General features: G+C 67.0%; 55 protein-coding genes and 1 riboswitch (2 of these 56 only partly in view). Of the genes, 40 read left to right on the plus strand and 15 right to left on the minus strand.

Features of this window, described 5'->3' with window-relative positions:
• Both QNO10_RS00285 and QNO10_RS00290 read left to right on the plus strand, forming a co-directional pair.
• Positions 1–107, plus strand: partial view of a YbhB/YbcL family Raf kinase inhibitor-like protein gene (locus QNO10_RS00285; RefSeq protein WP_229945763.1) — the end only. 430 nt of this gene lie to the left of the window's left edge; 107 of the gene's 537 nt are visible here — the last part of the coding sequence; its start codon lies beyond the left edge, outside the window; it ends in the stop codon at positions 105–107.
• Between the two features lie 77 nt (positions 108–184).
• Positions 185–1,036 (plus strand): HAD family hydrolase, encoded by an 852-nt coding sequence (locus tag QNO10_RS00290; RefSeq protein WP_229945761.1) that lies wholly within the window; start codon positions 185–187, stop codon positions 1,034–1,036.
• Here QNO10_RS00290 and QNO10_RS00295 read toward each other — a convergent pair.
• From QNO10_RS00295 to QNO10_RS00305, 3 genes are read right to left on the minus strand one after another with little or no spacing between them, the layout of a single operon-like run.
• Entirely contained in the window at positions 957–1,736 is a 780-nt protein-coding gene (locus tag QNO10_RS00295) for a phosphatase PAP2 family protein (protein WP_229945759.1), read from the minus strand. The genes QNO10_RS00290 and QNO10_RS00295 overlap by 80 nt on opposite strands.
• Positions 1,733–3,022: an alpha/beta hydrolase gene (locus QNO10_RS00300; protein ID WP_229946622.1), complete on the minus strand. Its 1,290-nt coding sequence runs from the start codon at positions 3,020–3,022 to the stop codon at positions 1,733–1,735. The genes QNO10_RS00295 and QNO10_RS00300 overlap by 4 nt, the downstream gene beginning before the upstream one ends.
• A gap of 52 nt (positions 3,023–3,074) precedes the next feature.
• A complete protein-coding gene (locus QNO10_RS00305; protein WP_229945757.1) occupies positions 3,075–5,609 on the minus strand; it encodes a bifunctional lysylphosphatidylglycerol flippase/synthetase MprF in 2,535 nt (844 codons plus the stop codon).
• A gap of 131 nt (positions 5,610–5,740) precedes the next feature.
• Here QNO10_RS00305 and QNO10_RS00310 point away from each other — a divergent pair, with 131 nt between their 5' ends.
• Both QNO10_RS00310 and QNO10_RS00315 read left to right on the plus strand, forming a co-directional pair.
• Positions 5,741–6,547 (plus strand): glycerophosphodiester phosphodiesterase family protein, encoded by an 807-nt coding sequence (locus QNO10_RS00310; protein WP_229945756.1) that lies wholly within the window; start codon positions 5,741–5,743, stop codon positions 6,545–6,547.
• Positions 6,548–6,593: 46 nt separating this feature from the next.
• Complete coding sequence (locus QNO10_RS00315; protein ID WP_229945754.1) at positions 6,594–7,703, plus strand: glycerate kinase; 1,110 nt, start codon at positions 6,594–6,596, stop codon at positions 7,701–7,703.
• Here QNO10_RS00315 and QNO10_RS00320 read toward each other — a convergent pair whose 3' ends face one another.
• A complete protein-coding gene (locus tag QNO10_RS00320) occupies positions 7,704–9,017 on the minus strand; it encodes a uracil-xanthine permease family protein (protein WP_229945751.1) in 1,314 nt (437 codons plus the stop codon).
• Between the two features lie 143 nt (positions 9,018–9,160).
• Between QNO10_RS00320 and QNO10_RS00325 the strand changes: the two genes are divergently transcribed.
• Together QNO10_RS00325 and QNO10_RS00330 are read left to right on the plus strand one after the other, a co-directional pair.
• On the plus strand, positions 9,161–10,030 hold the full coding sequence (locus QNO10_RS00325; protein WP_229945748.1) for an SDR family NAD(P)-dependent oxidoreductase: 870 nt from the start codon (positions 9,161–9,163) through the stop codon (positions 10,028–10,030).
• Positions 10,027–11,436: an aldehyde dehydrogenase family protein gene (locus QNO10_RS00330; RefSeq protein WP_229945746.1), complete on the plus strand. Its 1,410-nt coding sequence runs from the start codon at positions 10,027–10,029 to the stop codon at positions 11,434–11,436. The genes QNO10_RS00325 and QNO10_RS00330 overlap by 4 nt, the downstream gene beginning before the upstream one ends.
• Positions 11,437–11,508: 72 nt before the next feature.
• Here the strand turns inward: QNO10_RS00330 and pgm are convergent, their stop codons facing one another.
• Positions 11,509–13,140: a phosphoglucomutase (alpha-D-glucose-1,6-bisphosphate-dependent) gene (gene pgm / locus QNO10_RS00335; RefSeq protein ID WP_229945744.1), complete on the minus strand. Its 1,632-nt coding sequence runs from the start codon at positions 13,138–13,140 to the stop codon at positions 11,509–11,511.
• Positions 13,141–13,272: 132 nt separating this feature from the next.
• Between pgm and QNO10_RS00340 the strand changes: the two genes are divergently transcribed.
• A complete protein-coding gene (locus QNO10_RS00340) occupies positions 13,273–13,635 on the plus strand; it encodes a hypothetical protein (RefSeq protein WP_229945742.1) in 363 nt (120 codons plus the stop codon).
• A gap of 22 nt (positions 13,636–13,657) precedes the next feature.
• Here the strand turns inward: QNO10_RS00340 and QNO10_RS00345 are convergent, their stop codons facing one another.
• Both QNO10_RS00345 and QNO10_RS00350 read right to left on the minus strand, forming a co-directional pair.
• Positions 13,658–14,863: a cobalamin-independent methionine synthase II family protein gene (locus QNO10_RS00345; protein ID WP_229945740.1), complete on the minus strand. Its 1,206-nt coding sequence runs from the start codon at positions 14,861–14,863 to the stop codon at positions 13,658–13,660.
• Between the two features lie 18 nt (positions 14,864–14,881).
• Positions 14,882–15,006: riboswitch (SAM riboswitch) on the minus strand.
• A gap of 131 nt (positions 15,007–15,137) precedes the next feature.
• Positions 15,138–16,607, minus strand: coding sequence for a peptide MFS transporter (locus tag QNO10_RS00350; RefSeq protein WP_283995851.1), 1,470 nt, complete (start codon positions 16,605–16,607; stop codon positions 15,138–15,140).
• 210 nt (positions 16,608–16,817) lie between these two features.
• Between QNO10_RS00350 and QNO10_RS00355 the strand changes: the two genes are divergently transcribed.
• Positions 16,818–17,804, plus strand: coding sequence for an MsnO8 family LLM class oxidoreductase (locus tag QNO10_RS00355; RefSeq protein WP_229945738.1), 987 nt, complete (start codon positions 16,818–16,820; stop codon positions 17,802–17,804).
• Between the two features lie 7 nt (positions 17,805–17,811).
• Here the strand turns inward: QNO10_RS00355 and QNO10_RS00360 are convergent, their stop codons facing one another.
• The gene (locus QNO10_RS00360; protein ID WP_229945736.1) at positions 17,812–19,212 is read right to left on the minus strand and encodes an amidase; all 1,401 of its coding nucleotides are present in this window, start codon (positions 19,210–19,212) and stop codon (positions 17,812–17,814) included.
• Between the two features lie 150 nt (positions 19,213–19,362).
• On the opposite strand from QNO10_RS00360, the gene QNO10_RS00365 reads away from it, so the two are divergent.
• The 4 genes from QNO10_RS00365 to QNO10_RS00380 all read left to right on the plus strand — a co-directional run bounded on the left by QNO10_RS00365 (position 19,363) and on the right by QNO10_RS00380 (position 22,078).
• Positions 19,363–19,689, plus strand: coding sequence for a rhodanese-like domain-containing protein (locus tag QNO10_RS00365; protein ID WP_229945732.1), 327 nt, complete (start codon positions 19,363–19,365; stop codon positions 19,687–19,689).
• Positions 19,686–20,666, plus strand: a complete 981-nt coding sequence (gene pheA / locus QNO10_RS00370) for a prephenate dehydratase (protein WP_229945729.1) — start codon at positions 19,686–19,688, stop codon at positions 20,664–20,666. Before QNO10_RS00365 ends, pheA begins: the two co-directional genes overlap by 4 nt.
• A 49-nt stretch (positions 20,667–20,715) precedes the next feature.
• Positions 20,716–21,690 carry a DNA topoisomerase IB gene (locus QNO10_RS00375; protein WP_229945727.1) on the plus strand — a complete coding sequence of 325 codons (975 nt, stop codon included), beginning with the start codon at positions 20,716–20,718 and terminating at the stop codon, positions 21,688–21,690.
• A gap of 124 nt (positions 21,691–21,814) precedes the next feature.
• Entirely contained in the window at positions 21,815–22,078 is a 264-nt protein-coding gene (locus tag QNO10_RS00380; protein WP_229945724.1) for a hypothetical protein, read from the plus strand.
• Between the two features lie 61 nt (positions 22,079–22,139).
• Here the strand turns inward: QNO10_RS00380 and QNO10_RS00385 are convergent, their stop codons facing one another.
• Positions 22,140–23,213: a diacylglycerol/lipid kinase family protein gene (locus QNO10_RS00385; RefSeq protein WP_229945721.1), complete on the minus strand. Its 1,074-nt coding sequence runs from the start codon at positions 23,211–23,213 to the stop codon at positions 22,140–22,142.
• Positions 23,214–23,280: 67 nt separating this feature from the next.
• Between QNO10_RS00385 and serS the strand changes: the two genes are divergently transcribed.
• Together serS and QNO10_RS00395 are read left to right on the plus strand one after the other, a co-directional pair.
• Positions 23,281–24,555, plus strand: a complete 1,275-nt coding sequence (serS, locus tag QNO10_RS00390; protein ID WP_229945719.1) for a serine--tRNA ligase — start codon at positions 23,281–23,283, stop codon at positions 24,553–24,555.
• Positions 24,556–24,610: 55 nt separating this feature from the next.
• Complete coding sequence (locus tag QNO10_RS00395) at positions 24,611–25,459, plus strand: HAD family hydrolase (RefSeq protein ID WP_229945716.1); 849 nt, start codon at positions 24,611–24,613, stop codon at positions 25,457–25,459.
• A 19-nt stretch (positions 25,460–25,478) separates the two neighbouring features.
• Here QNO10_RS00395 and QNO10_RS00400 read toward each other — a convergent pair whose 3' ends face one another.
• Complete coding sequence (locus tag QNO10_RS00400) at positions 25,479–26,114, minus strand: hypothetical protein (RefSeq protein ID WP_229945713.1); 636 nt, start codon at positions 26,112–26,114, stop codon at positions 25,479–25,481.
• 100 nt (positions 26,115–26,214) lie between these two features.
• Here QNO10_RS00400 and QNO10_RS00405 point away from each other — a divergent pair, with 100 nt between their 5' ends.
• Positions 26,215–26,427: a hypothetical protein gene (locus QNO10_RS00405; RefSeq protein ID WP_229945710.1), complete on the plus strand. Its 213-nt coding sequence runs from the start codon at positions 26,215–26,217 to the stop codon at positions 26,425–26,427.
• Between the two features lie 62 nt (positions 26,428–26,489).
• Here QNO10_RS00405 and QNO10_RS00410 read toward each other — a convergent pair whose 3' ends face one another.
• Complete coding sequence (locus QNO10_RS00410; RefSeq protein ID WP_229945706.1) at positions 26,490–27,035, minus strand: inorganic diphosphatase; 546 nt, start codon at positions 27,033–27,035, stop codon at positions 26,490–26,492.
• A 200-nt stretch (positions 27,036–27,235) separates the two neighbouring features.
• Between QNO10_RS00410 and dacB the strand changes: the two genes are divergently transcribed.
• The 22 genes from dacB to dhaM all read left to right on the plus strand — a co-directional run bounded on the left by dacB (position 27,236) and on the right by dhaM (position 49,362).
• Entirely contained in the window at positions 27,236–28,663 is a 1,428-nt protein-coding gene (gene dacB / locus QNO10_RS00415) for a D-alanyl-D-alanine carboxypeptidase/D-alanyl-D-alanine endopeptidase (RefSeq protein WP_229945704.1), read from the plus strand.
• A 61-nt stretch (positions 28,664–28,724) separates the two neighbouring features.
• Positions 28,725–29,876 (plus strand): Rv3626c family coenzyme F420 biosynthesis-associated protein, encoded by a 1,152-nt coding sequence (locus QNO10_RS00420; RefSeq protein WP_229945701.1) that lies wholly within the window; start codon positions 28,725–28,727, stop codon positions 29,874–29,876.
• Between the two features lie 6 nt (positions 29,877–29,882).
• Positions 29,883–31,046 (plus strand): tRNA lysidine(34) synthetase TilS, encoded by a 1,164-nt coding sequence (tilS, locus tag QNO10_RS00425; RefSeq protein WP_442860208.1) that lies wholly within the window; start codon positions 29,883–29,885, stop codon positions 31,044–31,046.
• Positions 31,047–31,083: 37 nt separating this feature from the next.
• Positions 31,084–31,635, plus strand: a complete 552-nt coding sequence (gene hpt, locus QNO10_RS00430) for a hypoxanthine phosphoribosyltransferase (protein WP_227912540.1) — start codon at positions 31,084–31,086, stop codon at positions 31,633–31,635.
• A 206-nt stretch (positions 31,636–31,841) separates the two neighbouring features.
• Positions 31,842–33,932, plus strand: coding sequence for an ATP-dependent zinc metalloprotease FtsH (ftsH, locus tag QNO10_RS00435; RefSeq protein ID WP_229945699.1), 2,091 nt, complete (start codon positions 31,842–31,844; stop codon positions 33,930–33,932).
• A 70-nt stretch (positions 33,933–34,002) separates the two neighbouring features.
• Positions 34,003–34,617 (plus strand): GTP cyclohydrolase I FolE, encoded by a 615-nt coding sequence (gene folE, locus QNO10_RS00440; protein WP_229945696.1) that lies wholly within the window; start codon positions 34,003–34,005, stop codon positions 34,615–34,617.
• Positions 34,618–34,624: 7 nt separating this feature from the next.
• The gene (gene folP / locus QNO10_RS00445) at positions 34,625–35,530 is read left to right on the plus strand and encodes a dihydropteroate synthase (protein WP_229945692.1); all 906 of its coding nucleotides are present in this window, start codon (positions 34,625–34,627) and stop codon (positions 35,528–35,530) included.
• Positions 35,531–35,534: 4 nt separating this feature from the next.
• Positions 35,535–35,927 (plus strand): dihydroneopterin aldolase, encoded by a 393-nt coding sequence (gene folB, locus QNO10_RS00450; RefSeq protein ID WP_229945689.1) that lies wholly within the window; start codon positions 35,535–35,537, stop codon positions 35,925–35,927.
• Entirely contained in the window at positions 35,924–36,415 is a 492-nt protein-coding gene (folK, locus tag QNO10_RS00455; RefSeq protein WP_229945686.1) for a 2-amino-4-hydroxy-6-hydroxymethyldihydropteridine diphosphokinase, read from the plus strand. The genes folB and folK overlap by 4 nt, the downstream gene beginning before the upstream one ends.
• A 4-nt stretch (positions 36,416–36,419) precedes the next feature.
• Positions 36,420–36,908: a DUF3180 domain-containing protein gene (locus QNO10_RS00460; RefSeq protein WP_229945684.1), complete on the plus strand. Its 489-nt coding sequence runs from the start codon at positions 36,420–36,422 to the stop codon at positions 36,906–36,908.
• Entirely contained in the window at positions 36,901–37,413 is a 513-nt protein-coding gene (locus QNO10_RS00465; protein ID WP_229945683.1) for a PH domain-containing protein, read from the plus strand. The genes QNO10_RS00460 and QNO10_RS00465 overlap by 8 nt, the downstream gene beginning before the upstream one ends.
• Positions 37,410–39,074 (plus strand): PH domain-containing protein, encoded by a 1,665-nt coding sequence (locus QNO10_RS00470; RefSeq protein ID WP_229945679.1) that lies wholly within the window; start codon positions 37,410–37,412, stop codon positions 39,072–39,074. Before QNO10_RS00465 ends, QNO10_RS00470 begins: the two co-directional genes overlap by 4 nt.
• Positions 39,061–39,984: a Rossmann-like and DUF2520 domain-containing protein gene (locus QNO10_RS00475; protein ID WP_229945676.1), complete on the plus strand. Its 924-nt coding sequence runs from the start codon at positions 39,061–39,063 to the stop codon at positions 39,982–39,984. Before QNO10_RS00470 ends, QNO10_RS00475 begins: the two co-directional genes overlap by 14 nt.
• Positions 39,985–40,024: 40 nt before the next feature.
• On the plus strand, positions 40,025–40,924 hold the full coding sequence (gene panC, locus QNO10_RS00480; protein ID WP_231707281.1) for a pantoate--beta-alanine ligase: 900 nt from the start codon (positions 40,025–40,027) through the stop codon (positions 40,922–40,924).
• Positions 40,925–41,055: 131 nt separating this feature from the next.
• Entirely contained in the window at positions 41,056–42,510 is a 1,455-nt protein-coding gene (gene lysS / locus QNO10_RS00485; protein WP_229946616.1) for a lysine--tRNA ligase, read from the plus strand.
• Positions 42,511–42,786: 276 nt separating this feature from the next.
• Complete coding sequence (locus QNO10_RS00495) at positions 42,787–43,113, plus strand: histone-like nucleoid-structuring protein Lsr2 (protein WP_229945668.1); 327 nt, start codon at positions 42,787–42,789, stop codon at positions 43,111–43,113.
• 109 nt (positions 43,114–43,222) lie between these two features.
• On the plus strand, positions 43,223–45,730 hold the full coding sequence (locus QNO10_RS00500) for an ATP-dependent Clp protease ATP-binding subunit (protein WP_229945662.1): 2,508 nt from the start codon (positions 43,223–43,225) through the stop codon (positions 45,728–45,730).
• Positions 45,731–45,887: 157 nt separating this feature from the next.
• Positions 45,888–46,403 (plus strand): amino-acid N-acetyltransferase, encoded by a 516-nt coding sequence (locus tag QNO10_RS00505; protein WP_229945661.1) that lies wholly within the window; start codon positions 45,888–45,890, stop codon positions 46,401–46,403.
• A 226-nt stretch (positions 46,404–46,629) separates the two neighbouring features.
• Positions 46,630–46,806 carry a CsbD family protein gene (locus QNO10_RS00510; protein ID WP_227920630.1) on the plus strand — a complete coding sequence of 59 codons (177 nt, stop codon included), beginning with the start codon at positions 46,630–46,632 and terminating at the stop codon, positions 46,804–46,806.
• 194 nt (positions 46,807–47,000) lie between these two features.
• Positions 47,001–48,002, plus strand: a complete 1,002-nt coding sequence (dhaK, locus tag QNO10_RS00515) for a dihydroxyacetone kinase subunit DhaK (protein WP_229945660.1) — start codon at positions 47,001–47,003, stop codon at positions 48,000–48,002.
• Positions 48,003–48,004: 2 nt separating this feature from the next.
• Complete coding sequence (dhaL, locus tag QNO10_RS00520) at positions 48,005–48,646, plus strand: dihydroxyacetone kinase subunit DhaL (RefSeq protein ID WP_229945659.1); 642 nt, start codon at positions 48,005–48,007, stop codon at positions 48,644–48,646.
• Positions 48,643–49,362 carry a dihydroxyacetone kinase phosphoryl donor subunit DhaM gene (gene dhaM, locus QNO10_RS00525; RefSeq protein WP_229945657.1) on the plus strand — a complete coding sequence of 240 codons (720 nt, stop codon included), beginning with the start codon at positions 48,643–48,645 and terminating at the stop codon, positions 49,360–49,362. The genes dhaL and dhaM overlap by 4 nt, the downstream gene beginning before the upstream one ends.
• 24 nt (positions 49,363–49,386) lie before the next feature.
• Here the strand turns inward: dhaM and QNO10_RS00530 are convergent, their stop codons facing one another.
• Positions 49,387–50,328, minus strand: a complete 942-nt coding sequence (locus tag QNO10_RS00530) for an iron-sulfur binding domain-containing protein (protein ID WP_229945654.1) — start codon at positions 50,326–50,328, stop codon at positions 49,387–49,389.
• 88 nt (positions 50,329–50,416) lie between these two features.
• Here QNO10_RS00530 and QNO10_RS00535 point away from each other — a divergent pair, with 88 nt between their 5' ends.
• On the plus strand, positions 50,417–51,091 hold the full coding sequence (locus QNO10_RS00535) for a hypothetical protein (RefSeq protein ID WP_229945652.1): 675 nt from the start codon (positions 50,417–50,419) through the stop codon (positions 51,089–51,091).
• A gap of 1 nt (position 51,092) precedes the next feature.
• Here QNO10_RS00535 and disA read toward each other — a convergent pair whose 3' ends face one another.
• From disA to QNO10_RS00550, 3 genes are all read right to left on the minus strand, one after another.
• Positions 51,093–52,169 carry a DNA integrity scanning diadenylate cyclase DisA gene (gene disA, locus QNO10_RS00540; protein WP_229945650.1) on the minus strand — a complete coding sequence of 359 codons (1,077 nt, stop codon included), beginning with the start codon at positions 52,167–52,169 and terminating at the stop codon, positions 51,093–51,095.
• Positions 52,170–52,313: 144 nt separating this feature from the next.
• On the minus strand, positions 52,314–53,681 hold the full coding sequence (gene radA / locus QNO10_RS00545; protein ID WP_229945647.1) for a DNA repair protein RadA: 1,368 nt from the start codon (positions 53,679–53,681) through the stop codon (positions 52,314–52,316).
• 54 nt (positions 53,682–53,735) lie between these two features.
• Positions 53,736–54,866: an FUSC family protein gene (locus tag QNO10_RS00550; protein WP_229945645.1), complete on the minus strand. Its 1,131-nt coding sequence runs from the start codon at positions 54,864–54,866 to the stop codon at positions 53,736–53,738.
• Between the two features lie 219 nt (positions 54,867–55,085).
• Here QNO10_RS00550 and pstS point away from each other — a divergent pair, with 219 nt between their 5' ends.
• Together pstS and pstC are read left to right on the plus strand one after the other, a co-directional pair.
• Complete coding sequence (gene pstS / locus QNO10_RS00555; protein WP_229945644.1) at positions 55,086–56,207, plus strand: phosphate ABC transporter substrate-binding protein PstS; 1,122 nt, start codon at positions 55,086–55,088, stop codon at positions 56,205–56,207.
• A 115-nt stretch (positions 56,208–56,322) separates the two neighbouring features.
• A protein-coding gene (gene pstC / locus QNO10_RS00560; RefSeq protein WP_229945642.1) for a phosphate ABC transporter permease subunit PstC crosses the window boundary here: on the plus strand, positions 56,323–56,452 show its 5' end (the start). The gene runs 800 nt beyond the window's last position; 130 of the gene's 930 nt are visible here — the first part of the coding sequence; its start codon is at positions 56,323–56,325; its stop codon lies beyond the right edge, outside the window.

Genomic DNA, 56,452 nt, shown 5'->3' on the forward strand with positions numbered 1-56,452 from the left:
TGGATGTCCCGGCGGATGCCAGCCCGGCAGCCCTGGGCTTCGCGCTCTTCACCCACACCCTGGCGCGTGCCAGGATGGTCTGCACCGCCGAAATCCCCGCCGAGTAGCGTTCCTGCAGCCGGCGGGAGCGGGTGGCCCGGCACAGTTGGACGCTCCCGCCGCCGCCGCAAGTAAGCTGGATGGCATGCAGGAACAGCGGGGGCCGGTACGGCTGGTAGCAAGTGACATGGACGGCACCATCGTTGGTGCGGACAACAGCATCAGCGACCGCACCGTGAAGGCTTTCCGGGCCTGCATCGAGGCGGGAATCGACGTCGTTTTCGTCACCGGACGCCCGCCCCGCTGGCTGGACCCGCTGCGCGACCGGATTGGCCACGAGGGCACGGTCATCTGCTCCAACGGCGCCATCACCTACGACCTGGCGGCGGATCAGGTCCTGTCCACCAGCCTGCTGCCGCTTGACCAGATGTTTGCAGCCGCCCGGATCATCCGGGACCTGTTCCCACGGGCGCATTTTGCGGCGGAGACGGTGGAGGGCATCCACCTGGAGGAAGGTTTCGCGGAGGCTGGTTCCGCTTCGCTCCTGGGCGGGATAGTGCCCGGCCCGCTGGAGGAATCCCTCGAAGGCCAGCCGGGCGTTGCCAAGTTCCTCGCCCGGGCGCAGGACATCTCTCCGGATGAGTTCCTCCGCCGGGTGGCACCTGTCGTCGCGGACCTGGTGGAGACCACACACTCCGCACCGCGGATGCCGCTGCTGGAGATGTCCCGGCCCGGACTCAACAAAGCCGTGACCCTGGCCGGCTACGCCGCCCGGAAGGGGATCAACGCGGCGGACACGGTTGCCTTCGGCGACATGCCCAACGACATCGAGATGCTGGACTGGGCCGGACGTGGTTACGCCATGGCTTCGGGGCACCCTGCCGCACGCAGGGCCGCTGGTTACACCGCGCCGGGTTTTATGGAAGACGGCGTCGCGGTGATCCTGGAGCAGCTGCTCGATGTTCGGGAAGCCTCCTCAGAAGCTGGTGTGCGGTAATCACCACGGCCAGCCAGGCCGCGCCGAGCGTCCAGGCCACCAGCACATCCGTCAGCCAGTGGTGGCCCAGATAGACCCGGCTCAGGCCCACGGCAAAGGTAAAGGCTGCTGCCATCAGGACAGCCGCTGCCTTTGCCCAGCGCTTATGCACGTGCAGGACCACCAGGTAGGCGAGGATTCCCGCGATAACAATCGAGTTCAGGGTGTGCCCGCTCGGGAATGAGGCGGAGGACTCGTAAGGCGGAACGGCATCGGCCAGGTCCGGCCGTGTTCGCCCGATCAGGGCCTTGCCGGAAACCGTCATCGACAGGGAGCCGGCAGCCGCAGCTGCAGTGAGGATCAGCGGCGTCCAGGAACGCCAGCGCAGGCACATCACGAGCACTATGACCCCGGCAATGATCGGCATGCCGAGGGTGCCGGCCAGATTCGTGAAACCGGTGACGGCCGAATCCAGCCCCGGATTGCGCAGTTCCAGGACCAGCTCAAGTGCCGGCCGGTCCAGCCCGGCAATGCCGTCCTCGTCTGTCACTGAATCGTAGACTTCGGCAGACACCAGGGTCAGGGCCAGCGCCGGAAGCAGGCCGACGGCGAGAATGAGCAGCAGCGTCACATGCGGGGAAGTCGCGCGGGTGACCGTGCGCAGCAGGCGCCGCAGCGGATTATCGCCGGGGATGGGACGCTGCACGGGGTCGAGGCTCATGGATCAAGTATGCCAAGCCGGGTGCACAGCCAGTCCAGGTTGTTCTCCAGCCCGGCCCGCCACACCTGCCAGGAGTGGCCGCCCGGCAGTTCCTGCAGCTGGACATCCACGCCTGCCGCCCGGGCCGCTTCGTACACCTGCCGGCCTTCCGGTGCGTAGACCTTGTCCTCCCGGCCAACGACGACGATCCCGGCAAGGTCGGGAAATGACATCCGGCCGAACCGGTCCACGGCGTTCTGTTCTGCAAACGCATGCTCGTCACCGCCGAAGTAGGTGTCCAGCAGCGCCTGATGCCCGTCCACGTCAGTAGGTTCGTTTTCGCCGGCAATGTCCAGGAACGTTGGGTAGGTCTCCGGATGGTTCGCGGCCAGCTGCACGGCACAGGTGCCTCCGAAGGAATAGCCGGCGATGGCCCATTGATCCGGTGCCGCGGTTCCGGCACCGAGTTGCTCCTGCACCCAGGCCGGAAGATCCCGGGCCAGATAGGCCGCCGAGTCGCTGACGGACGTGTCCATGCATAACGGCCAGTCCGGATTGGCTGCGTTGCTGAGATCGGGCATCACAACAACCGGCGCCAGGCCGGAGTTCCGGGCGGCAAAGTCATCCATCATTTCCGCTATCCGGCCACTGACCAGCCAATCGTTCGGGGATCCCGGCTGGCCGTGGACCAGGACCAGCACAGGCAGTGTAACGGCGCCTGGTGCGGCCAGATAGGCCGGCGGCAAATAGACCAGCGCTGGGTTGGAGGCATATCCGGAAGCCGTTGCCGGAATCTCGGTGCGGTACACCCTGCCTTCTCCCGGCAGGTCCGGCGGCGGGGTCCAGCTCTGCTCGGAGGCGGCCGGACCCGTGGCGGCCGGGCGGGGAAACGGATCATCAGTGGCTGTCGGCGGAGCCAGGAGGGACCGCACCGTGGGGTACTGCGCGTACGCCAGGTTGACAGTGCAGGCCAGTGCGGCGAGCAGGGCCAGAGCTGCCAGGACGCCGGCGGCACGCCGAATGGCCCGGGCTCCCGGAGCTGCCACCAGCCGGAAGGCCAGCTGGAAGCCCAGGATGGCCAGCGCACTGTAGAGGTAAAGTGTCCGCGGCAGGGAAGCATTCCACCAGTGGAATATAACTTCGGCGAGCACGTACAGCAGTGCCGTGCATCCCGCCGCGACCACGGAACAGACCAGGACCGTGTGCAGACCCAGCTTCCTTCCAGCCAGCGCCAGCCACAGAAGCGCCGCCACCCCCAGGGCCAGGAGTACGGCCGGGAGCATCCCGTCGATCAGGGACAGCGACATCACGGCTGCCGCCACCCGTCGGCCGCGCCGGGCGGCGGGTTGCCCGGCTCAGTCATCCGGTGCGGTCCACAATCCGGCGGGCGAGGGTCAGCCCTTGTGCCAGGGACAGACCGGGGACATAGGCCCGGGCCAGCACGTTGGCGATGGCGGGGAGGGCGGCGGGGTCCGGATAGGTCATAAACAACGGCACGTAGTCCGGGTTGAACTTGGCTTTGAAGGCCAGCAGGGACCGGAACCCATAGACCGGCTCCAGGGTTTCCCCGAGACGGTCCAGCAGCCGGTCCATGACCGGTGCCTCCCCGGCGTCGTCGTCCTGGTCCTTAGCCCTCGCCAGCGGCGCACCGGACAGGCTGAGGAAGCTGTATCCCTCCTCCTGCAGGGAAAGCGCCGCCGACGCGATAAGGAAATCCATCCCCAGCCGGAAGCCGCTGCCCCGCCGGCGCATGAAATCCAGGGTCCAGCCCGCCACCGCTCCATCCCGGTAGACAGGCAGCCAGGATGTCACTGCATGAACCGTGCCGTCTTCATCGATGGCCAGCAGGCAGCGCACCTCCGGATCATCGACTTCCTCCAGGCCGCCCAGGGTGAAGCCCATTTCCGGCATGTTCTTATCCGCCACCCACTCCTCCGAAATGGCGTAGAGCTGGTCCTTCACGGCCAGTGGTGCGGTGGGATAGCTGATCCACCGCGCGCGGATCCCCTGCTTGCGGGCCTGATTCATGGCGGTGCGGAGGTCCTGGAACTTCTTGCCCTTGAAGGCCAGGGAGCCCAGCGGCAGCACGGTTTCCTCGGCGACCTGCAGCGAGGAAAAATCCAGCGCGCAGCTATAGTCCCGAACCTGTGCTCCCACGGAGTAAAAGCAGGCGGTGGTGCCGTTTGCCGAGCAGAACGCGGCGAAGGCCTCCACGGTGCTGCGCAGCTCCTCCCGAGGTCCCACCGGCTCTCCCACGGTCAGGGCAGCGCCGAGATCCATCCGGTAGGCAACGTAGGAACCTCCGCCGGGGGCAAACCAGTAGCTGTTGCCCGGCCACAGGGTCATCCACGCCATGGTGCTGCCACCGGTGGAGGTGAGCAAGGCCCGGGCACGGTCCCTGTCCGCGGTGGCGGGACTGTACGGCGGAACCAGGAAGGAACGCAGCAGCAGGACGCAGGTAAAGGTCCAGAAAAGCACTCCCACGCCTTCGTACAGCAGGACGGCAGGAAAGCTTTCCGGCACCAGCCCCGGACTCCGGGTGCTCACCTCCAGGACCGGAAGAAAACGCCCGGGCAGGTCCGCAGCCAGCAGGCCCGGCGTCGCGGCAGGGGAAAAACCGATTTGGCCCAGCAGGCCCCCGCCGAGGTACAGCGCCGCGAGCAGGAGGGCGGCCACTGCGGCTGCACCCGCGAGCCGGCGGTAGGTGCCGGAGGGAGCACGGACAGGAAAGAGTCTGCGGGTGAAGGCGAGCAGTACCAACACGGACAGGGGCACGACCATGGGCAGCACCAGGGCGATGGAACTGCCGGTGCCGGCGGCCAAGACGGCGGTTCCCTCACCGGCCAGCAGCCGGACGATCCGGATTCCGGCCAACACGGTCATGGCACCCTGCAGCAACAGGGCTGCCCACCAGGCGAACCGCCGCCCGCGCCGCAGTCCGTCGGAGAAGACTGCCAGCAGGATAAGGGGCAGGGTGGCAAGGAAGAACGCGGCAGGCCCGGCGCGCAGCTGGATGCCGGCCGCGACACACCGGGCGGAATCCTCGGAACCGCCGCAGAGCTGCTCGAATTCGGCCGGAGTCCGCACTTCCACGTCAGTAAACAGGTACCGCAGTATCGACAGCGGTCCCACAGGTTCGCTGCTCAGGGCACTGATGACGGGTCCGACGGCGGCGGCCAGCACGGTCAGTGCCACCAGCACCCGCGCCTCCCGGCGGCTGGTGACCAGCCGGTGTGGAACGGCCGGCCGGCGTCCCGCCAGCCAGGGTCCGGCGAAGGCCCCTGCCACTGCCGCCCCGAGGACGGTCAGGTCCGTGAAGCTTCCACTGTAGAGAGCCAGCAGAATGAGCAGCGTGAACAGCGAAACCCGCAGGCGGCGGCGCCACAGGGTTCCCAGCCAGGCGCTTGCCGCCGCAACCACCGCCGCGAGGAAGGCCACCGGTCCGCTGAAGGATTCGGAGACGAGGGCACGGGACCAGGTCCCAATGGATGCATTGGTCAGATAGGTGAACCCGATGGTCAGCAACAGTCCGGCGATTTGTCCGCCCAGCCCGGCGAGCAGGAACCGGCCGGTGCCCAGCAGCCGTTCCGCGGGAAATCCTGCGAGTACTGCCAGGAGCGTGCCGCCGATATATCCGGCCGGCCCGCCGGCCCAAAGGCAGCACAGGACCAGGGCCGCCGGATTCCCGGGCAGGGTCTGCGCCGAAACGGTGGTCCAGTCCAGCAGAGTTCCCTCCGGCCCGCTGCCGAGCGAGGAAGTGAGTGCCCCCAGAATCCAGAAGCAGGCAATGAAGACCAGCGTGGCGGGCGACCGGCGGGCGCTTCCCCGCAGCCGCTGCAGCGGCCAGCGGATCAATGTTCCCAAGCGCGGCTGGGAGGGAGGTCTGACAGGCACGGTACTGGGCCTCCCCGGGCTGGTCCGGATGGTGGGGCTGCTGCCGGTTTGCGGTCCTGCAAGTCTAGGCCGGTGTGCCCGGACAGGAAGCGTCCCCCGGGCAGTCCGGGCCTTGGTAAGGTACGAAGGTGTTGGCAACCTATTCATACTTCCGTGCTCCCCGGGACCAGGCGACAGCGAATCCGGAACCCTCGCCGGCACCCATCGCGCTGGCCCACCGCGGCTTTTCCCCGGACGGTTTCGAGAACACGCTCGCGGCGTTCCGTGCCGCTGCGGAGCTGGGGATCAGCTATCTGGAAACGGATGTGCGCACCAGCCGTGACGGCGTCCTCATGGCTTTCCACGACGAAACCATTGACCGGATTTCCGGCTCCACAGTGGGCAGGATCAGCCAGCTGAGCCGGGAAGAACTCAACGGCGTACTGGTCGGCGGGGCGGAACGGATCCCGACCTTTGAGGAACTCCTGACCGAATGGCCGCAGATGCGGTTGAACGTTGACGTCAAGGACGCGGCCGGATCAGCGCTGCTGGCCGCACTGATCGAAAAACACTCCGCGCATGACCGGGTGCTCGTGGCGTCCTTTTCCGATCTCCGCCGGCTCCGCACCCTGCGCCGCCTGAACCGGACCGCCGCAAGCTCCGCCGGCAGTGCCCTTACCGCCGCGCTGCGCCTGCTCGCACCGCTTGGCGTGGCCGGATTCCTGGCCCGGATGGGCCGGTTCCAATGCGTCCAGGTTCCGCTCCGCTTCGGCCCCATCCGCGTGGTGACACCGGGCTTTATCCGCAGCTGCCACCGCGCCGGAATCCAGGTGCATGTCTGGACCGTGAACGACGCCCCGACCATGAACATGCTGCTGGACCTTGGCGTGGACGGGATCGTCTCGGACCGTTCGGACATCCTGATCGACGTCCTCAAGAACCGCGGGCAGTGGCGGTAGCAACTACCTAGTCCGCCCTGTCAGTCCCGGCTGGCAGGATGGAGGCATGCGCGTAGTCATTGCCCCGGACAAATTCAAAGGTTCCCTCAGTGCGGCGGAGGCCGCCGCAGCCATGGGAGAAGGCGTGCTGGCTGTCTACCCGGACGCCGACGTCACCGCGGTTCCCGTGGCGGACGGAGGCGAGGGCACCCTGGACGCCGCACTGGCCGCCGGTGCCCAGTCCCGCACCGCCCGTGTCACGGGACCGCTGGGCCGGGAGGTCACGGCAGTCTGGGCCCTCACCGAAGACACTGCCCTGATTGAAACCGCCCGGGCCAGCGGCCTGGCCCTGCTGGATCCCACGCCCGAAGCCGCCCTGGCGGCCACCAGCTACGGCAGCGGCCAGCTGATTCTCGAAGCCCTGGACGCCGGAGCGCGCACCATCATCCTGGGTATCGGTGGTTCGGCCATGACCGACGGCGGTTCCGGCGCGATGGCTGCACTTGGAATCCGGATCCTCGACGACACGGGGATCCCGGTACCTCCCGGGGGAGCGGGCCTGCTGCGCGCGGCATCCCTGGATGCTTCCGGCCTGGATCCGCGGCTGGCCGAGGTGGACCTGAAAATTGCTGCCGACGTGACGAATCCGCTCTTGGGCCCGGTTGGCACGGCAGCGGTGTTCAGTGCGCAGAAGGGTGCCGATGCCGAGGCGCAGGCGGTCCTCGAAGAGGCGCTGGGCAACTGGGCCCGGCTGCTGCAGTCCGCCACCGGCGTCGACGTCGATATCCCCGGTGCCGGCGCGGCAGGCGGTTTCCCCGCCGGGTTCCTGGCGTTTACCAAGGCATCGCTGAATCCCGGCTTTGAACTGCTCAGCAGCTTCACCGGACTGGACGCAGCGCTCCGCCGCTGCGACCTTGTGCTTACCGGGGAAGGATCACTGGACGCGCAGTCCCGCTACGGCAAGGCGCCCCTGGCCGTGGCTGCCCGCGCCCGGGATGCGGGGATCCCCGTGGTTGCCGTCGCGGGCAGGATCACCCTCACCCCCGACGAGCTGCAGGAATACGGCATCGTGGCGGCCGTGAGCCTGCTGGACGTGGTGCAGCGGCCGCAGGACGCCATGGACCAGGCCGCCAAGTACGTTGCCTGGGCCACCCGCCAGGTCCTGGAAGGGGCCTGACTAGCCGAGCCTGCTGGGCTTGGCCCCGGCATCCTCCTGCGGCTCGTCCGGATCGGTTCCCCGCCAGCGGGCGATCGCCTGCATGCCGTGGTAGGCGATCAGGGTGGCGCCGGTGCCCAGCGCAATGCCGCCGAATTCCAGCCCGCCCACAATCCAGGTGAAGTTCGCGATGGCAATGATCAGGCCCAACCCCGCGGTGGAGAGGTTGATCGGGTTCGAGAAGTTCACGCGGTTGTCCACCCAGATACGCACGCCCAGGATGCCGATCATGCCGTAGAGGACGACGCCGGCGCCGCCCAGCACGCCGCCGGGAACCGTGGCGATCATCGCGCCGAATTTCGGGAACAGGCTGAGCAGGATGGCGACAATGCCGGCCACCCAGTACGCAGCCGTGGAGTACACCCGGGAGGCGGCCATGACGCCGATGTTTTCCGCATAGGTGGTGGTGGCGGAACCGCCGCCGGATCCAGCCAGCATGGTGGCCAGGCCATCGGCCATCAGTGCCCGGCCGGCATACGGGTCCAGGTCGCGGCGGGTCATCGCTGCCACGGACTTCACATGCCCGATGTTCTCCGCCACCAGCACCAGGACCACCGGAACGAAAAGGCCGATCACCGAGAAATGGAAGGTGGGGGTCATGAATTCGGGCAGCCCGATCCAGGCCGCGTCGCCGATGGCCTGGAAGTCCACCTCGCCCTGGAGCATGGCGGTGATGTAGCCCGCCACTACGCCCACCAGGATCGACAAGCGGCCCAGGAACCCCTTGAACAGGACGGTGGTCAACAGGATCACCACTACGGTGACGGTGGCGGTGAGCGGTCCCTGCTCAAAGTTATCCCGCGCCGACCCGGCAAGGTTGAGCCCGATCAGGGCCACGATGGTGCCGGTGACCACCGGCGGCATCAGGACCTGGATCCACCGGGTACCGGCAACCTGTGCCGCAAGGCCCACCAGGAACAGGACAAAGCCAGCCATGATGATGCCGCCCAGCGCCCCACCGGGACCATGCGCATTGGTGGCTGCACCAATCGGAGCAATGAACGCAAAGCTGGAGCCCAGATAGCTGGGAACCCTGCCCGCCGTGATGATGAGGAACAGGATGGTGCCGATACCCGAGAACAGCAGGGTAGTGGCCGGCGGAAAACCGGTCAGCAGCGGCACGAGGAACGTCGCGCCGAACATGGCCACCACGTGCTGGGAACCGATGCCAATGGTCCGCGGCCAGCTCAACCGCTCCTCCGGAGCAACGTAGGTACCCGGCTGGATGGTTTTACCGTCTCCGTGAAGGGTCCAGTCCGTGCCGAATCTGCTCATGGTGGTGCCTTCCGGGGAGGGGTGTTTAGGCAAGATTGTAACCATCCACGATTGCCGGGATGTTACGTTGCATACGAACCACCGTAGAGCAGTGCAGGGTGGTTGACGGTCTCGGGTTTAAACCGATCAGACGATGGAGCAGCATGGGCATTTCAGTTTCAGGACGAGTAGTCCTCATTACCGGGGCAGCCATGGGCATGGGACGCCTCTACGCAGAGCGCGCCGTGCGCGAAGGGGCGGCAGCGGTGGTGCTCTGGGACCTCAATGCGCAGGCCCTTTCCGACACCGCCGGGGAACTGCGCGGACTCGGTGGATCCGCCATTTACCCCTACGCGGTGGACGTTGCCTCCCTGCCGGACATTACGGCCACAGCCGAGCAGGTCATCCGGGAGGCCGGCGTTCCGGACATCCTGATTAACAATGCCGGGATTGTGCGCGGCAAGTACTTCTGGGAACACGCACCGGAGGCGGACATTGATGCCGTGATGCAGGTCAACACGCTCGCCCCCATGCAGGTGACCCGTGCCTTCCTGCCCGGCATGATCGAGCGCCGCACACCGGCGCGCATCCTGAACGTCGCCTCCGCCTCCGGCACGCTGTCCGTGCCGAAAATGAGTGTGTACACCGCGTCGAAGTGGGCCGTTATTGGCTGGAGCGACTCGCTGCGCCTGGAACTGGCCGAGTCCGGCAACGGCCATGTTGCCGTGACCACGCTGATTCCCAGCTACATCAAGACCGGGATGTTTGAAGGTGCCCGTGGACCGCTGCTGACGCCGCTGATGGAACCGCAGTACGTGGTCGACAAGGCATGGGAGGCACTCCTCGCCGGGAAGGCACGGCTCCAGCTCCCGTGGACAGTGGCCCTGGGCAGCGCACTGCGCAATGTGCTGCCGCAGCCGGCCTGGGACGTGGTGGCCGGACGGGTCTTTAAGGTGTACCAATCCATGGACCACTTCACCGGCCGGAAACCGGCTGCCCCGGACGCCGCAGCTTCCGGAAGCACCCAGTCATGAGCGAAATGGTGTCTGCGTTCTCCCCTGATGCCGCCGTTGGTGCCGTTCCTGCCGTGCTGGCCCGCCTGCGGGAATCCTTTGATTCCGGCCGTACCCGGCCACTGGCATGGCGGCGGGAACAGCTCCAGGGACTGGTCCGCCTCTTCGCTGAACGGGAACAGGACTTGGCGGAGGCACTGGCAGCAGACCTGGGCAAGAATCCGCTGGAAAGCTACGTCACTGAGCTTTCACTGGTGCGGGCCGAAGCGGAACACGCCCTGAAGCATCTGGAAACGTGGGTCCGCAGCAAACGCGTTCCGGTCCCGCTGGGGCTGCAGCCGGCGTCGGCCCGGACCGAACCCCGGCCGTTGGGCGTGGTGCTGATCATCGGTCCCTGGAACTATCCCGTGCAGCTGGTCCTGGCACCGCTGGTCGGCGCGCTGGCCGCAGGCAACGCGGCCGTGCTCAAGCCCAGCGAACTCGCCCCGGCGACGTCGGCCGTGCTGGCGGACCTGCTGCCGCGCTATGTGGACCCCGCCGCCGTGGCCGTGGTCGAGGGCGGGCAGGAGGCAAGCACCGCCCTGTTGAAGGAACGGTTCGATTCGATCTTCTTCACCGGTGGGGAACGTGTGGGCCGGATTGTGCTGCAGGCAGCCGCCGAACACCTGACCCCGGTCACCCTGGAACTGGGCGGAAAATCCCCGGCCGTGGTACTGGACGGCAACTGGGCCGCCGTCGCCCGCCGCCTGGTGTTCGGGAAGCTGCTCAACGCCGGGCAGACCTGCGTGGCCCCTGACTATGTCCTGGTGACGCAGGAGGCCGCCCCGGCCCTGAAAAAGCACCTGGTCCGCGCAGTTGCGGAACAGTTCGGCAAGGATCCGTCCCGGAGCAGGGACCTGGGCCGGATCGTCAATGAAGCGCACTGGGAACGGCTGGTGGGACTACTGGACAGCGGAACGGTCCTGTCCGGCGGACGCAGCGACCGCGGCAGCCTGTACCTGGAACCGACCATCCTCACGGATGTGGCTCCGGATTCGCCGGTGATGCAGGAGGAAATCTTCGGCCCCATCCTGCCGGTCCTTGAGGTCCGGGACCTGGCGGAGGCAATGAAGTTCATCAATTCCCGCCCGGTGCCGCTGGCCGCGTACCTGTACAGCGACTCCGCCGCGGACCGGAAGGCGTTCGAAGCAGGGGTGCGGGCCGGCAGCATCAACCACAATGCCAGCACCGTGCAGCTGGCCGTGCCGGGCCTGCCGTTCGGCGGTGCGGGCGCCAGCGGCACCGGTGCGTACCACGGCAGGTATTCCTTCGATACGTTCAGCCAGCTGCGGCCGGTCTTCACCAAGGGCACCCTGTTGGATACCCTCCGCTTCGCATACCCGCCCTATACGGGGCTGAAGAAACGGATCCTGCGCCGGCTCCTCTGACCGGCAGGCACGCTGTTTAAAGCGGAAAGGGGTGCACCTGCAGGTGCACCCCTTCTGCTTGCGCAACGGAACCTAGGAAATGACGCCGTCCACGATGGCCTTGGCTTCGGCCTGGACCTGGTGCAGATGCTCCTCGCCCTTGAAGGACTCGGCGTAGATCTTGTAGACATCCTCGGTACCGGAGGGCCGCGCCGCGAACCAGGCATTCTCGGTGGTCACCTTCAACCCGCCGATGGGTGCCCCATTGCCGGGTGCCTCGGTCAGGCGGGCCGTGATCTCTTCGCCGGCCAGGGTGGTGGCGGTGACGTCCGACGGCGAGAGCTTGGCCAGCGCTGCCTTCTGGTCCCGGGTGGCCGGTGCGTCCACGCGGGCGTACTCGGGATCGCCGAACTGGTTTGTCAGCTCGCGGTAGCGCTGGGACGGGGTCTTGCCGGTCACTGCCGTCATCTCCGAGGCCAGCAGGGCCAGCAGGATGCCGTCCTTGTCAGTGCTCCACGGCTGGCCGTCGAGGCGGAGGAAGGAAGCGCCGGCGGACTCCTCGCCGCCGAAAGCGGCTTCGCCGGAGAGCAACCCGGGCACGAACCACTTGAAGCCGACCGGAACCTCCATCAGGACCCGGCCCAGATCGGCGGTGACGCGGTCGATCATGGACGAGGAGACGAGGGTCTTGCCCACCATGGCGTCGGAACTCCAGCCGGAGCGGTTGCGGTACAGGTAGTCGATGGCGGTTGCGAGGTAGTGGTTCGGGTTCATCAGCCCCGCGTCCGGGGTGACAATGCCGTGCCGGTCGGCGTCGGCGTCGTTGCCGGTGGCAATGTCGTAGTCCGCGGCCCGCGAAATCAGGGATGCCATGGCGTACGGGGAGGAGCAGTCCATGCGGATCTTCTCGTCCCAGTCCAGGGTCATGAAGGCCCACTGCGGGTCCACGTTGGGGTTGACCACGGTCAGGTTCAGGTGGTGCCGCTCGGCGATGGCGCCCCAGTAGTCCACGGAGGCACCGCCCAGGGGATCGGCGCCGATGTGGAGTCCTGCACTGCGGATGGCGTCGAGGTTCAGGACCGCGGGGAGGTCTTCCACATAGTGCGCCAGGAAGTCGTAGGTTCCCACCGAGTCCGCCAGGCGCGCTTCGCCGAGGGGGATGCGGCGGACGCCGGCCAGGCCGTTTTCCAGCAGCTCGTTGGCGCGGTCCGCAATCCAGTTGGTGATATCGGAACCGGCCGGCCCGCCGGTGGGCGGGTTGTACTTGAAGCCGCCGTCCGCGGGCGGGTTGTGTGACGGGGTGACCACAATGCCGTCGGCCTGCTCGGTCCGGGTGGCATTGTGCCGGAGGATGGCGTGGCTGACGGCGGGGGTGGGCGTGAAGCCGTTGCGCGCGTCGATCTGTACGTTCACGCCGTTGGCGGCCAGGACCTCAAGTGCCGTGTTCTGTGCCGGTTCGGACAGTGCATGCGTGTCCTTGCCCATGAACAGCGGTCCGGTGATGCCCGCTGACGTGCGGTACTCCACGATCGCCTGGGTAATGGCGGCAATGTGCTGCTCGTTAAAGGCACCGTTGAGGGAGGAGCCCCGGTGCCCGGAGGTTCCGAACGCCACGCGCTGTGCAACGTTGGCTGGATCCGGGACGACGTCGTAATAGGCGTCCAAAAGCGCAGTGAGATCTACAAGGTCGGAAGGTTCGGCACGCTGGCCGGCACGATTAGACATACCCCTAAGCATGCCAAAGAAACGGCGCAGACGGCAGACACGGCCCTGCAGGGAAACCGGGGCCGGGGGCCTTAGGCTCTATCCCGAAGTCTTGGCGGCGGGAAGCCAGGGCGTGTCAGGGGGAAGAGCATTGTGGCTGTTTCAGGCGGTTTTGGTCCAGCACGGGAGCGTGTGCCGCAGGGCCTGCGCCGCGGCACCCGGGCGCTGATGGTGGGTTTTAACGTGCTTTACCTCTGCGCCGCCCCGGTGTTGTGGTTTTTCTGGACGCAGCGGGCAGCGTTCCGGCTGCCCAGCTGGGCGGAAAACACTGCGGGTTTCGCCGCCGGCCCCTTGGCCGTCCTGGTCCTGGCCGCGGCGTGGATTACTGCCGGTATCCTCTTCGCCCGGGGCCGGCGGCAGGCCGGAGCGGCGGCGTTCAACACCATCTGCGCGCTGGGCGCACTGGCCGCCGTGAGCGGCATGTTCGTGCTGGTCAGTGCGGGGCTGGACCGCTGACGGGGCTGGCACCGCTGTTGGGTTACCAGAGCCGGCTGCTTGCCAGCCGGGCACCCTCGCCCAGGGCCTCGAGTTTGGCGGCCGCGATCTGGGGATGCACCCGTCCGCCCAGCCCGCAGTCAGTGGAGGCAATGATGTTTTCCCGTCCCACCAGCCCGGCGAAACGCTCGATCCGGTCCGCCACCAGTTCCGGATGCTCCACCACGTTGGTGGCATGGGAGACGACGCCGGGGAGGATGACCTTGCCGTCCGGCAGTTTGGTGTCCTCCCAGACCCGCCATTCGTGCTCGTGCCGCACGTTTCCGGCTTCAAAGCTGTAGCCGCCCGCGTTGATCCGGAGCAGGGTGTCCACCAGATGCCGGAACTCGATGTCCGTGGTGTGCGGCCCGTGCCAGGAGCCCCAGCATAGGTGGAACCGGACCTGTTCCTCCGGGATGCCGCGCAGGGCGTAGTTCAGGGCCTCCACACGGACCTGCGTGAACCTCAGGTAGTCCTCGACGGACGGTTCGGGATTGATCTGGTCCCAGTTCTCCGCGATGGACGGGTCATCGATCTGGACAATCAGCCCGGCGTCGGCAATGGCCAGGTATTCCTCGTGCATGGCGTCCGCACACGCGTAAATGAACTCTTCCTCGGTGGCGTAGTACTCGTTGGCAATCCGGGAACAGGACCCGGGGGACAGTGACGCCAGGAAGCCTTCCGTCAGCCCCGCCGACGCCAGTCCCGCCTTGAGGTTGGCAATGTCGTTCGCCACGGCGTCGTACCCCGTGTATTCCACCGGGCCCGTGACCTTCGGGAAGACCTTCTGCGCGCCCGTGGTGATGCCCGACGACGGGTCGGAGTAGGCCGCGGAAAAGCGTTGCCGGTCGCGGCGGTCGCCGAAGCTGGTGAGGACCACACTGCCCGGTTCGGAGCGGTGCGGCCCCATGTCCCAGATTCCCGTTTCGGCCACGCTCAGGCCGGCGAGCCGGGAGAAGGAATAGGACCACCAGGCCCCGTAGTCGACGTCGGCGGACATTGCGTGGCCGTATTCGCCGTCGTTCGGAATGTCGATGCCGGCCTTCAGCTGGCGGGCCACCAGGTCGGCGACGGCGGCCTGCAGCAGCTCCGCGTACCCCCCGGTGTCTGCGGGATCGGCTTCGCGTGCCGCATTCGCGGCCAGCAGTTCAGGAGTACGGGGAAGGGAACCGGCGTGGGTGGTCAAAATGCGGTCAGTGCTTTTGCGCATGGCAGTCATCCTTGGGAAGCAGTGCTCTTGCCGGCACCGGACGCCCGGAAGGGCGGTGCAGGCCGCTTCGTCATCCGAACCACCCGCGAAGCATGGGGTTGGTGCACGGCCAAGTCGGAGCTTGGCGGCCGTGTCTCCTGAAGCTGGGACCCATCCTAACCACGTCCCTGGGGTGCAGCCAAGTATGTCTGAGGACACAAGCGGACACAAAAAAGGACGGCGGCACCGGAGAGTTCCGGTGCCGCCGTCCCTGCTGCAGTGGTGCGGGGTGCTGCTAGCGCACGCCGCCCATGAGCTTCTTGATCGACGGTGTCGCCGCGGCAAGGGCAATGCCCAGGATGATTGCGGTGACGCCGCTGAAGGTGAAGTAGCTGACTTCGGTTGCGGGATCGTAGAACTGTGCCAGCCAGCCGGCCAGGGTGGTGCCCAGGGAGACGGACAGGAAGAACAGGGCCACCATCTGGGTCCGGAAGACTTCCGGAGCCAGCTTGGTTGCCACCGACAGGCCGATCGGGGACAGGAACAGTTCAGCGAAGGTGAACAGCAGCAGGATCCCGGCCATGGCCAGCAGCGGGGTGCTGTTCGGGGCACCTCCGGAGAACGGAATGAAGGCCAGGAAGGCGAGGCCCATCACGGCCAGGCCCATGGCGAACTTCAGCGGGGAGGACGGCTGGCGGTCGCCCATCTTGGTCCACACACCGGCGAAGACCGCGGCGAAGATGATGATGAAGACCGGGTTAATGGACTGCACCCAGCTCGGCGGCATTTCCCAGCCGAAGATGCTGCGGTTCAGGGAGGTGTCCGCGTACATGGCAACCACCGTGAACTGCTGCTGGAACAAGGCCCAGAACGCAGCGCTGGCAATAAAGAGCGGCATGAAGGAGTACACCCGGCGGCGTTCCACCTGGTTCACCTTCTTGCTGCTGAGGATGATGACGAAGTAGGCGACGGAAGCCACGATGGCCACGGCCGCCATGACCACGGCGAGGTTCTTGGCGGTCAGGATGTTGAAGACAACGGCCAGCGCAATAACAACCAGACCGGCCACGGCAATGAGCCCGACCTTCATGTACTGCTGCTTCGGGAGCGGGTTGGCTACATGATGTGCGGATTCGGGCAGGTTCTTGCGGGTTACGCCGTACTGCACCAGACCGATGGCCATGCCGATGGCGGCCAGGCCGAAGCCGTAGTGGAAGCCGTACTCGGTCCAGGCCAGACCGGTCAGGATCGGGCCGATCAGGGCACCGATGTTGATGCCCATGTAGAAGATGGAGAAGCCGGCGTCGCGCCGCTGGTCCTTCTCGTCGTACAAGGTGCCGACGAGCGATGTCGCATTGGCCTTGACGCCGCCGGAACCCAGGGCGATCAGGATCAGGCCCGCGGCCAGTCCGACGGCGCCGGGAAGCACGGCCAGGGAAATGTGGCCCAGCATGACCAGTGCGGCGGCGTAGAACAGCACCCGTTCGGCGCCGAAGACGCGGTCCGCCAGCCATGCACCGAGGATGGTGGAGAGGTACACGCCACCGCCATACGCACCGACCAGGGAGACGGCGATGGCTTCGTCGATGCCGAGGCCGCCGTCGGTGGTGCTGTAGTACATGTAGTACAGCAGGATGCCCTGCATGCCGTAGAAGGAGAATCGCTCCCACAGCTCAACACTGAAGAGGTTGGCCAACATCCGGGGATGGCCGAAGAAGGTTTTACGCGCTTCTTTTACGCCTGGGGTACTGGGGGTATGGCTCACGAGTTTAATATTCCCACCCCCGGGAGGGGTGAATGCAGCCACAACCGAAAGAATCCGCCGGGGAACGCGAACCTTCCCTGCCCGCACGTGGGGAAGGTCACACGTAAATGGGCCAATCCGGCCCGCATTACATGCTTGGGTGCCTGCATGACGCCGGGATTTGCACGTCCGGCGCGGAATTCCCTCACCACCGGGCGGGTTGGTACAGGTATGGCCAGCCTCAGTGTTCCCGTCTCCATCCTTGACCGCGCCAACTCGCGGGAAGGGTTTTCCGAAGCTGATGCGCTCGGTGCCGTACTTGAGCGCGCGGAGGCGGCGGAAGTGCTCGGATACCGCCGCTTTTGGGTGGCCGAGCATCATGCAGTGGCGGGAATCGCCGGATCTGCGCCCGCCGTCCTGATGGCTGCCCTGGCAGCGCACACCAGCAGCATCCGGATCGGTTCCGGGGGTGTCATGCTGCCGAACCATCAGCCGCTGGTGGTGGCCGAACAGGCGGCCACCCTGCAGGCCCTGAATCCCGGCCGGATCGACCTTGGCCTGGGCCGGTCCATCGGGTTCACACCGGCGGTGCGGACCGCGCTGCGGGCAGGGCAGGCCGAGGCGGAACAGTTCGAAGCGCACCTGGCGGAACTGCTGGCCTACCTCGACGGCACCGCGCCCATCACCGCCCGCCCGCAGGACGGCGGCCGAACGCCCGTCTTTGTGCTGGCCACAGGTGCAGGTGTGGAGATAGCCGCCCGGGCCGGACTCGGCGTCGTTCTGGGCGGCCCGGCGTTATTCCGGACCAACAGCGCCGGCCGGGCCGGTGCGCTGGAGCGTTACCGCGCCGCCTTCCGCCCCTCGGACCGCTTCCCACGCCCCTATGTCGTGGCTGCCGTCAACATTGCGGTGGCCGGGACCGAGGAGGCTGCCGAGGAACTGCTGCTGCCCGAAGCGCAGGCACTGGCCGCTTCCCGGACCAAGGGTGTTTTTCCCGCGCTGTCCAGCGCCGCCGGCGGCGCCGACCCGTCACCGCGGCACCAGGACCTGGTCCGCGGCACCCTTGACACGTCTGTCTATGGAACCGTCGGCCAGGTGCAGCAACGCCTTGAGGAACTGGTGGCTTCCTCCGGAGCGGCCGAACTGCTGGTGACCGGCGGCGCCTTCGACGTCGAGGGGCAGCGGGAATCCGACCGCCTGCTTGCCGGACTGTTCTAGCCGGAGGTCAGTAGCCCAGCTGGCCGGCGACGGCAAGCAGGTCCGCTTCGGCGCCGGGCCGGCCGATCAACTGGATACCCATCGGCAGGCCGGCGGCGGTGTCCAGCACCGGCAGGGTAATGGCGGGAAGGCCGCAGACATTCACCATGGACGTAAAAGGGGAGTATTGGCACTGGCGTGCGTAGTCCTCATCCGCCCGGTCTTCGGCACTTCCGCCCTCGCCGGCGTACCAGCCAACGGGCCGCGGCGTCATGCCCAGGGTCGGTGTCAGGACCATGTCGTAGGCGCTGTATTGCCGGATGGTCTCCAGCTCGAAGGTCCGGAGGACGTCGACGGCGGCCACCAGGTCCGCCGCACTCCGCTGAAGTGCCCTCCGCCGCATCACCGCGGCCAGGTCCGTCAGCCGCTCCTCGCCGCCCGGGGACAGAGCGGCGGTCGCCAGCCCGGCGGTCCACACCACCTGGAACGCGTCCGGATAACGCTCGTCGTACCTCAGATCCGTGTCCACCAGATCGTGGCCGGCGCGGGTGAGGGCGGCAACGCCGGCGTCGAGCGCCTCCACGGCCTCGGGATCGAGCCGGATATCCAGCCGGGATTCGAAGGGTGAACGGGTACTGACGCCGATCCGGAACCGTCCCTCGGCCCGCAGCGCCGCCGCCAGGAAGGTTCCCGGGGCAGCAGCGGCGCTGGTGGCCCGGTAATTGGGTTCGTCGACCATCGCGTCCAGCAGCAGCGCCGCATCGGCGGCGCTCCGGGCCAGTGGGCCGGCTACGACGAACTGGCCCAGGTCCTGCTGCGCCGATCCGGCCGGGACCCTGCCCCGGTTCGGCTTCAGGCCCACCAGGCCGGTTGCCGCTGCCGGAATGCGGACGGACCCGCCGCCGTCGGTTCCCGGAGCAAAGGGGATCAAACCCGCGGCCACTGCCGCGGCACTTCCACCGGAGGATCCGCCGGGGCTGAGCCGCGGATCGCGGGGATTCCGGGCGGGCGGACCCACCTGGTTTTCGCTGTAGCTGCTGAGCCCGAATTCCGGGACCTGCGTTTTGCCCAGGCTGATTGCCCCGGCGCGGCGCAGGACGGCCGGAAGCGGCGCGTCGTCCTCCGCCACCCATGGGTCCAGCGCGGCGCTGCCCAGGGTGGTGCGGACGCCGGCCACATCGGTCAGATCCTTATGTGCCAGCGGCATCCCATGCAGCAGGCCCAGCCGTTCTCCCCGGGCGCGGCGGACGTCAGCCGCCCGCGCTTCCGCCACGGCCTGCTCCGGCGTCGGCGTCAGGAACGCGCCCAGCGCCGGGTTGAGCTCCTCGATCCGCCGGAGATAGTGGACAGTGACTTCCTCGGCGCCCAAACTGCCGGAGGCCAGGGCATCCCGCAGTTCGACGGCGGTCATCTCGTGGGGAGCGGGCATTGCATACCTTTCGTTGCATGCTGGATCCGGGCGTTTATTCTCCCGGACCGCGTCCCACTATAGGCTGGAGAAAACGGCCCTGCGCAGCGGGACCCGGGGCGTTCCCGGGAGCGGTGCAGGGCGATCAGCCGTACGACAGTGAGGGCAGCGATGAGCGAGATGCAGAGCGTAACCGTAGAGACCATCCCCGAGGGCGCAAAGATCCTCGACGTCCGGGAAGACTACGAGTGGGATGCCGGGCACGTCGACGGCGCCCTCCACATCCCGCTCGACCGGCTGCCCGAAGCCCTCGATGACCTGGATCCGGATCAGGACCTGGCCGTCATCTGCCGCACCGGCGGCCGCAGTGCCCGCGCCACCCAGTGGCTGGAGGCCAACGGTTACTCCGCAGTGAACGTCAATGGCGGGATGGGTGCCTGGCTCGAAGCGGGCAAGCCCATGGTCTCCGACAACGGGCAGGAACCGACCGTTAAATGACGTCCGCCGCCGATACCCGCCCCGCCCCGCACCACTCCGGTCCGGAAGGGGAAGCCGTAGTCTACGCCTACCTCGGGCCGGAAGGCACCTTTACGGAGGCGGCCCTGCTGAGCATTCCTGGCGCCCAGGACGCGGTCCGCATTCCGGCCCCCAGCGTGAATTCGGCACTGGAAATGGTCCGTTCCGGACAGGCGACCGCTGCGGTTGTTCCGATCGAAAACTCCGTCGAAGGCGGGGTCAGTGCCACCCTCGATGCGCTTTCCGCGGGAACCCCGCTGCGGATCCTGCGTGAGGTCCTGGTGCCGATTACGTTTGTCCTGGCTGCGCGTCCGGGGACCGGTCTGGCCGACATCCGCACTGTCTCCACGCATTCGCACGCGTGGGCGCAGTGCCGCGAATGGGCGGCAGCAAATATTCCGGACGCGGAATATCTTCCCGCGTCCTCCACGGCGGCAGCCGCCGTGGAACTCGGGGGCCCGGAGCCGGGCTTCGAAGCGGCCATCTGTTCCCCGCTGGTTGCGCGGCGGAGAGGGCTGGAGGTGCTCGGGGAGGATATTGGCGACGTACGGGACGCAGTGACCCGGTTCGTGATGATCAGCCTGCCCGGCCTGCTGCCCGAACCCACCGGAGCGGACAAGACCACCCTGGTGGTTCCCCTTCCCGAGGACCACCCGGGAGCCCTGATGGAGATCCTGGAGCACTTCTCCACCCGCGGCGTGAACCTGAGCCGGATCGAGTCCCGTCCCACGGGGGTGTTCCTTGGCGACTACTTCTTCAGCATTGACGCAGACGGCCATGTGGCGGACGCCCGGATGGCGGACGCCTTGAAGGGCCTGCACCGGATCAGCCCGGAGCTGCGCTTCCTGGGTTCCTATCCGCGGGCGGACCAGCGCGAGACGGAGATTTCCCGGCATACCAGTGACGAGGCGTTCCGCGCCGCCGACATTTGGCTCGAGTCCGTACTGAACGGATACTAGGGCGAGAAGCCGCTGCCGGTCAGGCAGCGGCGCGTGAAAGGTGCGCACCATGGGTCGACTGCGGCGGAGCAACTGCGAACATCCCGGCTACTCCCGGCGGCGCTGGGGCAAGGGCTTCAGCTACCGGGATGTCCGCGGCGGGATCATTACCGACCGTGCCGTCCTGGCCCGGATCCGTTCGCTGGCGATTCCGCCGGCCTGGACGGAGGTCTGGATCAGTCCCTATCCCAATGGCCATATCCAGGCCACGGGAACCGACGGGGCGGGCCGCAAGCAGTACATCTACCACCCGCACTGGCGCGAAATGAAGGACCGCGAGAAATTCGACCGCGCCCTCGAGTTCGCCCAGTCCCTTCCCGCCGCACGCCGGCTGATCACCAAGCACCTGCGGGCAGAGGGCTGCGGGCCCGAGCGTGCCCTGGCGGCGGCTTTGCGGATTGTCGACGCCGGGGCGCTGCGGGTCGGCGGGACCAGATATGCCGAGGCCAACGGCTCCTACGGCACCACGACGCTGCGCATCGAGCACGTGTGCCTGGACGGAACCGAGGTGCGCTTCGACTTCCCGGGCAAGAGCGGCCAGGAATGGCACACCTCGATCAAGGATGCGGACCTTGCGGCGGCCATCGATCCCATGCTCCGGCGTCCCGGCGCGGATACGGCGCTGGCCTACCTGGGGGTGGACGGAGCCTGGCACAGTGTGGATGCCGCCCAGCTCAATGCCTTCCTGAAGGAAGTGACGGGCGGGGACTTCAGTGCCAAGGATTTCCGTACCTGGCAGGCCACCGTCGTCGCCGCAATGTCCCTGGCCCGCCTGGCGCCGTCGGCCGTTACCACCCGGGCCAAGCAGAAGGCCGTGGCGGCCACGGCCCGCGATGTTGCCGAGCACCTGGGCAACACGCCGGCCATTGCCCGCAAGTCCTACATCGACCCGCGCGTGGTGGACCGGTTCTTTGACGGCCGCGTGATTCCGGTAACCGGGTTTTCCGCGTCGGAGACGGCTGTGCGGATGATGCTCGAGGATTAAGCGGGTTTCCGCGGGCACCGGCGATAAGTATGCTGATGGAAGGCGCGTGCAGTATTGGCGCTCTGGACGACCACTCCAGATTTGGACAACCAACAAATTTGGACAACCAAAGGAAGGTGCCGGCATGAGCGAGTACCCCAACGAACAAGAGCAGCTCAAGGACCCGAAGCCCAGCGGTGTTTCCACCAATGACGATAACTACCGCGGCGATGTCGGCGACCAGGGCAACGACATCCGCTTTGCCGAGGAAGAGGCACTGATCCGCGAGCAGGCTTCCCCGTCCTCCCTCGAGGACGAAGGCAAGTACACCGCGGCAGAGGGCGCCAAGACGGACGAGGACCGCGAAGGCGGCTACACCGACGCCGAAGGCACCCAGGACGGCAAGTAACGCCTTCCCCTGGAAGCGGCGCTGCACCCACCGGTGCGGCGCCGCTTTTTGCTTCCGGCTGTTAGGCCTTCGGCGGCAGCACTTGCGAGGGCGGCACCCGGACCAGCAGGGCATCGGTATCCACCTCGACCGTGATGCTGGTGGCCGGGCCGGTCAGGTCGCCGTCGAGCTGGGTCTGTGTGGGTTCCGCGACGGTCACCGTGATTTTCCGGACCCGGTGGTGGCTGATCACCGGGAGGTCCTTGGGATAGCGCGTCATCACCTTGCCCGCCACCCAGGCCCAGCCCAGGACACTGCGCGGGCTGATGATGACGACGTCGAGCAGGCCGTCGTCCACCACGGCGTCGGGGATGAAATCGATGCCGGCGGGCAGCCGTCCGGTATTGGCCACGAGCACACTGTGGACCTTCTGGGACTGCGCCGGCCCGCCGTCCAGGCTGACGGACATCCGCGTGCGGCGCCCCGGCAGCAGACGCACGCCTGCTTCGCTGTAGGCCAGCCAGCCCACCCGCTTTTTCAGGCCGTCCCGGGTTGCGGCGATCACCTGGGCATCCAGTCCAATGCCGCCCATCACCAGAAAGGCATTGTGGGAGCGCTGGCCGGTCGATGAGTCTTCGAGCAGGATGTCGGCCATATCGATCCGCCGCACGTCTCCGTGGAGGGCGTTACGGATGTTTCCCGTCAGGTCGGCGACGGAGATGTCCAGGTTGCGGGCCAGCAGGTTGCCCGTGCCCAGCGGAATCAGCCCAAGCGCGGCACCGGAATGCGCCACGGCCCGCGAAACCTCACGGATGGTGCCGTCCCCGCCCGCAGCGAGCACGACGTCGGCCCCCGATTCCAGTGCCTGCAGCGCCTGCAGGTAGCCGGGGCTGTCCACAGTGGTTTCCAGAATCAGGGGCGGATCCCAGCCGGCGAGTTCACACGCGGTCCTGAGCACCGCTTCGGCGTCGGCGGCCAGCGCCTTGATGGGATTAACGACCATGGCCACCCGCTGGTGCGCCGCCCCCCGCGGGGCGAATACTGCCGCGTCCGCTGCTGCCCGCCGCCGGGTTCGGGTGCCTGCAATAACCCAGGTTGCCGCGGAAGCCAGCAGGGCGGTGCAGAGGACAAGGAAGAGCGTAATTTCAACGGGCATGATGCATCCCAGAATAGCCGTCACACCGCGGATCAAAGGCCGGGCAGGTTTTCGGTACTCTTGAATCGTGATCGATGTAAATGAGCTCCGCGAAAACCCTGAACAATTCCGAGCCTCGCAGCGCGCCCGGCTGGCCGACGAGAGCATTGTGGACGCGATCATTTCCGCCGACGCCGCCCGCCGCGACGCCCGGACCCGCTACGAGACCCTGCGCGCCGAGCAGAACGCCTTCGGCAAGCGCGTGGCACAGGCCAAGGGCGAAGAGAAGCAGGCCCTTCTGGCCGAGGTCAAGGAACTGGCTGCCGCGGTCAAGGCCGCCGGCGCCGAGGCCGACGCCATCCAGGCGGAATCCGACGCACTGCTGCGCCGGATCCCGAACCTGGTGTCCGACGGCGTGCCCGTCGGCGGCGAGGACGACTTTGAGGTCGTCAAGACGGTCGGCAAGCCCCGCGACTTCGAGGCCGAGGGATTTGCCCCCCGCGACCACCTGGAAATCGGCGAACTGCTGGGCGCCATTGACATGGAGCGCGGCGCCAAGGTGTCCGGCTCCCGTTTCTACTTCCTCCGCGGCGTCGGCGCCCGGCTGGAACTGGCACTGCTGAACATGGCCATGGACCAGGCCGTGAAGGCCGGGTTCGTCCCGATGATCACCCCCACCCTGGTGCGTCCCGAGACGATGCAGGGCACCGGCTTCGACGTGGCGCACGACGCCGAGATCTACCGGCTCGCCGAAGACGACCTGTACCTGGTGGGCACGTCCGAGGTGCCGCTGGCCGGCTACCATGCCGACGAAATCCTCGAGCTCGACGGCGGACCCGTCCGTTACGCCGGCTGGTCCTCCTGCTACCGCCGGGAAGCCGGTTCCCACGGCAAGGACACCCGCGGCATAATCCGGGTCCACCAGTTCAACAAAGTGGAAATGTTCGTCTACACCCGGCCGGAGGACGCCGCGGAAGAGCACCGCCGGCTGCTGGCCTGGGAAGAGGAAATGCTGGCCAAGGTCGAGCTGCCCTACCGGGTCATCGACACGGCTGCCGGCGACCTGGGTATGTCCGCGGCCCGGAAGTTCGACTGCGAGGCCTGGGTTCCCACCCAGAACGCCTACCGCGAGCTGACGTCCACCTCCAACTGCACCACCTTCCAGGCCCGGCGCCTGAATATCCGCGAACGCCAGGCCGAAGGCAAGGGCACCCGCGCCGTGGCCACCCTGAACGGAACGCTGGCGACCACCCGCTGGATCGTCGCCATCCTGGAACACCACCAGAACCCGGACGGCTCCGTTAACGTGCCGGCTGCACTGCAGCCGTACCTGGGCGGCCTGGAGGTTCTTCCGGTCCTCTAGGTCCGAGGGTTCGGTGTCCTAGCCGCCCTCCGGCCGAATCTGCTTAGATAAAACGATGACAACTTTGAGTACCGCTGGCATCGAAGACCAGCGAACCCCTGACAAGCGGCACCTGGTAGCCCTGGATGTAGACGGAACACTGGTGGACCACGACGGCCACATGTCCCCGGGTGTGCGCAATGCGGCACGCGAGGCCATCCAGGCCGGACACCATCTGGTGGTGGCGACGGGCAGGTCCTACGGGGCCGCGCTGCCGATCCTCGAACTCCTGGGCCTGACCGAGGGGTACTGCGTCTGCTCCAACGGCGCGGTGACACTTCGTCTGGATCCGTCCCTGGAAGACGGCTACGAAGTGCTGGACCGCGTGGTCTTTGATCCCCAACCGGCTCTCGCCGCGCTGCGGGAAAAGCTCCCGACGGCGAAGTTCGCCCTCGAAGACGCCGAAGGACGGTTCCTTTCCACCGAGCGCTTCCAGGACGCGAGCTTCGGCGCCGAAGCCCTCGCGGTGGATTTTGAGGCCCTGCTCGAGGCACAGGCCGTCCGGGTGGTGGTCTTCAGCACCGACAGCACGGCCGAGGAATTCGGCTCCGCGGTGGGGGCGATCGGCCTGCACGGTGTGACGTATTCCGTGGGCTGGACAGCCTGGCTCGACATTGCCGCGGCCGGCGTGACCAAGGCCAGTGCCCTGGAACAGGTCCGCCGCCGCCTGGAGGTGGATCCCACGCTGACCGTCGCCCTGGGTGACGGCCGCAATGACATCGAGATGCTGGACTGGGCCTCCCGGGGCGTGGCCATGGGCCAGGCACCGGAAGAGGTGCTCGCGGCGGCATCCGAAGTTACCGGCACCGTTTACGAAGACGGCGCGGCCAGCGTGCTGGCCAGCGTACTGCGGGGCCTAGCCTAGCTGCCCTTCCCGGGCGCGGTCAGGCGCCGTAGGGCAGCGCGGCCGGCGGCAGGGACGCCGGCCCATACACCAGGCCCAGCAGGCGTGCGGCGGCAGGCCGGGTGGCCCATTCCTCGCTCCAATGCGACCGGACCACCGCCTTGCTCACTGCCTGCGCGGTGATTCCCAGTTCCTGGGCAACGAACTTCTGCTGTCCACGCGCTCCGGGTGTCATGAGGTCCAGGACCTTCCACTCGGCGTCGGTCCGGGCCGCCACGATCAGGCCCAGCAGGCGCAGCACGGCTTCCGCCTCCGCTGCCAGCTCCGCATCCGGCCCATCCACGGCAAGCGGGACCCGGTCACCCGTGCGCTGGGCCCGTTCCACCGCCCGGCGGGAGTAGACGAGTCCGTAGCCCCGCGCGTCCCGGAGATCGTCCGGCAGCGGAAGCTGGAGTTCACCCACCCCCACCCCCACATGCCAGCGGCGTTCCCGGACCGCCGTCAGCGCGGCCTCCACCGCAGCCGAGGCATCCGTGAGCACACCCTGGGCTTCATCGCCGACGGTGCGCTGGAAGGGAACCGCCGCCGGCAGGTGACGAAGGGACCGGATCAGGTCCGGAACCAGATCCCCGACTTCCCGGGAATCCCGCTGGTTAATGGTCAGCACATAATGCATGGCCCCAGCATGTCAGACCGTCCCTGAAAACAACCGAATGCGGTTGCGGCGCGCCCAGAGAGCGCGGAAAGACACCCGGCCGGGCGGTAGAGTCGGCCGCATGACCAGCCAGGAGCACGCACCCCGCCCGGACCGCCGCCCCCTGCTTCGCCTGCTGTTTGTGGTGGGCGTCATCCTTCTGGGGGCCTGGGCGGCATGGCTTACGCATAGTTGGATTGTCCTCGCGGTTGCCGTCTTCGTGGCGGTTTTCCCAGCCCGGACCCACGGCGGGGACATGCGTTCCTGGGCGCGCAGGGCAGGCGGCGGCAGCTGAGTATTTAAACGCCGACGGCGGCCGGCCCCCGAGGGGACCGGCCGCCGTCGTACTGCGGAACGTTAGTTGTTGACGGGGTTGGCGTCGACGTCGCGGCCCTGGGCCTGATCGTCTTCGTGGCCTTCGCCCTGGGCGGAGAAGCGCTCTAGGGAAGCCTTGACCTCGGCTTCGGCTGCTTCGCGGCCGGCCCAGTCTGCGGCTTCAACCCACTTGCCCGGCTCCAGGTCCTTGTACTTGGTGAAGAAGTGCTTGATTTCATCCAGCAGGAAGTCGGACACGTCCGAGAGGTCCTTGATGTGGTCAAAGCGCGGATCCACCGGAACGCACAGGACCTTGGCGTCTCCGCCGCCGTCGTCCACCATGTTGAACACGCCGATGGGGCGGGATTCCACCAGCACGCCCGGCATCAGGTCGAAGTCCTGCAGCATCACCAGGGCGTCCAACGGATCGCCGTCCTCACCCAGGGTGTTCTCGAAGTAGCCGTAGTGGGTGGGGTAGGCCATGGAGGTAAACAGGACCCGGTCCAGGCGCAGGCGGTGGGTTTCGTGGTCGATTTCGTACTTGACCCGGGACCCCTTGGGGATCTCGATGGTGACGTCGAGCTTCATTGCAACTCCTCACTGGGTGGCCCGCAGGGGGAGCCACTGGAAAGACTGGATAACGGATACGGCCCCGGCGTGCCCGGAACGGAAAGGTCGGGCGGGACGCCGGCGTCGGTCTAGTGTTAAAGATATATGTCCTGCGCCGGGTTCGGCGCACAGGACCCGTTGGCCGGGGGAACCGGCGAAAGTGAAAGAGTCGGTGGGACATGTCTCGGATGTTCTCCGGCACGCTGCTGGCCCTTGCCTTTGCGGTGCTGCTGGTTCCGCTGGCCTGCTATGCCCTCCCGCCCGTTGCCGAAGCAGTGACCGGCTCGCGGCTGGAGCGTACCGAGGTTGTTCCCGGGTATCTGCGGGCCCCTACTAAACTGGCCGGCAGCGGTCCCGTTTCCGCTCCGAAACCGTCGGATCCCCTGCCTGACCAGGAGACACTGGGGCGGCTGCTGGATGCCGAGCTCGACGTGGACGGCAGCGGCGCCTTCTCCGCGGTAGTGCAGGACGTTCTGACGGGAACGGTGCTCTATGACCGCAACGGCACCGCCGGCCAGGCTCCGGCCTCCAGCCTCAAGGTCCTGACCGCCGCCGCGGCACTGTCCGCGATGGACGGCGGCACCCGCTTTCCCACCACTGCACTGCCGGGGGAGGATCCCGGCACCGTGGTCCTGCGCGGCGGCGGCGATGTGCTGCTGACGGCGGGCCCGTCGGATCCGGAGTCCGTGGCGGGCCGGGCCGGACTGGCCACCCTCGCCGAGCAGACCGCCTCGGCGCTTGCCGCAGCCGGGACCGCAGGCCCGGTAAAGGTCCTTGTGGACGATTCCCTGTTCACCGGCCCGGCGCTCTCCGATGCCTGGGGAGAGGCCGACGTCGAGGCCGGCGAGATTGCTCCTGTCTACTCCCTCGCCGTGAGTTCCGCCTGGGCAGAGGAAGGCACCGGGCCGGGTCCGCGCGTGGACGACGCCGCCCTGTCCGCGGGGGAGTCCTACCGCGCCGCGCTTGCCGAAGCCCTTTCCGGACAAGGCATCGCCGTGGAGCCGGACGTGGAACGCGGCACCGCTCCCGACGGGGCCGCCGCCCTGGCCGAAGTCCGCTCCGCACCGCTGACCGAGCAGGTCGACTACATGCTGTTGAACTCGGACAACTACCTGGCCGAGGTGCTGGCCCGGCTCAGCGCCGCAGCCTCGGACCGCGAAGCATCCTTTGCCGGGGGGATCGAGGCCGTCAAAGCCGAGGTCGCCGGCCTGGGCGTGGATACCGGAACGATGGTGCTTGGCGACACCAGCGGGCTGTCCGGGGAGACCTCGGTCTCCGCCGAGCAGCTGACCTCGCTGATGCAGATCCTGCTGACCACCCCCGACCCCGATCTGCGCGCAGTTGCCGGCGGGCTCCCGGTTGCTGCCCTGAGCGGCACCCTTGCCGACCGCTACGACGGAAACACGGATTCCGGTGCGGCAGGAATTGTCCGGGCCAAGACGGGGACCCTGCTGGCGGTCACCTCCCTGAGCGGCTATGCCACGGACGCGGACGGCAGGGTGCTCGCGTTCACCTTCATTGCCAGCGGGTTGAACGGAAACACCCAGCAGGCGCGTGACGCCGTGGATTCCGCCGCAGCAGTGGTGGCCGGGTGCGGCTGCCGGTAATACCGCCGCAGCGTTCCCCAAGGTGGTGCGGCCACGCGAGGCAATGTGGTCGAATGGACCAATGGAGAGCAACGAGCGAGGCCATCGAACCCCTGTACCCCCGAACAGCATGCCCTCCGGCGCGCCGTCGCTCGTGAACTGGGACCTGGCCGCATCCACCGCTGCCGCCATGGTGGCGCCGGGTCCAAAGATGTCCGCCCGCGAGATCCGCACTGCCGTGGCTGAACTGCGGGCCGCCGCCGAGGCATCCGTGGCGCACGTCCACCGCATCACCGGGCTGGAGGCCGCCCGGGACCTGCGGGATTCGGACGTCCTGATCGTGGACCGGGCCTCGTGGGCCCGCGCAAACTCGCAGAGCTTCTCAGTCTTGATGGGTCCGGCCCTAAAACACCTGGCCGAAACCCGCCCGGAGCAGCTGGCCGCCGCCAACACGGCACTGGGCGGAACCATGACCGGCGCGCAGCTGGGCACCATCCTCGCCTTCCTCTCGAGCAAGGTCCTGGGCCAGTACGATCCCTTTGCCGCCCTGGGCGGCGTCGGCAAACCCGGTGGACGGCTGCTGCTGGTGGCGCCGAACATTGTCACGCTGGAACGCGAATTGAACGTGGAACCCGCCGACTTCCGCCTCTGGGTCTGCCTGCACGAGCAGACACACCGGGTGCAGTTCGCCGCCGCGCCCTGGCTGCGGGAGCACATGCTGGAGCAGATCAGCCAGCTCTCCAACGGGATGATGGACAAGGCGCAGACCATTTCGGAGCGGCTGGGCTCCGCCGTAAAAGCGCTGGCAGCCCCCAAGGGCGGCGTGGATGCGGACGGCGTGCCGAAGAAATCCGTGGACCTGCTCTCCCTGCTCCAGGACCCGGAGGACAAGGAACGCCTCTCCCACCTGACCGCCGTGATGTCCCTCCTGGAAGGCCACGCAAACGTGGTGATGGACGCCGTGGACGCGAGCATTGTGCCCAGCGTCAAGACCATCCGGCAGCGGTTCAACAACCGCGGGGCCAAGCGCACCTGGATCGACCGCTTCTTCCGCCAGATCATGGGCCTGGACGCCAAAATGCGCCAGTACAGCGACGGCGCCCGCTTTGTCCGCGCCGTCACTGACTCGGTAGGCATGGAAGGCTTCAACCGCGTGTGGGAGCGCCCCGAAAACCTCCCGACCGAAGCGGAGATCCACTCCGCGGACCTATGGATTGCCAGGATGGGACTGTAACCGAACGTGCTCGACGAAGACCGCAACACCTCCACTGCCGCAGACAGCACACCCCACGGAACCCCCGGAAACACCGGCGGATCCGTCCGTCCCGCCCCCCGGGTGCGCAAGCGGCTCCTGCCGACGCTCGGGGACGCCCGCAACAGCATCCGTGACACCCTGCGCGACGCCGGCCTGGCTCCGGGCGGAGAGCAGCCGCCGCTGATCCTGGTCGCCTGCAGCGGCGGCCCCGATTCCCTGGCCCTGGCCGCCGCAGCATCGTTCTTCTCCCGGCGCGGGGACTACCGCGTGGGCGCCGTCGTCGTGGACCACGGGCTGCAGCCCGCCAGCGCCGAGGTGGCGGTGCAGGCGCGGGACAAACTGGAACGGATGGGACTGGAGCCGGTGCTCGTCCGGCAGGTGGAAGTGCCTGCCTCCGGCATGGGACCCGAAGCCGCCGCCCGGACGGTCCGCTATGCGGCGCTGGACACCGCCGTGGCGGAACTTGGGGCCGACGCCGTCCTGCTGGGGCATACCCTCGATGACCAGGCCGAGCAGGTGCTGCTGGGCCTGATGCGTGGGTCGGGCACCCGTTCGCTGGCCGGAATGCCCGCCGTTCGGGGAAAGTACCTGCGGCCTTTCCTGTCCCTGCGCCGGGAACAGACCCTGGAGATCTGCGAAGACGCCGGACTGGATCCGTGGCACGATCCCAGCAACCGCGACCCGGCCTACGCCCGGTCCCGGGTGCGGACCGAGGTGCTGCCGTTCTTGGAGGAAAAACTGGGTCCGGGCATTGCCGAGGCGCTGTTCCGTTCCTCACGTATCCTTTCCGCCGATGCCGACTACCTGGATGCCGTGTCAGCGCAGGCATTTGCGGAGCTGCGTGCCGCCGCCCCGCAGGGAGACACCACCGGTTCCGAAGAGCTCCTGCTGCCCGAAGCGCAGCTGCGTGCCCTTGCCCCGGCCGTCCGCCAGCGGGTCCTGGCCCTGGCCGCGGTCGAACTCGGTGGTGCACAGCCGAGCTACGAACGCCTTGCCGCCGTCCAGGCCCTGCTGCGGCGGACAGGTTCGGCCGGACCGGTCCAGCTGGTGGGGAAAGTCAGTGTGTACCGCCAGCCCCGGGCCAAATCGGTTCACCACGGTGCCTCAAGCTATGGCAATCTTGTGTTTAGGAAAAAGAGCAGCACCTAACATCCAAGCTGCAACACTGCGCACCCGGGAGTCATTCGTGGATTCACACGACGTCCAGTCAGATCTCAAGCACGTTCTCTACACCAAGGAACAGATCCAAACCCGGATCACAGAACTGGCGGCCGAAATTGACCGCGACTACGCCGGCCGCGACGTCCTGCTCGTCGGCGTGCTCAAGGGTGCCGTGATGGTGATGGCGGATCTGTCCCGCGCCCTCCACAGCCACGTGACCATGGACTGGATGGCGGTGTCCTCCTACGGCTCCGGCACGCAGTCCTCCGGTGTGGTCCGCATCCTCAAGGACCTGGAAACCGACCTGCTCGGCAAGCACGTGCTGATTGTCGAAGACATCATCGACTCCGGCCTGACCCTCTCCTGGCTGCGCACCAACCTGGAATCCCGTGGACCGGCCAGCGTGGAAATCTGCACCCTGCTGCGCAAGCCGGACGCTGCCAAGGTCGAAATCGACGTCAAGTACGTCGGTTATGAAATCCCCAACGAATTCGTCGTCGGCTTCGGCCTCGACTTTGCCGAGCGGTACCGCAACCTGGACTTCATCGGCACCCTGGCACCGCACGTCTACGAATAACCCCGGCGGCCCCGTTCCCCCCTCCCGCCGACCCGGGGCTGACCCGGGACTGACCCCGGACCGGCTCTGACGGGACGCTACGCCCTGAGGGAACTAAACCCCGCTCCGGACCGTGTTCTTCTGGGGACGGTGTATAGCTAGTAGGTAAATTCCGCGCATACCAGCGTTGTTGATCAGGAGGGACGGGGCTTTAGCCCTGACGACGAATGAAATCCAAGAACTTCTTCAAGGGCCCGGCCATTTGGATCGCGCTGGCATTGGCTGCTCTTTTGATCATCCTGCCGAGTCTTTCCGGCACGGGTGCCAAGCAGGTGGATACCAAGGAAGGCCTGGAACTCCTGCAAAACAAGGATGTGTCGCAGGCAAAGATTTACGACGGCGACCAGCGCGTTGACCTGACATTGACTGACGAAGCAGCCAAAGACAAGGACAGCCCCGATGTGCAGTTCTACTTCGGCACTGCCCGCGGCGAGGAAATTGTCGACGCGGTCAATGATTCCGGAGCGAACTTCACCGACCAGCCGGTGCAGACTAACTGGTTCACCAGTTTCCTGGGATTGTTCCTGCCGTTCATCATCATCGGCCTGATCTTCTGGTTCCTGATGTCCCGTATGCAGGGTGGCGGCTCGCAGGTCATGAAGTTCGGTAAGTCCAAGGCCAAGCTGACCAACAAGGACATGCCGCAGGTAACCTTCGATGACGTCGCCGGTGCTGACGAAGCCGTTGAGGAACTCCACGAGATCAAGGAATTCCTGCAGGATCCCGCCAAATTCCAGGCCGTGGGCGCCAAGATCCCCAAGGGCGTGCTGCTCTACGGTCCTCCCGGAACCGGTAAGACCCTGCTGGCCCGCGCCGTCGCCGGCGAAGCAGGCGTGCCGTTCTACTCGATTTCCGGTTCCGACTTCGTCGAAATGTTCGTTGGCGTGGGTGCTTCCCGCGTCCGCGACCTGTTCGAACAGGCCAAGGCCAACTCCCCGGCCATCATCTTCGTGGACGAGATCGACGCCGTCGGCCGGCACCGCGGAGCCGGCGTGGGCGGCGGCAACGACGAACGCGAGCAGACACTGAACCAGCTGCTGGTGGAAATGGACGGGTTTGACGGAAACAGCAACGTCATCCTGATTGCCGCCACCAACCGTCCCGACGTCCTGGACCCGGCACTGCTGCGTCCGGGCCGCTTTGACCGCCAGATCGGCGTCGAAGCCCCTGACATGCAGGGCCGCCTGCGGATCCTGGAAGTCCATGCCAAGGGCAAGCCGATGGCACCGGGCGTGGACCTCGAAACCGTGGCCCGCAAGACTCCGGGCTTCACCGGTGCGGACCTGGCGAACGTGCTCAACGAAGCAGCCCTGCTGACCGCGCGTTCCAACGCAGACCTGATCGACGACCGTGCCCTGGATGAAGCCATCGACCGCGTCATCGCCGGGCCGCAGAAGCGCAGCCGCGTCATGAAGGAACTCGAACGCAAGATCACCGCCTACCACGAGGGTGGACACGCCCTGGTGGCCGCGGCGCTGCGCAACACGGATCCGGTAACCAAGGTGACCATCCTGCCGCGCGGACGCGCGCTGGGCTACACCATGGTCCTTCCGCAGGATGACAAGTACTCCATCACCCGCAACGAGCTGCTGGACCAGCTGGCCTACGCCATGGGCGGCCGGGTCGCCGAGGAGATTGTCTTCCACGATCCCTCCACGGGTGCCTCGAACGACATTGAGAAGGCCACCTCCACGGCCCGCAAGATGGTCACGCAGTACGGCATGAGTGAGCGGATCGGTTCGGTCAAGCTTGGTTCCGGCGGCGGAGAGCCGTTCCTGGGCCGGGACATGAGCCAGGAACGGAACTACTCCGACCAGGTGGCCTACGTGGTGGACGAGGAGGTCCGGCGCCTGCTGGACAACGCGCACGACGAGGCGTACCAGATCCTCACCGAAAACCGCGATGTCCTCGACCGGCTCGCCCTTGAGCTGCTGGAACGCGAGACGCTGAACCAGGCGGAGATTGCCGAGGTGTTCTCCGACGTGCGCAAGCGCGACGTCCGTGAAGTCTGGCTGTCCAAGCCCACCCGGCCCGTGCACAGCATGCCGCCGGTGGTCTCCGCGAAGGAACGGCGCGAGGCTAAGGAAATCGGCGCCCCGGATCCGGCCTCCGTTGCTCCGCAGGACCAGATTGCCGACGCCGACCTTCCGCAGGACTTCGACGTCTCCGGCAATGGAATGCCGCAGAGCAGCGGTCAGGGCAGCCATTCCGGCCGGAGCGGAAACTCCGGCACCGGCAACACGGCACCGGACGCGTAGGCGGACGGGCGGCCCGCGAAGGCCGCCCGCTCCCGCCGGGGAAGGAAGTTCCGCGCGATAGGATCGACCAGTGACGGATTTCGATGATGAGCTACTGACCGCCGAAGCGGCGGCAGATTCCCCGGTGGACCAGCCCCGGATTGAACGGGCCGTCCGGGAGATCCTCCTGGCTATCGGGGAGGACCCGGACCGGGACGGATTGAAGGAAACCCCCAGCCGGGTGGCGAAGTCCTACACGGAAATCTTCGCGGGGCTGCACCAAAGCCCCTCCGACCTGCTGGCCACCACCTTTGACCTTGACCACGAGGAACTGGTCCTGGTCAAGGACATCGCCTTCTACTCCACCTGCGAACACCATCTGGTCCCGTTCCACGGCAGCGCGCATATCGGCTACATTCCCTCCCACGAGGGCAAGGTGACCGGTCTGTCCAAGCTGGCCCGGCTGGTGGAGGTCTACGCCCGCCGGCCCCAGGTGCAGGAACGGCTGACCACCCAGATCGTGGACGCCCTGATGACCAATCTGTCTCCCCGCGGTGCCATAGTGGTTATTGAATGCGAGCACCTGTGCATGTCGATGCGCGGGGTCCGGAAGCCGGGTGCCAGGACCGTAACCTCCGCGGTGCGCGGACAGCTGCGCGAGACCGCGACGCGCGCAGAAGCAATGAGCCTGATACTCGGACGATAGGACCACCATGGATTCACTCGCTGCCGCACCCGGCACCGGACCGGCAACTTCGCCGCTGCCCGTACTGCGGCCCGCACGCCGGGCCCGCACGTTCTCCGACCTTCCCACGGACCGCACGCTGGTTATGGGAATCCTCAATGTCACGCCCGATTCCTTCAGCGACGGCGGCCGCTTCGCCGACACCGACGCCGCCATCCGCGAGGGACTGAAGCTGCATTACGAAGGTGCAGACATTATCGACGTCGGCGGTGAGTCCACCCGGCCGGACTCGGTGCGGGTGTCCCCGGAGGAGGAGCAGGAACGGGTACTGCCCGTGATCGAAGCCCTGGTGAAGGCCGGCGCGCTGGTCAGCATCGACACGATGAATGCGGCCACCGCGGAGAAGGCCATCGCGGCAGGCGCCGCCATCATTAACGATGTGTCCGGGACCGAAACCGATCCGGACATGCCCGGGCTGGTTGCCCGCACGGGTGTCTTTTACATCCTGATGCACAGCCGCGGCGATGTCCGCAGCGACGACCCCAACGCCGACTATGGAGACGTTGTCGACGAGGTTGCCGGAGAGCTGGCGAAGATCCGTGAGCGGTTCTACGCCGCCGGCGTTGCCCCCGAGCAGATCATCGTGGATCCGGGGCTGGGGTTCTCCAAGAACGAAGGCCACAACTGGGAACTGCTGCGCGGCATCGACCGCCTCGGTGCACTGGGGCACCGCGTGCTCGTCGGCGCATCCCGAAAGCGTTTCCTGGGCTCCCTGCTCACCAGCTACGGAAAGGCGGCGCAGCCCCTGGAGCGTGACAACGCGACGGCCGCAGTGTCCGCGCTGGCGTCGTCGTCGGGCGTATGGGCGGTGCGTGTACACAACGTGCCGGCCAGCCTCGACGCCGTCAAGACCACCGCGGCCTGGAAGGGATAGGCGGATGTCCGGAATTTCCAGCCCGGCCTCCCCGCGGGACCGGATCACCCTGAGCGGCATTACCGCCACGGGCTTCCACGGCGTTTTCCCCGAGGAGCGGCGGGATGGGCAGCCCTTCGTGGTGGACCTGGTCCTGTTCACCGACCTGGGCCCCGCAGCAGCCACGGATGACCTGACACTGACGGCGCACTACGGCGAGGTGGCCGAGCGGGTAGTACAGGCCATCACGGGGGAGCCGCTGAACCTGATCGAGGCCCTCGCGGGCCGTATTGCCGACGCCGTCCTGGCCGGCTTCCCGGTGCTGACCGCAGTGGAGGTCACGGTACATAAGCCGAAGGCGCCGATCACCGTGGAATTCGGCGATGTTGCCGTCACCATCCACCGGGAGCGGGCATGAGTACCGTGCACGCCGTCCTGGCCCTCGGCAGCAACCTGGGTGAAAGCCGGGATACCCTCTCCACCGCCGTGGCCGACCTTGCGAACCACCCGCAGGTGCAGCTGAGCGCGGTTTCCCCCGTGGTCCGCACCCGGCCGGTGGGCGGTCCTGAGCAGCCGGACTACCTCAACCTCGTGGTTGCGGTGGAAACCGAGCTGGAACCGCATGCCCTGCTGGCCCACTGCCAGGCAGTCGAGGCCCAACACCACCGCGAACGCATTGTCCGCTGGGGTCCGCGCACCCTCGACGTCGACATCATCACCTACGGCGACCTGCACCTGGACGATGAGGACCTCACCATTCCGCACCCCCGTGCCGCGCAGCGGGCCTTCGTCCTGCAGCCCTGGGCCTGGATGGAACCGGACGCCCGGCTGGACTCGGTGCCCGTAGCCGAGCTGGCTGCCCGCGCCGAGGACCTTCCCGGACTCGAAATCTTCGAAGGAGAATGAGTTCGTGAGCACCATCCGCTACCGCTGGCTGGCCGTCATCTGCCTCGCCGCCGGCCTGGTCGGCTGGTCCGCTTACTCGATCCTGGACGGCTCCCCGGCACCAGTGCTGAGCTCCGTGGCGCTGGTGGCCATCATCCTGGTGACAGGCGCGACCCTGGTTCTCGGGCTCCGGGTGCGCCGCTGGCGCAACGGCCGGCGCGACCGCGAACTGGACCCGATAGCCGCCGCCCGGACAGTGGTGCTGGCGCAGGCCCTCGCTTATGCCGGTGCCCTGCTGCTGGGCTGGCATGCAGCGGTTTTCCTGGCACAGCTGCCCCTGTGGTCGCTGCGGCCGGGCCACGCAGCCACCTGGGCTTCGCTGACCGTCAGCATCGGCGGGATCCTGATGATTGCCACCGGACTGACCGTGGAGCGGTTCTGTAAGCTCCCACCTGAGGACAAGGACGGCACCGGACCCGTTCCCGGCTCGGGAGACGGAGGAGAATATGCCTAGCGAAGCAATCGATCCAGCTGCAGTGCAGTGGCAGCGCGTATCACCGAAGTACCTCCGCCTGCGGCTGCTGAGCTGGGGGATCGAAACCGTCATCACACTGCTGGTCACCGGATTGCCCCTGGTGCTCCGCCTGACCGGCATCTGGCCCGGATATCCGGCGTGGCTGGCCTGGGGCCTGCCGGTTTTCTTCGCAGTGCTCCTGTTGTGGCGCGGGCTCCTGCTTCCGCGGCAGGTCCGCTCCATTGGTTTCGCCGAACGCAACGAGGACCTGCTGCTCCGCCGCGGCCTCTTCTTCCAGCGCACCCTGGTGGTTCCCTACGGCCGGATGCAGTACATCGACGTGGCGGTCGGCCCGCTGGAACGGGCCTTCGGCCTGTGCACCCTGAAACTCCATACCGCCGCCCCCGGCACCAATGCCGGCATTGCCGGGCTGCCCGCGGATGAGGGTGCCCGCCTGCGGGAGCATCTCTCCGCACGCGGCGAAGCGCAGCTGGCCGGGCTGTGACTGCCGGCGCCGCTCCCGGTCCGGAGGGGGACCGGCATCCCACCGCAGCGGATCCGGCACAGCAGCCGGAGCCGGAGTGGAAACGGGTCCACCCGGTCTCGCCCCTGGTCCGCGGCTGGATAGCCCTGGCCGCCCTGGCCTACTTTGTCGGCCGCGACCAGGTGGAATCCGGGTTCTCCGACGGCGGTGTGCGCCTGCCCGAGGGCCCTGCGCTTGGCTGGACGCTGCTGGCCCTGGGGATTGCCCTGGTGGTTATTGCCGGCGCCTTCTTCCTATCCTGGTGGTTCACCCGCTACCAGCTCACCGCCGATTCCATCCGGGTGCATTCCGGAGTGGTGGTACGCCGCCAGCGGCAGGCACGGCTGGACCGCGTGCAGGCCATCGACATTGTCCAGCCCCTGCTCGCCCGCATTTTCGGGCTGGCGGAACTGCGCTTTGAAGTGGCCGACGCCGGCGAGTCAGCGGTGCGCCTGGCCTTCCTGCGGCTCCCGGACGCCCAGGCGCTGCGGACGCGGATCATGGCGGATGCTTCCGGCGCCAGGAACTCCCAGCCCGACGGCGGCGGTGGCGCCGGCGGAAAAGACACCGCCGGCAGCCTTACCGTTCCCGCGGAGCAGCAGGTGCTGGCACTGTCGCCGGGACGGGTACTTGCCGCTGCCCTGCTGTCCGGAACCACCGTCCTCCTGCTAATGGCCGTTGCAGGCGTCATCGTCCTGACCGCGGTCACGGGTGAAGCGGCATCCATCGCCGCCATGGTGCCCATTATTTTCGGCTTCGGCAGCGCCTATTGGGGGTTGTTCAGTTCCGGCTTCAACTTCCGGGCGGCCGTGTCACGCGAAGGCATCCGGATCCGCTCCGGCCTGCTCGACACCCGCACCTCCACCGTCCCGCCGGGCAGGATCCAGGCTCTCGCGATCCGGCAGTCACCGCTTTGGCGGATCCCCGGGTGGTACTCGATTTCCGTAAATGTTGCCGGTTACGGGGTCGGCAGCAGCAGCGAATCCACTGCCCGGACCCGGCTGCTGCCCGCAGGCACGGCCGAGGAGGTCCTCCGGATGCTGGCCCTGGTCCTTCCGGACCCCGGAACCGGGGACCCCGTGGGGGTTTTTGCCGCCGGTATGGACGGAACAGGGACGGCAGGGGGCTTCACTGTCTCGCCCCGCCGTGCCCGCTGGCGCTCCCCGCTCTCCTGGCGCCGGAACGGCTACCTGGTGACGGAGACCGCAGTCCTGGCCCGGCACGGTTACCTGTGGCGGTCCCTGGAGGTGGTTCCGCACAGCAGGACCCAGTCCCTCGCCCTCCAACAGGGCCCGGTACAGCGTCCGATGCGCCTGGCGAACCTGATCCTGCACTCCACGCCCGGACCGGTTTCTCCCCGGGTAGTGGAAATCGATGCGGACACCGCCCGGCGGCTCCTCGACGAACAGTCGCTGCGCGCCCGCACCGCCCGCCGCCGGGATCTTCCGGAACAGTGGCTGCGCGGGAGCGGCCCTTCCCTGGCCAAGGCCGCCCCGGTGGCGCCCCTCCCACCATCCCTCCCGCCACCCGTTTCTCCACCCCTCCCACCGTCCCTCCCGCCACCCGTTTCTCAACCCCTCCCACCGTCCCCAGTTACCCCTGCCCCCGTCTCCGAGGAGGAGCCTCCCCATGAACACCGCTGATTCCGCCAGTGTCGAAGAACGCCGGCGCCGCGGCCGCCTGGGTATCGGCGTGATCGGCGCGGGCCGGGTCGGTGCCGTCCTGGGGGCGGCCCTGCGTGCCGCCGAGCACGCCGTCGTCGGGGTGTCCGCGGTGTCCGACGCCAGCCGCGAACGCGCCGAAAACCTCCTTCCCGGCGTTCCGATCCTGGAAATACCGGACATCGTGGAGCGGTCCGAACTGGTCCTGCTCGCCGTGCCGGACGACGCCCTGGGCCCGCTGGTCTCCGGCCTGGCCAAGACCGGTGCCTGGCAGGCGGGCCAGCTCGTGGCGCATACATCCGGACGGTTCGGCACCGAGATCCTGGCCCCGGCCCGCGCCGCAGGTGCCATCCCCCTGGCCCTGCACCCGGCCATGACCTTCACCGGGATGAGCCTGGACCTGACCCGCCTGGCGGACTGCTCCTTCGGGATCAGTGCCCCGGCAGCCGTGCTGCCGATTGCCCAGGCGCTCGTGGTGGAGATGGGTGCCGAGCCGGTGGTCATCGATGAAGCGGACCGGGTGCTGTACCACGCGGCGCTGGCCCATGCGTCGAACCACCTGGTCACCCTCGCCGCCCAGTCCACGCAGCTGCTTGCGGGGCTCGGCGTCGAACACCCGGACCGGCTCCTGGGTCCGCTGATGCGTGCATCGCTGGAAAACGCCCTGGCCTCCGGCGAAGGCGCACTCACCGGTCCGGTGGCCCGCGGGGACGTCGGAACCGTTTCCGCGCACACCCAGGCACTTGCCGAGGCCGGCTCGGAAGACCTCCGCGCCGCCTACTCGGCTCTCTCCGCCGCCACGGCCGCCCGGGCCGTGGACCGGGGCCTGCTCACCGCCCAGCAGGGTGAAGCGATTCTGGCCGCACTCCGGCTGGACCCCGAAACACCCTAAAACACCCTGACAACCGCAAAACACATACCAAAGGACAGTGTTGAACACCCCCCGCCTCGTCACCACAGCCGCCGAACTGCGTTCCGCCACGGCGGAGCTGCTTCAGCAAGCGGCTGCCGCCAACCCTTCCCGCCTTCCCTCGCTCGCGCTGGTTCCCACCATGGGCGCCCTGCACGAGGGCCACGCCTCCCTGATGGGTGCGGCGCGGGCGGAGAACGACGTCGTCACCGCCTCGGTGTTCGTCAACCCCCTCCAGTTCGACGACCCCGCCGACCTGCAGCGTTACCCCCGCACCCTCGACGCGGACCTGGAACTCCTGGGCCGGGCGGGTGTGGACCTGGTCTTCGCCCCCTCCGAGGCTGAGATGTACCCCGGCGGCGCGCCGCTGGTGCGGCTGAGCGCGGGCACCATGGGCACCCGCTGGGAGGGAGCTTCCCGCCCGGGACACTTCGACGGGGTGCTCACCGTCGTAGCCAAGCTCTTCCACCTCGCCGCACCCCCGGTACCGGCACGCTTCCGGGCCTACTTCGGACAAAAGGATGCCCAGCAGCTGGCCCTCATCCGCCGCATGGCCGCGGACCTCAACTTCGCCGTGGAGGTCACCGGCGTGCCGATCGTCCGTGCCGCGGATGGTCTCGCCGAATCGAGCCGGAACCGCTTCCTCGACGACGGCCAGCGGCAGGCTGCACTCGTGCTGTCCAGGGCGCTGACCCTGCTGAAGGAACGCGCGGCTGCGGGCGGGCCGCTGGACCTGGCGTCCGCCGTCGAACTGGTCGCGCAGCAGCCCGGGGTGGAGCTGGACTACTTCGCGGTCGTGGACCCGCAGACCCTCGAACCGGTCCGAGCGGCTGCCGATGAACCGCTGACCGGGACCGCGCTGGCTCTGCTGGCCGCGCGGGTGGGTCCGGTCCGCCTGATCGACAACGCACTCCTGCCCTAGCAGGAGGCTCCGAACCGTACCCGGCAGGGAGGTACGGAGCACAGGAACGGGGAGCGGCGCTTTGCTCTGTAAACTTAACTACCGTGACCACATCTAACCCCGTTCCCGAAGCCGCAGACACCTCCGAACAGATGCGCATCCGTGCCGAGAAGCGTGCGCGGCTGATTGACCGCGGGGATGAGGCCTACCCGGTGGGGGTGGAACGCACCGCCTCGCTGAAGGAAGTACGCGAAAAGTTCGGCCACCTGCAGGCCGACGAAGCCAGCGGCGAGACCGTGGGCGTCACCGGCCGCGTGGTGTTCATCCGCAACACCGGCAAGCTCTGCTTCGCCACCCTGCAGGAGGGTGACGGAACCCGGCTGCAGGCCATGCTCAGCCTCGCCGTCGTCGGCGAGGAATCCCTTGGGGACTGGAAGTCCCTGGTGGATCTGGGTGACATTGTCTTCATCCGCGGCGAGGTCATTTCCTCGCGCCGCGGCGAGCTCTCCGTGATGGCGCAGTCGTGGTCCATGGCGTCCAAGGCCCTGCGGCCGCTGCCGGTGCTGCATGCCGGGCTGAGCGAGGAAACCCGTGTCCGCCAGCGCTACGTTGACCTGATGGTGCGCGAGGAAGCGCGCGACATGGTCTACAAGCGTGCGGCGATTGTCCGGGGTGTCCGCGACACCCTGCACAACCACGGCTACGTCGAGGTGGAAACACCCATGCTGCAGCTGGTCCACGGCGGAGCCGCGGCCCGTCCGTTCGAGACCCACCTGAACGCATTCGACCAGAAGATGACCCTGCGCATCGCCACCGAGCTGTACCTCAAGCGCGCCGTGGTGGGTGGAATTGAGCGGGTGTTCGAGATCGGGCGCATTTTCCGCAACGAGGGCGTGGACTCCACGCACTCCCCGGAATTCACCACGCTCGAATGCTACGAGGCCTACGCGGACCAGTTCGTGATGGCGGAGCGGATGAAGGAGATCATCCTGCACTGCGCCGACCTCATGGGCAGCCGGCAGATCGAAACGCCTGCCGGAACCATCGACCTCGACGGCGAATGGCGCTGGCTGAGCGTGTACCCCGGGCTTTCCGAGGCCGTCGGCACGGAAATCACCCCGGATACCGAAGCATCAGTGCTGCGGGAAATCGCCGCGGCGCACGACGTCTCGGTGGACCCCAAATGGGATGCGGAAAAGCTGGTTATTGAACTGTTCGGCGAAATCGTGGAACCGCACCTGCTGCAGCCGACGTTCGTGTACGACTACCCGCCCTCGGCGCAGCCGCTGGCCCGGCCGAACCGCAATGATCCCCGCCTGATCGAGGCCTGGGACCTGATTATCGGCGGCATGGAACGCGGCACGGCGTTCTCCGAACTTATCGACCCGGTGATCCAGCGTGAACGCCTCACCGAGCAGTCACGCCTGGCGGCAGGCGGCGATGATGAGGCCATGGCCCTGGATGAGGACTTCCTCCGGGCACTCGAGTACGGGGCTCCCCCCATGGGCGGTATTGGCCTGGGAATTGAGCGCCTTGTGATGCTTTTCACGAATACAGGAATCAGGGAAACAATTCTGTTCCCCCTCCTAAAGCCGGAAATGGGTTAACCATGGAATATGTCGAAGTTCTTCTGCCCTCAGTTTGTGTTGCAGCTCTCTTTTATTTCGTCATGAGGGCCCTGCTTAACTCGGATCGTTCCGAACGGAAGGCGCTTGCGGAGGCTGAACGGGAAGCTGACCAGAGTGTAGCCCATGAAACTTTGAAGAAACCGGGTGAAGTAGACAATAAATAGCCAAGTGCTTTGACGGGGCTTAACTAATTGCGTCATACTCTAAGTGGTCTCATAATTAGTCTTCCCATTTTTAGCTGCTTAGGAGCCTGTCATGGCACAAAAGGTAAAAATCATTCTCGTGGACGACGTCGACGGCGGAAGTGCGGATGAGACCGTACGGTTTGCCTTGGACGGGTCACAGTACGAGATTGATCTGTCAAAGGACAATGCGAAAACTCTGCGCGATGCGCTGAAGCCCTATGTTGATGCCGGCCGCAAGGTTGGGGGCCGCACCGGACGCCCGCGCAGCGCCGGCTCGGCGCGCAGCAACGAAGCAGCACAGATCCGTGAATGGGCCCGCAAGAACGGCTACACGGTTTCCGAGCGCGGCCGCGTCAACAGCGAGATCATCGACGCCTACCGCGCCGCACAGGGCTAGGCCTCGCGCCCGGGTCTTCCGCCCGGGTCTCACGCCCATGGCGAACAAGCTCCTATTGCACCCCTGGGGCACGTAGCATCGAATTACGCGTTAGCTAGGAGTGTGCCTCATGTTTGAAAGATTTACCGACCGTGCCCGTCGCGTTGTCGTGCTTGCCCAAGAAGAGGCCCGCATGCTCAACCACAACTACATCGGCACCGAGCATATTCTGCTTGGGCTCATTCATGAGGGTGAAGGTGTCGCTGCCAAGGCCCTTGAATCCCTGGGCATCTCGCTTGGTGCTGTCCGTGAGCAGGTACAGGAGATCATCGGTCAGGGCCAGCAGGCCCCGACCGGTCACATCCCCTTCACCCCGCGGGCCAAGAAGGTGCTGGAGCTCTCGCTCCGTGAAGCCCTGCAGCTCGGCCACAACTACATCGGCACCGAACACATCCTGCTCGGCCTGATCCGTGAAGGTGAAGGCGTTGCCGCTCAGGTGCTGGTCAAGCTTGGTGCCGACCTGAACCGGGTCCGCCAGCAGGTCATCCAGCTGCTTTCCGGCTACCAGGGCAAGGAGCCTGTCTCCACCGGTGGCCAGCAGCAGGAAGGCCAGCCCGCCGGATCGGTGGTGCTGGACCAGTTCGGCCGCAACCTCACACAGGCCGCGCGCGAATCCAAGCTCGACCCCGTCATTGGGCGCGAGCACGAAATGGAACGCGTGATGCAGGTGCTTTCACGCCGGACCAAGAACAACCCCGTCCTGATCGGCGAACCCGGCGTCGGCAAGACCGCCGTCGTCGAGGGCCTGGCCCAGGCAATTGTGCGCGGTGACGTGCCCGAGACGCTCAAGGATAAGCAGCTTTACACCCTTGACCTCGGTTCGCTGGTTGCCGGATCCCGCTACCGCGGTGACTTTGAGGAACGCCTGAAGAAGGTCCTCAAGGAAATCCGCACCCGCGGCGACATCATCCTGTTCATTGACGAGATCCACACCCTGGTTGGTGCGGGTGCCGCCGAAGGTGCCATCGATGCCGCGTCGATCCTGAAGCCGATGCTGGCCCGGGGCGAGCTGCAGACCATTGGTGCCACCACGCTGGATGAGTACCGCAAGCACATTGAGAAGGATGCCGCTCTGGAACGCCGCTTCCAGCCGATCCAGGTGGCCGAGCCTTCGGTTGCGCATGCCATCGAGATCCTCAAGGGCCTTCGGGACCGCTACGAAGCGCACCACCGGGTATCCATCACCGACGCTGCCCTCGCCTCTGCCGCAACGCTGGCCGAGCGGTACATCAGTGACCGGTTCCTGCCGGACAAGGCCATCGACCTGATCGACGAAGCCGGTGCCCGCCTGCGCATCCGCCGGATGACTGCTCCGCCCGAGCTGAAGGAAATCGACGAGCGGATCTCGGCCCTGAAGATGGAGAAGGAGTCCGCAATTGACTCCCAGGACTTCGAAGGTGCCGCTTCCCTGCGCGACAAGGAGCAGAAGCTCCAGGACCAGCGCGCGGAGAAGGAACGCCAGTGGAAGTCCGGCGGCCTGGATGACATTGCCGAGGTGGATGAGGAACTCATCGCCGAGGTGCTTGCCAACTCCACCGGCATCCCCGTGGTCAAGCTGAACGAGGAAGAGTCCACCCGCCTGCTGCGGATGGAAGACGAACTGCACAAGCGCGTCATCGGCCAGGACCAGGCCATCAAGTCCATCTCGCAGGCCATGCGCCGTACGCGGGCCGGACTGAAGGATCCCAAGCGTCCCGGCGGTTCCTTCATCTTCGCCGGACCCACCGGTGTCGGTAAGACGGAACTGGCCAAGGCCCTTGCGGAGTTCCTGTTCGGTGACGAGGATGCCCTCATCACGCTGGACATGTCCGAGTACGCCGAGAAGCACACTGTTTCACGGCTGTTCGGTGCTCCTCCCGGATACGTGGGTTACGAAGAAGGTGGGCAGCTGACCGAAAAGGTACGCCGCCGTCCGTTCTCCGTGGTCCTGTTCGACGAAGTGGAGAAGGCCCACTCGGACCTCTTCAACTCGCTGCTGCAGATCCTCGAAGACGGCCGCCTGACCGACGCCCAGGGCCGGATGGTGGACTTCAAGAACACCATCATCATCATGACGACCAACCTGGGAACCCGGGACATCTCCAAGGGCGTTATGACCGGTTTCCAGTCCGGCACGGACACCAAGACCGGTTACGACCGGATGCGGGCACGGGTTACGGAAGAACTGAAGCAGCACTTCCGCCCCGAGTTCCTCAACCGTGTTGATGACACCGTGGTCTTCCCGCAGCTGACCCAGGACGAGATTGTCCAGATTGTGGACCTCTTCCTGAACCGGCTGAGCCAGCGCCTGGCCGAGAAGGGCATGACCATCGAGCTCACCCCGGCTGCCAAGGTGCTGCTGGCAACCCGCGGCTACGATCCCGCCATGGGTGCCCGGCCGCTGCGCCGGACCATCCAGCGCGAAATCGAGGACCAGCTTTCCGAGAAGATCCTCTTCGGCGAACTGAAGCCGGGAGAAGTCATCTCGGTGGACGTCGAGGGTGAAGGCGACGAAGCGAAGTTCACGTTCGTGGGCAGCGGTGTTCCGAAGGCCATTGAGGAAGCCGCCTCGGCCATCGAAGCCGGCGTGCGGGACTAACCACCGCACAGCAGTACCAGCGCACAGCACAACCAGTACAGCTAAAGGACCCGGCGGGCACACAGCCCGCCGGGTCCTTTGCCATTAAGAAGCATTGCCCCAGCCGGTTACAGGCACCGTTTGCGCGCCGCCGCACCGGCGGTCCTAGACTGGGCCGGTGACTTCCGTACCCACCATCACCATCCGGCGCGCCCGGACTTCCGATGTTCCCGCCATCCGCGCCCTGGTGGCGCCCCTGGCCGATGAACGGGTCCTGGTGGCCAAGGAAGCGGTTGCCTACTACGAGGCGCTGCAGGAATTCCGCGTTGCGGAGGACGGGGATGGACGGGTTGTCGGCTGCGGCGCCCTGCACGTGATGTGGGAAGACCTCGCCGAGGTGCGCACCCTGGCCGCCGATCCCGCCCTGCGCGGCTGCGGAATAGGCCACCGGTTGCTGGAACAGCTGCTCGCCGACGCCGTGGACATCGGCGTCAAGAGGGTGTTCTGCCTGACGTTCGAGGTGGAGTTCTTCCAGCGGCACGGTTTCGTGGTTATGGCCAACCAGTCAGCGGTGGATCCCGAGGTCTATTCCGAGCTGCTGCGCTCCTCCGATGAGGGCGTGGCCGAGTTCCTGGACCTCGCCCGGGTGAAGCCGAACACGCTCGGAAACACGCGGATGATCCGGACTTTCTAGCCCGGCGCGGCACTGAGGGGGTGTTCGCAGACAGAGGAACCGGCAGGTCCCTGCTGGCCTTTTGCCTGCAGCGCTGGCTAAGCTCAGGGTACTTAGCATCATCAACGGTCCCGGCCGGAGCGCGGTATCCAGCAGCTGTAAATCACGGCGGTTGGGAACGGCAGCAGTTGGAAACAGCGGCTGCTTCGCGGCAAGGACGGGCCACGATCAGAAAGCGGGTTCAGTAATGGGCGCAGATGACAAGATGCAGAACAAGGCCGAAAACCTGGGCGGCAAGGTCAAGGAAGGCGTTGGCAAGGCCACCGGCAACGAGCGCATGGAGGCCGAAGGCCACGGCGACCAGGCCAAGTCGAGCCTGAAGGATGCCGGCGAGAACGTCAAGGACGCTTTCAAGGGCAAGTAGGGTTTTACCGGAAGCGGGAGGGGTTCGCCCCTCCCGCTTTTTTTATGCCCGTTTTCCCTGCCTGGCGGTTGCCGTGCGGTGACGTGCCGGGCACCCTGTTGCACTTCCCCCGGCACGCGTAGGGTCGGATGGTGAGAGGGAGCCACAACGTGCGACGGGAGGCTCCGGAGGCCGTTCGCTAAGGAGCCCGCGCCATGAAGAAACTCATCAACAACCCGCGCTCGGTGGTGGCCGAGTCGCTCGAAGGATTCGGGCTGGCCCACCACGACCTGGTCCAGATCCATCTGGATCCGGATTACGTCCTGCGGCGGGACGTCCCCGTCGAGGGGAAGGTCGGGCTGGTTTCGGGCGGCGGCAGTGGGCATGAGCCGCTGCACAGCGGCTATGTCGGACGCGGCATGCTCACCGCCGCCGTTCCCGGTCCCGTCTTCACCTCGCCCACGCCGGACCAGATCCTTCCCGCCATCGTGAAAAGCGACTCGGGCTCCGGGGTCCTCCTGGTGGTCAAGAACTACACCGGCGACGTCCTGAATTTTGAGACCGCCGCTGAACTGGCCGGCGTCGAAGGCATCGACATCCGCACGGTAGTGGTGAACGACGACGTCGCGGTGGAGGACTCGCTCTACACGGCCGGCCGGCGCGGGGTTGCCGGTACCGTGCTGCTGGAGCGGATCGCCGGCGGCTCCGCGGACCGCGGGGACGACCTGGCCAAGGTTGCGGAGATCGCCGAACGGGTGAACGCCAACGTCCGGTCCATGGGTGTGGCCCTGGCGCCGTGCACGGTTCCGCACGCGGGGGAGCCGAGTTTCACACTTGCCGACGACGAAATCGAAATGGGTGTGGGTATCCACGGCGAACCCGGCAGGCACCGGGTGCCCATGACCAACGCCGATTCGATTACGGACCAGCTTATGGATCCGGTGCTCAGCGATCTGGGTGTGGCTTCCGGCGACCGGGTGCTGCTTTTCGTTAACGGGATGGGCGGCACGCCACTGAGTGAGTTGTACATTGTCTACCGCCGGGCAGCCCAGATCCTTGAAGGCCGCGGTGCCCGGGTGGAACGGTCCCTGGTGGGCAATTACATCACCGCACTGGAGATGGAGGGGGCGTCGGTTACGGTCCTGAGGCTGGACGATGAACTTACGGACCTGTGGGACTCGCCGGTACTCACCCCGGCCCTGCGGTGGGGGGTATAGGCATGGAACTGGATGCAGCCTGGGCGGACCGGTGGATGCGGCAAAGCGCCGCCGCCCTGAGTGAAAACCGGCAGCGGCTGACCACCCTGGACCGGGAAATCGGCGACGCCGACCATGGGGAAAACATGGAACGCGGCTTTAGTGCCGTTGTGGAGAAACTCGACGCCGACGGCGTGCCCCAAACTCCCGGCGAGGTCTTCAAGACCGTCGCCATGACCCTCATGTCCAAGGTGGGCGGCGCGGCCGGGCCGCTGTACGGGACGGCGTTCCTGCGGGCATCCACGGGAGCGGGCAGCGCTGCGGTGCTCGGTCCGGCCGAGCTGGTGGCGGTCCTGACGTCCGCACGGGATGGAATTGCGGCCCGCGGCAAGGCCGAACCCGGAGACAAGACCATGATCGACGCTTGGACGCCTGCCGTTGATGCAGCGGTCACGGCACAGGCAGCCGGTTCGGGTCCGGTGGAGATCCTGACGGCCGCAGCAAACGCCGCCGAGGCCGGCCTGGCAGGCACGGAACCGCTCATCGCCCGCAAGGGCAGGGCCAGCTACCTGGGGGAGCGCAGCGCCGGGCACCTGGATCCCGGAGCCGCGTCCACGGCACTGATCCTGGACGCGGCGGTTTCAGCAGCGGAGGCAGCAGCGTGAGCGTAGGCCTGGTGGTTGTCTCGCACAGCCGGAAACTGGCGGAGGGGGTCGGCGAGCTGGCGGAACAAATGGCGGCCGATGTGCACATCGCTGCCGCCGGCGGGACCGACGACGACGGCATCGGCACCAGCCTGGAAAAGATCATGGCCGGTATTGCCGCGGCGGACTCCGGTGACGGTGCCGTCCTGCTGACCGACCTTGGATCCGCCGTGATGACGGCGGAATCGGCGCTGGAGTTCCTCGAACCGGAGCAGCAGCAGCGGGTCCGGATGGCGGATGCGCCGTTAGTGGAAGGAACTGTGGCGGCAGCGGTCGCTGCACAGACCGGCAGGGATGTGGCCGACGTCGTAGCGGCTGCGGAGTCCGCCGGTGCGTCCTACGCGCCGGCTCCTGAGGCAGTCCCCGGCACCACCGGGCAGGAGGCGGACGGCGGGCCGGCCGGACCAGCAGACGGCGGCGAAACGGCAAGCGGTTCATGGACACTGATCAACCCGATGGGCCTGCACGCGCGTCCGGCCGCTGTGGTGGCACAACTGCTGGCGGACCTGGATGCCGAGATCACCATCAACGGTGTGGATGGAAAATCCGTCATGATGCTTATGACCCTGGGGCTGGGTCCGGGGGAGACACTTAATGCCACCGCCACCGGCCCCGATGCGGCGCGGGCAATGGAGCTGCTCGGTACACAGGTGCGGAACGGCTTCGGGGAAATCTAGGCCCCCTCCCATCAAAGTTTCCGGTCAAAGCGGAAGCGATACTCCACGGGCATCTTCCGCCGCGAGCCGGTCGGCCAGCAGCCCGGCCAGCGCGCGTTCCATTTGTTCCTGCGGTGCCTGCAGCCGGTGAAGCGCACCGAGGGGATCCAGTTCCACCGCCGCCCGTGGCGGTTCCAGGTCCACGGGCGGGTGCAGGAGCAGTTCCCGGCGGACCGGGCCGTCCGCGGAACGCAGCACCGCCATCAGAGCCCCGCGGACCTGCCGGTCCGTCCCGGCCCACGCCTGTCCCTTGGCGGTGTAGTGCGGCTCCGGTCTGCCCGCTGCAACCCAGGCGCAGCGGTCCAGGACCGGACACTCTGCACAACGGGGGCTGCGGGCAGTGCACACCAGGGCGCCAAGTTCCATGACCGAAGCATTCCAGGCCACGGAATCTTCGCTCTCCGCAGGCAGCAGGGACGCGGCCAGCCGCATCTCCGCAGCGGTCAGGGAAGGCGACGGCAGGGCGTGGCCGGTCACGGCCCTGGCCTGCACCCGGCGGATATTCGTGTCCACCACGGTTTCACGCCGACCGAAGGCAAACGCAGCCACGGCGGCAGCGGTGTAGTCACCCACGCCAGGCAGGCGCAGCAGTTCCGGGTAGGTGGACGGGACTTCCCCGCCGAATTCCTCCACTATGGCCTTCGCAGCCGCGTGCAGCCGCAGCGCACGGCGCGGATACCCGAGTCTTCCCCAGGCCCGGACCGCTTCCCCGCTGGGCTCCGAGGCGAGCCCGGCCGGCGTCGGCCACCGCTGCAGCCACTGTTCCCACACGGGAAGGACGCGCACCACAGGTGTCTGCTGGAGCATGATTTCGCTGACCAGCACGCCCCAGGGGGTGCGTTCCGCGTCCCGCCAAGGCAGCTCGCGGGCGTTCCCGGCGAACCACTGCGTGATGCGGCGGTGCAGTTCTTCCGCCTGCGGTTCCATGCTGCGCTCCCTTGCCTATGACCAGCAATACTCTACTAACCGGCGTGGTGCGCCCCGTAATCGAGGTGCCAATCCCTAGCCTTGAACCATGGATGGGATGGGAACACAGCAGCTGGCCGAAGAGCGTTCCGGTCCCCGGCGTCCGAGCCCCGGCGTTTACCGCCGGCGCCGGCTGGTTGCCGGTGTCCTTGCCGTGCTGCTCCTCGTGGGACTGGGTTTCGCCGTTGCAGGTGTGGTGGGTGCTTTGACCCCGGAGAAGCAGGCCGGCCCTGCCCCCGTTCCGGCCCCTACCCTCAGCGCGCCGCCGGACACCCCCGCAGCCCCCGAGCCGAAGGCTTCCGAAACCCCTAAACCGGAGGAAACCGCCAAGCCGGCGTCCGCCTGCCCGAACGAATCGGTGTCGGTGGCAGCAGTCACTGATGCGCCGGTCTATCCAGCCGGAGCGGCTCCGGTCCTGACCCTCACCGTCACCAACACGGGAGAATCGGCCTGCGAAATCAACGTCGGCACGTCCCAGATGGAATTCTCCGTCACCAGCGGCTCGGACCGCATCTTCTCCTCACTGGATTGCCAGGACGGCGGCGAGGACTTCCTCAAGAAGGTGGAGCCCGGCGCGTCGGAGACGGCAAACTTCACGTGGGAACGCAACCGGTCGGCGCCGGGCTGTGCGGCGGTGGCGTCAAACCCCAACCCCGGCACCTACGCGTTCACTGCCAGGCTTGGTGAAACGACCAGCGAAACGGCCGTCTTCCAGCTGGAGTAGCCTACATAAACCGGTCGAGGAGGCTGGTTTCAGCGATACGGGACAGGCCTTCACGCACGGTGCGGGCACGTTGTTCGCCGATGCCGTCCACCGTCATCAGGTCGTCGATATTCGCTGCCATGAGGTTCTGCAGGCCGCCGAAGTAATCCACCAGCCGGTTGGAGACGGCCGGCGGAACGGACTTGATGTTGCTCAGCAGCCGGTAGCCGCGCGGCTGGACCACAGCTTCCAGCGAGTCCTGGCCGGGCTGGAAACCGACCACCGAGGCGATCTTGCCCAGGTCCACCATCTCGGATGAACTCATGTTCTGCAGCGTGGCGATCTGCTCTTCGATCTTCCGCTTTCCGTCATTCAGGTCGGCGTAGTCACGCAGGATCATTTCGCTGCCCGGCCCGAGCCCGGTGGTGAGTTCCTCCAGCTGGAGCGAAAGCAGGCGGCCGTCCACACCAAGTTCGAGGACGTACTGCGAAATTTCCTCGGAGATCCGGCGGACCATTTCCTGGCGCTGCAGCGTGACCGCCACGTCGCGGACCGTCACCATCGCTTCGATTTCCAGCGCGGAGAGGGAATTCGTGACCTGGTCCAGCCGGGACCGGTACCGTTCGAGGGTTGCCAGCGCCTGGTTGGCACGCGCCAGCACCGGCTCGGAACCTTCGAGGACGTGGCGGAGCCCGCCTACGTAGAGCTGGATGATCCGCATGGACTGGCTGACCGAGATGACCGGGAAACCCGTCTGGATGGCCACCCGTTCGGCGGTCCGGTGCCGGGTGCCCGATTCGTGCGTTTCAATGGTGTGGTCGGGAACCAGCTGCACCGCTGCCCGCAGGATGTTGCTGGCGTCGCGGTCGCAGACGATGGCGCCGTCCATCTTTGCCAGTTCCCGCAGCCGGGTCGGGGAGAAGTCAATGCCGATGTCGAACCCGCCGGAACAGATGGCATCCACTGCCCGGTCAAAGCCGAGGACAATCAGGGCGCCGGTGCGGCCGCGCAGGATGCGCTCGAGCCCGTCACGGAGTTCGGTCCCGGGTGCGACCCGCGCCAGGGTGGCTTTCAGGGCATCTTCGGGGCTGCGGGCCATGGTCACTTCCTTCCGGCCAGTAGGCCTGGATGATCTGGGCTAAGGCTTGCCCGTCCCTATACTAGTGGGAGATTCCCGGTACCCTTTCCCGCCGGTGAACCACGGCACGTCCCCTGCCTTCGGCGCCCGCGCTCGGAAGCAGTCCTAGAAGAGCAGCTCCAGGGCCTCGGCGAGGGTGGAGACTTCCCGGACCTTGAAACCAGCGGGGATATTTCCCGTTCCGTTGGGGGAGGCCGGTACCACGGCGTGGGTAAAGCCCAGCCGTTCAGCCTCGTTTATGCGCCGGGCGATGCCGGGCACCGGACGTACTTCCCCGGCCAGTCCCACCTCCCCGAAGGCAATCAGTTGGGCGGGCAGCGGCTTGTTCATCTTCGCCGACGCCACGGCCAGCGCCACGGCCAGGTCCGTGGCCGGCTCCCCCAGCTTCACCCCGCCCACCGTGGAGACATAGCTGTCATCCTTGGCCAGGCTCATGGAGGCGCGCTGCTGCAGCACGGCGAGCAGCATGGCCACCCGGGAGGCGTCAACGCCGCTGGTGGCACGCCGGGCCTGCGCGTTGCCCGTCTCCGCGACCAGCGACTGCACCTCGGCCACCAGGGGGCGCTTGCCTTCGAGGGTGACGGTGATGCAGGTGCCCGAGACGGGATCCTTGGTCCGGGAAACGAATAGCCCGCTGGGATCGGCGAGGCCCTCAATGCCGTCTTCGGTCAGGTCGAAGCAGCCCACCTCGTCCGTGGGTCCGTAGCGGTTCTTGACCGCGCGGAGCAGCCGCAGCCGGGAATGCCGGTCGCCGTCGAACTGGCAGACCACGTCCACCAGGTGTTCGAGCAGCCGGGGGCCGGCAATGGAGCCGTCCTTGGTGACATGCCCAACCAGCAGGGTGGTCATGTTCCGGGTCTTGGCAGCATTGATCAGGGACGCCGCCACCTCCCGCACCTGGCTGACCCCGCCGGCGCTGCCGTCCACGGCCGGGCTGCTCAGCGTCTGCACCGAGTCGACAATCAGCAGGCCGGGGGAGACCTGTTCCACCTGCCCCAGGGCCTGCCCCAGGTCGGTTTCCGCGCTGAGATAGAGGTTCTCGGAGACCGCACCGATGCGCTCGGCCCGCAGTTTCACCTGCGCCGTGGATTCCTCACCGGTGACATAGAGGACGTCGCGGCCGGCTCCGGCCACCCGCGCGGCGACGTCGAGGAGCAGGGTGGACTTGCCGACGCCGGGTTCCCCCGCGAGCAGGATCACCGCTCCGGGGACGAGGCCGCCGCCCAGGACGCGGTCCAGTTCACCCACCCCGGTGGGCTGGTAGGCGGCGGTGGTGGCATCCACCTCGCCGATCCTCAGTGCCGGGCGGGCCACGACCGCGGCGGCGGTGGTGCGGGCAATGACTTCCCCGGATTCCTCCACCGTGCCCCAGGCCTGGCATTCACCGCAGCGTCCCACCCATTTGGCCGTTGTCCAGCCGCATTCGGAGCAGCGGAAGTTGGCGGTCTTGGGCCGTGCAGTCTTTGTTGCCATGGAAACAGGCTATCCCGCGGCACCGACACTTCTTTTCGGGGCCAGTCCGGGCCCTCAGACCTCCGAGAGGTAGGTGACTGCCTCTTCGTGGGTAAGTCCGGTGGATTCCAGCAGATCCACCACCAGGGGGCGGAACAGCATAACCAGCGCGTCCCCCTGCAGGTCGGTGATGCCCAGGGACTTTGGATGCAGCCGGGTTCCCACCCGGGCCAGTTCGCTGCGGGCCTGGCGCAGATGCCGCCTGCGGGTGTCCGCTCCTTCCCCGCCGCCCAGTGCGCGGGCCAGGACATCCACGGCGTCGGCGGTCTCGTTCAGCACCTCCGACACATTCTCGATGGCTTCGTCGCCCAGGGACGCATGGTTGATGACCGACGTCGTCCGGCGGGCGAAGACCCGGCTGTTGCGCACGGCCAGGTCCAGGAAACCGATGGAGCCGCGCAGGTCCCCCAGTTCCGCCAGGTACCGCCGGTAAGCGGGGGAAATCCGGGCGACCTCCCGGGCGTCACGGACGCTGCGGGCCAGGGTGTCCAACTGGGGCTGGGTATTCCTCGCCCGGACCAGGGCATGCCAGGCAATGGTGGAATCGCTCTTGGCAATGGCCTCGGAACACTGGCGCAGCACGGCGGAGAGTTCATGCAGGATTTCGCGGATATTGGACTTGGGCTCCCGGCGCGGATCCCGCGGTGCCAGCATGGTGACCACCAGGGCGAAAACTCCGCCGACTATGGCATCCACGCTGCGGGTGAAGACACCGCCGTCAGGTGCCGGCAGGAGCACAACCAGCAGGGACTGCAGCCCCAGCTGAGTAGTGAAGATAACGCCCCGGTCCAGGAAGCGTGCCAGCATCACCGAGACAAAGAGGACGACGGCGGCCTGGGCCAGGCCGTTGCCCAGCAGGGTGAGCAGGATTTCGCCGATGGTGATGCCCAGCGTGCAGCCGATCCCGACCTCGAGCACCCGGCGGGTCCGCGGTTCACGGGAGAATCCGAGTGAAATCAGGGCGGCGGTTGCTGCGAACAGCGGGCCCTGGTGTCCCAGGACATATTCGGCAAATGCGTAGGCCCCGACCGCGCAGACAGTCATCTGCAGTGCCGGCACCACCGAGTTTCGGCTGCGCTGAAGCCCCACGCGGGCCCGGTTCAGCAGGAACCCCCGGCTTTTGGCGAAGGAGCTGCGTTGGGGCATAAAACCAGTCTAGGGGGAGCTGGAGCCAACCTGTAACCGGCGTTACATCCGGTAGTGGCAGATGTTCCCCGGCCGACCGGCGCACGTTAACTTTCCGTTTACCTTGCTTCGCCACTCTGGGACAGGAACGTTTGGACGTTCCCTGTGCTCGACTGCTTTTCCTGACTCAGCTTCCCGGCGCACCCTGTGCCGAAAGAACCCCTCGAAAGGGACACGATAGTGAAGGTTTTGAACCGCGCTGTATCCGTGCTTTCAGTTTCACTTGTTGCCGCACTCAGCCTGGCCGCCTGCGGCACGGACAGCGCTGCACCCTCCGCGGCCCCGAGCGAGGGGAGCGCGGAAAGCTCAGTCACGGGCACGCTCTCCGGTGCCGGTGCCTCCTCCCAGGACGCGGCCATGCAGGCCTGGATCGCGGGCTTCGGCGCAGCCAATCCGCAGGCATCCGTCCAATATTCACCGGACGGCTCGGGCGCCGGCAGGGAAGCGCTGCTGGCCGGCGGTGTCCAGTTCGCCGGGTCCGACGCCTACCTTGACGACGAAGAAACCGCTGCGGCCGCGGAGGTCTGCGGTCCCGACGGCGCCATCCACGTTCCCGTCTACATTTCCCCGATCGCCATTGCCTTCAACCTTCCGGGCATCACGGAGCTGAACCTCGACGCAGACACCATCGCGGCGATCTTCCGCGGCGAGGTCACTACCTGGAACGATCCGGCCATCGCCGCGCAGAACAAGGGCGTGGAACTGCCTGCCACCGCCATCACGGCGGTACACCGCGGCGACGAATCCGGCACCACCAAGAACTTCACTGAATACCTGGCCGAAGCGGCTCCCGAAAAGTGGACGGATAAGGCAACAGGTGAATGGCCGGCCGAGCTTCCGAACGGTGAAAGCGCCTCCGGCACCGGCGGCGTCATTTCCACGGTGACCTCCACCGAGGGCGGCATCACCTATGCCGACGCCTCGGCCGCCGGTTCCCTGGGCAAGGTCAGCGTCAAGGTGGGCGAAAGCTACGTACCGTTCAGCGCCGACGCCGCCGCACTCGCCGTCGAATCCTCCACCCCGGTCACCGGGGAAGGCCGTCCCGAAGCGGATATGGCCATGGACCTGGACCGCGACACGGCGGAATCCGGTGCCTACCCCGTGGTGCTGGTGAGCTACCACGTGTTCTGCACCAGCTACGAGGACCAGCAGGCCGTGGACCTGGTACGCGCGTTCGGTGCCTACGTCGTCAGCGAAGAGGGCCAGGCTGCCGCGTCCGACGCCGCGGGCAGCGCGCCGCTCTCGGACGCCCTGCGCGGCAAGGCGGAATCCGCGCTGGAAACCATCAAGGTCCGTTCCTAACGTGCCCATCCTGCCCTCTCCCACCTCCGTGCGGGGAGGGCAGAGGCACCACCGGGGCCGGGGTCCCTACACTGATAAAAGAGTCTGCACGCAACGCATTTCGAAGGGTTGAGCAGTGTCCAGCAAGTCCATAACCGGAGAAAGCGGCACCGGCCGCGCCGGAGACAAGATTTTCTCCGGCATAGCGGTGACAGCCGGGTGCCTGATTCTCTTCGTACTGTTCTGCGTGGCCGTGTTCCTGATGT

The organism is Arthrobacter sp. zg-Y919 (assembly GCF_030142045.1).
In the GTDB taxonomy this organism is placed as follows: Bacteria; Actinomycetota; Actinomycetes; order Actinomycetales; family Micrococcaceae; genus Arthrobacter_B.

Bases quoted from the DNA above. Each gene is read 5' to 3' on its own strand.
- QNO10_RS00290 (WP_229945761.1), top strand. From the start codon at position 185: ATGCAGGAACAGCGGGGGCCGGTACGGCTGGTAGCAAGTGACATGGAC.
- QNO10_RS00295 (WP_229945759.1), bottom strand. From the start codon at position 1,736: ATGAGCCTCGACCCCGTGCAGCGTCCCATCCCCGGCGATAATCCGCTG.
- QNO10_RS00300 (WP_229946622.1), bottom strand. From the start codon at position 3,022: ATGTCGCTGTCCCTGATCGACGGGATGCTCCCGGCCGTACTCCTGGCC.
- QNO10_RS00315 (WP_229945754.1), top strand. From the start codon at position 6,594: ATGCGCGTAGTCATTGCCCCGGACAAATTCAAAGGTTCCCTCAGTGCG.
- QNO10_RS00320 (WP_229945751.1), bottom strand. From the start codon at position 9,017: ATGAGCAGATTCGGCACGGACTGGACCCTTCACGGAGACGGTAAAACC.
- QNO10_RS00325 (WP_229945748.1), top strand. From the start codon at position 9,161: ATGGGCATTTCAGTTTCAGGACGAGTAGTCCTCATTACCGGGGCAGCC.
- QNO10_RS00330 (WP_229945746.1), top strand. From the start codon at position 10,027: ATGAGCGAAATGGTGTCTGCGTTCTCCCCTGATGCCGCCGTTGGTGCC.
- pgm (WP_229945744.1), bottom strand. From the start codon at position 13,140: ATGTCTAATCGTGCCGGCCAGCGTGCCGAACCTTCCGACCTTGTAGAT.
- QNO10_RS00345 (WP_229945740.1), bottom strand. From the start codon at position 14,863: ATGCGCAAAAGCACTGACCGCATTTTGACCACCCACGCCGGTTCCCTT.
- QNO10_RS00355 (WP_229945738.1), top strand. From the start codon at position 16,818: ATGGCCAGCCTCAGTGTTCCCGTCTCCATCCTTGACCGCGCCAACTCG.
- QNO10_RS00360 (WP_229945736.1), bottom strand. From the start codon at position 19,212: ATGCCCGCTCCCCACGAGATGACCGCCGTCGAACTGCGGGATGCCCTG.
- QNO10_RS00365 (WP_229945732.1), top strand. From the start codon at position 19,363: ATGAGCGAGATGCAGAGCGTAACCGTAGAGACCATCCCCGAGGGCGCA.
- pheA (WP_229945729.1), top strand. From the start codon at position 19,686: ATGACGTCCGCCGCCGATACCCGCCCCGCCCCGCACCACTCCGGTCCG.
- QNO10_RS00375 (WP_229945727.1), top strand. From the start codon at position 20,716: ATGGGTCGACTGCGGCGGAGCAACTGCGAACATCCCGGCTACTCCCGG.
- QNO10_RS00380 (WP_229945724.1), top strand. From the start codon at position 21,815: ATGAGCGAGTACCCCAACGAACAAGAGCAGCTCAAGGACCCGAAGCCC.
- QNO10_RS00385 (WP_229945721.1), bottom strand. From the start codon at position 23,213: ATGCCCGTTGAAATTACGCTCTTCCTTGTCCTCTGCACCGCCCTGCTG.
- QNO10_RS00395 (WP_229945716.1), top strand. From the start codon at position 24,611: ATGACAACTTTGAGTACCGCTGGCATCGAAGACCAGCGAACCCCTGAC.
- QNO10_RS00400 (WP_229945713.1), bottom strand. From the start codon at position 26,114: ATGCATTATGTGCTGACCATTAACCAGCGGGATTCCCGGGAAGTCGGG.
- QNO10_RS00405 (WP_229945710.1), top strand. From the start codon at position 26,215: ATGACCAGCCAGGAGCACGCACCCCGCCCGGACCGCCGCCCCCTGCTT.
- QNO10_RS00410 (WP_229945706.1), bottom strand. From the start codon at position 27,035: ATGAAGCTCGACGTCACCATCGAGATCCCCAAGGGGTCCCGGGTCAAG.
- dacB (WP_229945704.1), top strand. From the start codon at position 27,236: ATGTCTCGGATGTTCTCCGGCACGCTGCTGGCCCTTGCCTTTGCGGTG.
- QNO10_RS00420 (WP_229945701.1), top strand. From the start codon at position 28,725: ATGGAGAGCAACGAGCGAGGCCATCGAACCCCTGTACCCCCGAACAGC.
- ftsH (WP_229945699.1), top strand. From the start codon at position 31,842: ATGAAATCCAAGAACTTCTTCAAGGGCCCGGCCATTTGGATCGCGCTG.
- folP (WP_229945692.1), top strand. From the start codon at position 34,625: ATGGATTCACTCGCTGCCGCACCCGGCACCGGACCGGCAACTTCGCCG.
- folB (WP_229945689.1), top strand. From the start codon at position 35,535: ATGTCCGGAATTTCCAGCCCGGCCTCCCCGCGGGACCGGATCACCCTG.
- folK (WP_229945686.1), top strand. From the start codon at position 35,924: ATGAGTACCGTGCACGCCGTCCTGGCCCTCGGCAGCAACCTGGGTGAA.
- QNO10_RS00465 (WP_229945683.1), top strand. From the start codon at position 36,901: ATGCCTAGCGAAGCAATCGATCCAGCTGCAGTGCAGTGGCAGCGCGTA.
- QNO10_RS00475 (WP_229945676.1), top strand. From the start codon at position 39,061: ATGAACACCGCTGATTCCGCCAGTGTCGAAGAACGCCGGCGCCGCGGC.
- lysS (WP_229946616.1), top strand. From the start codon at position 41,056: ATGCGCATCCGTGCCGAGAAGCGTGCGCGGCTGATTGACCGCGGGGAT.
- QNO10_RS00495 (WP_229945668.1), top strand. From the start codon at position 42,787: ATGGCACAAAAGGTAAAAATCATTCTCGTGGACGACGTCGACGGCGGA.
- QNO10_RS00500 (WP_229945662.1), top strand. From the start codon at position 43,223: ATGTTTGAAAGATTTACCGACCGTGCCCGTCGCGTTGTCGTGCTTGCC.
- QNO10_RS00510 (WP_227920630.1), top strand. From the start codon at position 46,630: ATGGGCGCAGATGACAAGATGCAGAACAAGGCCGAAAACCTGGGCGGC.
- dhaK (WP_229945660.1), top strand. From the start codon at position 47,001: ATGAAGAAACTCATCAACAACCCGCGCTCGGTGGTGGCCGAGTCGCTC.
- dhaL (WP_229945659.1), top strand. From the start codon at position 48,005: ATGGAACTGGATGCAGCCTGGGCGGACCGGTGGATGCGGCAAAGCGCC.
- QNO10_RS00530 (WP_229945654.1), bottom strand. From the start codon at position 50,328: ATGGAACCGCAGGCGGAAGAACTGCACCGCCGCATCACGCAGTGGTTC.
- QNO10_RS00535 (WP_229945652.1), top strand. From the start codon at position 50,417: ATGGATGGGATGGGAACACAGCAGCTGGCCGAAGAGCGTTCCGGTCCC.
- disA (WP_229945650.1), bottom strand. From the start codon at position 52,169: ATGGCCCGCAGCCCCGAAGATGCCCTGAAAGCCACCCTGGCGCGGGTC.
- radA (WP_229945647.1), bottom strand. From the start codon at position 53,681: ATGGCAACAAAGACTGCACGGCCCAAGACCGCCAACTTCCGCTGCTCC.
- QNO10_RS00550 (WP_229945645.1), bottom strand. From the start codon at position 54,866: ATGCCCCAACGCAGCTCCTTCGCCAAAAGCCGGGGGTTCCTGCTGAAC.